General features: G+C 74.7%; 51 protein-coding genes, 33 pseudogenes and 1 riboswitch (1 of these 85 running past the window's edge). Of the genes and pseudogenes, 42 read left to right on the top strand and 42 right to left on the bottom strand.

Annotation, left to right across the window (positions count from 1 at the left end):
* The 5 genes and pseudogenes from FF86_RS37605 to FF86_RS64715 all read left to right on the top strand — a co-directional run.
* Positions 1-91 (top strand): annotated as a pseudogene (locus FF86_RS37605) (SDR family NAD(P)-dependent oxidoreductase); its annotated part reaches 116 nt to the left of the window's first position; the annotation flags it as partial.
* Between the two features lies 1 nt (position 92).
* On the top strand, positions 93-670 hold a 578-nt coding region (locus tag FF86_RS01090), incomplete at its 5' end, for an SDR family NAD(P)-dependent oxidoreductase (RefSeq protein ID WP_242417939.1).
* Positions 667-1,386 (top strand): hypothetical protein, encoded by a 720-nt coding sequence (locus FF86_RS01085; RefSeq protein WP_044883138.1) that lies wholly within the window; start codon positions 667-669, stop codon positions 1,384-1,386. The genes FF86_RS01090 and FF86_RS01085, both read left to right, overlap by 4 nt.
* A gap of 73 nt (positions 1,387-1,459) precedes the next feature.
* Positions 1,460-1,938: pseudogene (locus tag FF86_RS64720) on the top strand (NAD(P)-dependent oxidoreductase); the annotation flags it as partial.
* A 1-nt stretch (position 1,939) separates the two neighbouring features.
* Positions 1,940-2,029 (top strand): annotated as a pseudogene (locus tag FF86_RS64715) (hypothetical protein); the annotation flags it as partial.
* A gap of 13 nt (positions 2,030-2,042) precedes the next feature.
* On the opposite strand, the pseudogene FF86_RS64710 reads toward FF86_RS64715, so the two are convergent.
* The 5 genes and pseudogenes from FF86_RS64710 to FF86_RS01065 form a co-directional block, all read right to left on the bottom strand.
* Positions 2,043-2,399: pseudogene (locus FF86_RS64710) on the bottom strand (DMT family transporter); the annotation flags it as partial.
* Between the two features lies 1 nt (position 2,400).
* Positions 2,401-3,035 (bottom strand): EamA family transporter (locus FF86_RS64705; protein ID WP_396229720.1); only part of this gene is annotated, 635 nt, incomplete at its 3' end.
* The gene (locus FF86_RS63540) at positions 3,002-3,253 is read right to left on the bottom strand and encodes a 3-oxoacyl-[acyl-carrier-protein] synthase III C-terminal domain-containing protein (RefSeq protein ID WP_277912819.1); all 252 of its coding nucleotides are present in this window, start codon (positions 3,251-3,253) and stop codon (positions 3,002-3,004) included. The genes FF86_RS63540 and FF86_RS64705, both read right to left, overlap by 34 nt.
* On the bottom strand, positions 3,201-3,515 hold the full coding sequence (locus tag FF86_RS33035) for a hypothetical protein (RefSeq protein WP_044883141.1): 315 nt from the start codon (positions 3,513-3,515) through the stop codon (positions 3,201-3,203). The genes FF86_RS63540 and FF86_RS33035 overlap by 53 nt, the downstream gene beginning before the upstream one ends.
* 277 nt (positions 3,516-3,792) lie before the next feature.
* Entirely contained in the window at positions 3,793-3,999 is a 207-nt protein-coding gene (locus FF86_RS01065) for a hypothetical protein (protein WP_044883142.1), read from the bottom strand.
* 66 nt (positions 4,000-4,065) lie between these two features.
* Between FF86_RS01065 and FF86_RS01060 the strand changes: the two genes are divergently transcribed.
* Entirely contained in the window at positions 4,066-4,545 is a 480-nt protein-coding gene (locus FF86_RS01060) for a putative glycolipid-binding domain-containing protein (protein ID WP_082121591.1), read from the top strand.
* Positions 4,546-4,584: 39 nt separating this feature from the next.
* Here the strand turns inward: FF86_RS01060 and FF86_RS64700 are convergent.
* Together FF86_RS64700 and FF86_RS64695 are read right to left on the bottom strand one after the other, a co-directional pair.
* Positions 4,585-4,935: pseudogene (locus FF86_RS64700) on the bottom strand (DUF6817 domain-containing protein); the annotation flags it as partial.
* A gap of 1 nt (position 4,936) precedes the next feature.
* The coding region (locus tag FF86_RS64695; protein WP_396229729.1) for a DUF6817 domain-containing protein at positions 4,937-5,091 on the bottom strand (155 nt) is incomplete at its 3' end.
* 171 nt (positions 5,092-5,262) lie between these two features.
* Here FF86_RS64695 and FF86_RS61660 point away from each other — a divergent pair.
* Both FF86_RS61660 and FF86_RS01045 read left to right on the top strand, forming a co-directional pair.
* Positions 5,263-5,619, top strand: a complete 357-nt coding sequence (locus FF86_RS61660) for a helix-turn-helix transcriptional regulator (RefSeq protein WP_044883143.1) — start codon at positions 5,263-5,265, stop codon at positions 5,617-5,619.
* Between the two features lie 133 nt (positions 5,620-5,752).
* Positions 5,753-6,043: a YciI family protein gene (locus tag FF86_RS01045; protein ID WP_082121617.1), complete on the top strand. Its 291-nt coding sequence runs from the start codon at positions 5,753-5,755 to the stop codon at positions 6,041-6,043.
* 138 nt (positions 6,044-6,181) lie between these two features.
* Here the strand turns inward: FF86_RS01045 and FF86_RS01040 are convergent.
* The 8 genes and pseudogenes from FF86_RS01040 to FF86_RS64690 all read right to left on the bottom strand — a co-directional run.
* Positions 6,182-6,811: pseudogene (locus tag FF86_RS01040) on the bottom strand (NAD-dependent epimerase/dehydratase family protein); the annotation flags it as partial.
* A gap of 1 nt (position 6,812) precedes the next feature.
* A pseudogene (locus tag FF86_RS37590) lies at positions 6,813-7,009 on the bottom strand (NAD(P)-dependent oxidoreductase); the annotation flags it as partial.
* A gap of 654 nt (positions 7,010-7,663) precedes the next feature.
* A complete protein-coding gene (locus FF86_RS01030; RefSeq protein ID WP_082121592.1) occupies positions 7,664-8,173 on the bottom strand; it encodes a cobalamin biosynthesis protein in 510 nt (169 codons plus the stop codon).
* Positions 8,174-8,400: 227 nt separating this feature from the next.
* Positions 8,401-9,521 (bottom strand): annotated as a pseudogene (locus FF86_RS01025) (cobyrinate a,c-diamide synthase); the annotation flags it as partial.
* 1 nt (position 9,522) lies between these two features.
* Positions 9,523-9,784, bottom strand: a pseudogene (locus tag FF86_RS37580) (cobyrinate a,c-diamide synthase); the annotation flags it as partial.
* Between the two features lie 47 nt (positions 9,785-9,831).
* The gene (cobO, locus tag FF86_RS01020) at positions 9,832-10,440 is read right to left on the bottom strand and encodes a cob(I)yrinic acid a,c-diamide adenosyltransferase (protein WP_044883147.1); all 609 of its coding nucleotides are present in this window, start codon (positions 10,438-10,440) and stop codon (positions 9,832-9,834) included.
* Between the two features lies 1 nt (position 10,441).
* A pseudogene (locus FF86_RS01015) lies at positions 10,442-12,689 on the bottom strand (VWA domain-containing protein); the annotation flags it as partial.
* A 1-nt stretch (position 12,690) separates the two neighbouring features.
* A pseudogene (locus FF86_RS64690) lies at positions 12,691-13,024 on the bottom strand (protoporphyrin IX magnesium chelatase); the annotation flags it as partial.
* A gap of 148 nt (positions 13,025-13,172) precedes the next feature.
* Positions 13,173-13,394, bottom strand: a riboswitch (cobalamin riboswitch).
* Positions 13,395-13,452: 58 nt separating this feature from the next.
* Here FF86_RS64690 and FF86_RS01010 point away from each other — a divergent pair.
* Complete coding sequence (locus tag FF86_RS01010; protein ID WP_082121594.1) at positions 13,453-14,304, top strand: pentapeptide repeat-containing protein; 852 nt, start codon at positions 13,453-13,455, stop codon at positions 14,302-14,304.
* A 14-nt stretch (positions 14,305-14,318) separates the two neighbouring features.
* Here FF86_RS01010 and FF86_RS37570 read toward each other — a convergent pair whose 3' ends face one another.
* Positions 14,319-14,639 (bottom strand): GNAT family N-acetyltransferase, encoded by a 321-nt coding sequence (locus FF86_RS37570; protein ID WP_255355672.1) that lies wholly within the window; start codon positions 14,637-14,639, stop codon positions 14,319-14,321.
* A 296-nt stretch (positions 14,640-14,935) separates the two neighbouring features.
* Here FF86_RS37570 and FF86_RS37565 point away from each other — a divergent pair.
* From FF86_RS37565 to FF86_RS37545, 4 genes and pseudogenes are all read left to right on the top strand, one after another.
* Positions 14,936-15,435: pseudogene (locus FF86_RS37565) on the top strand (methylenetetrahydrofolate reductase); the annotation flags it as partial.
* A 1-nt stretch (position 15,436) separates the two neighbouring features.
* Positions 15,437-15,742 (top strand): methylenetetrahydrofolate reductase (locus FF86_RS37560; RefSeq protein WP_242417938.1); only part of this gene is annotated, 306 nt, incomplete at its 5' end.
* Between the two features lie 108 nt (positions 15,743-15,850).
* Positions 15,851-16,115: pseudogene (locus FF86_RS37555) on the top strand (GNAT family N-acetyltransferase); the annotation flags it as partial.
* Between the two features lie 20 nt (positions 16,116-16,135).
* The coding region (locus FF86_RS37545; RefSeq protein WP_242417937.1) for an N-acetyltransferase at positions 16,136-16,381 on the top strand (246 nt) is incomplete at its 5' end.
* Positions 16,382-16,473: 92 nt separating this feature from the next.
* Here FF86_RS37545 and FF86_RS34575 read toward each other — a convergent pair.
* Positions 16,474-16,680, bottom strand: a pseudogene (locus FF86_RS34575) (Tn3 family transposase); the annotation flags it as partial.
* 136 nt (positions 16,681-16,816) lie between these two features.
* Between FF86_RS34575 and FF86_RS37540 the strand changes: the two are divergent.
* From FF86_RS37540 to FF86_RS64685, 3 pseudogenes are all read left to right on the top strand, one after another.
* Positions 16,817-16,969, top strand: a pseudogene (locus FF86_RS37540) (formylglycine-generating enzyme family protein); the annotation flags it as partial.
* 1 nt (position 16,970) lies between these two features.
* Positions 16,971-17,434, top strand: a pseudogene (locus FF86_RS00985) (formylglycine-generating enzyme family protein); the annotation flags it as partial.
* 1 nt (position 17,435) lies between these two features.
* Positions 17,436-17,500: pseudogene (locus FF86_RS64685) on the top strand (formylglycine-generating enzyme family protein); the annotation flags it as partial.
* Positions 17,501-17,685: 185 nt separating this feature from the next.
* On the opposite strand, the gene FF86_RS00980 reads toward FF86_RS64685, so the two are convergent.
* The 5 genes and pseudogenes from FF86_RS00980 to FF86_RS37525 form a co-directional block, all read right to left on the bottom strand.
* Positions 17,686-18,297 carry an AAA family ATPase gene (locus FF86_RS00980; protein WP_044883153.1) on the bottom strand — a complete coding sequence of 204 codons (612 nt, stop codon included), beginning with the start codon at positions 18,295-18,297 and terminating at the stop codon, positions 17,686-17,688.
* A 124-nt stretch (positions 18,298-18,421) separates the two neighbouring features.
* The gene (locus FF86_RS37530) at positions 18,422-19,351 is read right to left on the bottom strand and encodes a WD40 repeat domain-containing protein (protein WP_242417983.1); all 930 of its coding nucleotides are present in this window, start codon (positions 19,349-19,351) and stop codon (positions 18,422-18,424) included.
* Positions 19,352-20,959: 1,608 nt separating this feature from the next.
* Positions 20,960-21,397: hypothetical protein (locus FF86_RS35210; RefSeq protein ID WP_206778878.1), on the bottom strand; the 438-nt coding region annotated here is incomplete at its 3' end.
* 899 nt (positions 21,398-22,296) lie between these two features.
* Positions 22,297-22,961: pseudogene (locus FF86_RS00965) on the bottom strand (site-specific integrase); the annotation flags it as partial.
* A gap of 1 nt (position 22,962) precedes the next feature.
* On the bottom strand, positions 22,963-23,382 hold a 420-nt coding region (locus FF86_RS37525), incomplete at its 3' end, for a site-specific integrase (RefSeq protein ID WP_396229719.1).
* Positions 23,383-23,602: 220 nt separating this feature from the next.
* On the opposite strand from FF86_RS37525, the gene FF86_RS00960 reads away from it, so the two are divergent.
* The 3 genes and pseudogenes from FF86_RS00960 to FF86_RS63530 all read left to right on the top strand — a co-directional run.
* On the top strand, positions 23,603-24,097 hold the full coding sequence (locus FF86_RS00960) for a hypothetical protein (protein WP_044883156.1): 495 nt from the start codon (positions 23,603-23,605) through the stop codon (positions 24,095-24,097).
* Positions 24,098-24,287: 190 nt separating this feature from the next.
* Positions 24,288-24,605: pseudogene (locus tag FF86_RS63535) on the top strand (LLM class flavin-dependent oxidoreductase); the annotation flags it as partial.
* Between the two features lies 1 nt (position 24,606).
* On the top strand, positions 24,607-25,124 hold a 518-nt coding region (locus FF86_RS63530; protein WP_304438082.1), incomplete at its 5' end, for an LLM class flavin-dependent oxidoreductase.
* Positions 25,125-25,151: 27 nt separating this feature from the next.
* Here FF86_RS63530 and FF86_RS00950 read toward each other — a convergent pair.
* Both FF86_RS00950 and FF86_RS00945 read right to left on the bottom strand, forming a co-directional pair.
* Positions 25,152-25,775 carry an HD domain-containing protein gene (locus FF86_RS00950; protein WP_044883297.1) on the bottom strand — a complete coding sequence of 208 codons (624 nt, stop codon included), beginning with the start codon at positions 25,773-25,775 and terminating at the stop codon, positions 25,152-25,154.
* A 38-nt stretch (positions 25,776-25,813) separates the two neighbouring features.
* Positions 25,814-26,464 carry a DsbA family oxidoreductase gene (locus FF86_RS00945; protein WP_044883157.1) on the bottom strand — a complete coding sequence of 217 codons (651 nt, stop codon included), beginning with the start codon at positions 26,462-26,464 and terminating at the stop codon, positions 25,814-25,816.
* Between the two features lie 1,947 nt (positions 26,465-28,411).
* Between FF86_RS00945 and FF86_RS37520 the strand changes: the two genes are divergently transcribed.
* A complete protein-coding gene (locus FF86_RS37520; protein WP_063870310.1) occupies positions 28,412-29,566 on the top strand; it encodes a toll/interleukin-1 receptor domain-containing protein in 1,155 nt (384 codons plus the stop codon).
* Between the two features lie 28 nt (positions 29,567-29,594).
* Here FF86_RS37520 and tatA read toward each other — a convergent pair whose 3' ends face one another.
* Entirely contained in the window at positions 29,595-29,939 is a 345-nt protein-coding gene (gene tatA / locus FF86_RS00930) for a Sec-independent protein translocase subunit TatA (RefSeq protein WP_063870309.1), read from the bottom strand.
* 261 nt (positions 29,940-30,200) lie between these two features.
* On the opposite strand from tatA, the gene FF86_RS00925 reads away from it, so the two are divergent.
* Positions 30,201-30,482 (top strand): GlsB/YeaQ/YmgE family stress response membrane protein, encoded by a 282-nt coding sequence (locus FF86_RS00925; RefSeq protein ID WP_044883160.1) that lies wholly within the window; start codon positions 30,201-30,203, stop codon positions 30,480-30,482.
* Positions 30,483-30,610: 128 nt separating this feature from the next.
* On the opposite strand, the pseudogene FF86_RS37515 reads toward FF86_RS00925, so the two are convergent.
* The 3 genes and pseudogenes from FF86_RS37515 to FF86_RS37505 form a co-directional block, all read right to left on the bottom strand.
* Positions 30,611-30,816, bottom strand: a pseudogene (locus FF86_RS37515) (LLM class F420-dependent oxidoreductase); the annotation flags it as partial.
* 1 nt (position 30,817) lies between these two features.
* Positions 30,818-31,103: pseudogene (locus FF86_RS37510) on the bottom strand (LLM class F420-dependent oxidoreductase); the annotation flags it as partial.
* 1 nt (position 31,104) lies between these two features.
* Positions 31,105-31,492: LLM class flavin-dependent oxidoreductase (locus FF86_RS37505; RefSeq protein ID WP_242417936.1), on the bottom strand; the 388-nt coding region annotated here is incomplete at its 3' end.
* A 585-nt stretch (positions 31,493-32,077) separates the two neighbouring features.
* On the opposite strand from FF86_RS37505, the gene FF86_RS00915 reads away from it, so the two are divergent.
* The 15 genes and pseudogenes from FF86_RS00915 to FF86_RS00870 all read left to right on the top strand — a co-directional run bounded on the left by FF86_RS00915 (position 32,078) and on the right by FF86_RS00870 (position 39,455).
* Positions 32,078-32,563 carry a CrcB family protein gene (locus tag FF86_RS00915; RefSeq protein WP_044883299.1) on the top strand — a complete coding sequence of 162 codons (486 nt, stop codon included), beginning with the start codon at positions 32,078-32,080 and terminating at the stop codon, positions 32,561-32,563.
* Positions 32,560-32,733 (top strand): annotated as a pseudogene (locus FF86_RS37500) (fluoride efflux transporter FluC); the annotation flags it as partial. The gene FF86_RS00915 and the pseudogene FF86_RS37500, both read left to right, overlap by 4 nt.
* Before the next feature lies 1 nt (position 32,734).
* A partial coding sequence (locus FF86_RS37495) for a CrcB family protein (RefSeq protein ID WP_242417934.1) occupies positions 32,735-32,934 on the top strand: 200 nt, incomplete at its 5' end.
* A 114-nt stretch (positions 32,935-33,048) separates the two neighbouring features.
* Positions 33,049-33,867: a DUF2599 domain-containing protein gene (locus FF86_RS63895; protein ID WP_313954288.1), complete on the top strand. Its 819-nt coding sequence runs from the start codon at positions 33,049-33,051 to the stop codon at positions 33,865-33,867.
* 106 nt (positions 33,868-33,973) lie between these two features.
* On the top strand, positions 33,974-34,885 hold the full coding sequence (locus FF86_RS00900) for a sigma-70 family RNA polymerase sigma factor (protein WP_044883162.1): 912 nt from the start codon (positions 33,974-33,976) through the stop codon (positions 34,883-34,885).
* 125 nt (positions 34,886-35,010) lie between these two features.
* The gene (locus tag FF86_RS00895) at positions 35,011-35,595 is read left to right on the top strand and encodes a SigE family RNA polymerase sigma factor (protein ID WP_044883302.1); all 585 of its coding nucleotides are present in this window, start codon (positions 35,011-35,013) and stop codon (positions 35,593-35,595) included.
* A gap of 1,113 nt (positions 35,596-36,708) precedes the next feature.
* Positions 36,709-36,832, top strand: a pseudogene (locus FF86_RS37485) (TetR/AcrR family transcriptional regulator); the annotation flags it as partial.
* A gap of 1 nt (position 36,833) precedes the next feature.
* Positions 36,834-36,911, top strand: a pseudogene (locus tag FF86_RS61655) (TetR/AcrR family transcriptional regulator); the annotation flags it as partial.
* A gap of 1 nt (position 36,912) precedes the next feature.
* Positions 36,913-37,293, top strand: a pseudogene (locus tag FF86_RS00885) (TetR family transcriptional regulator C-terminal domain-containing protein); the annotation flags it as partial.
* Positions 37,220-37,373: pseudogene (locus FF86_RS64680) on the top strand (DUF4865 domain-containing protein); the annotation flags it as partial. The pseudogenes FF86_RS00885 and FF86_RS64680, both read left to right, overlap by 74 nt.
* A gap of 1 nt (position 37,374) precedes the next feature.
* Positions 37,375-38,059, top strand: a 685-nt coding sequence (locus tag FF86_RS00880; RefSeq protein ID WP_255355665.1) for a DUF4865 family protein, incomplete at its 5' end; no start/stop codon positions are given.
* Between the two features lie 63 nt (positions 38,060-38,122).
* Positions 38,123-38,296: pseudogene (locus tag FF86_RS64675) on the top strand (SAM-dependent methyltransferase); the annotation flags it as partial.
* Position 38,297: 1 nt separating this feature from the next.
* On the top strand, positions 38,298-38,788 hold a 491-nt coding region (locus FF86_RS00875), incomplete at its 5' end, for a class I SAM-dependent methyltransferase (protein ID WP_242417933.1).
* A 183-nt stretch (positions 38,789-38,971) separates the two neighbouring features.
* Positions 38,972-39,142, top strand: coding sequence for a hypothetical protein (locus tag FF86_RS34075; RefSeq protein ID WP_236705919.1), 171 nt, complete (start codon positions 38,972-38,974; stop codon positions 39,140-39,142).
* Between the two features lie 16 nt (positions 39,143-39,158).
* Positions 39,159-39,455, top strand: a complete 297-nt coding sequence (locus FF86_RS00870) for an SAM-dependent methyltransferase (protein ID WP_063870308.1) — start codon at positions 39,159-39,161, stop codon at positions 39,453-39,455.
* Between the two features lie 170 nt (positions 39,456-39,625).
* On the opposite strand, the pseudogene FF86_RS37475 reads toward FF86_RS00870, so the two are convergent.
* Both FF86_RS37475 and FF86_RS37470 read right to left on the bottom strand, forming a co-directional pair.
* Positions 39,626-39,887: pseudogene (locus FF86_RS37475) on the bottom strand (methyltransferase); the annotation flags it as partial.
* Between the two features lies 1 nt (position 39,888).
* A partial coding sequence (locus tag FF86_RS37470) for a class I SAM-dependent methyltransferase (protein WP_255355664.1) occupies positions 39,889-40,288 on the bottom strand: 400 nt, incomplete at its 3' end.
* Between the two features lie 26 nt (positions 40,289-40,314).
* Here FF86_RS37470 and FF86_RS00860 point away from each other — a divergent pair.
* Complete coding sequence (locus FF86_RS00860; protein ID WP_052680897.1) at positions 40,315-41,145, top strand: AraC family transcriptional regulator; 831 nt, start codon at positions 40,315-40,317, stop codon at positions 41,143-41,145.
* Here the strand turns inward: FF86_RS00860 and FF86_RS00855 are convergent.
* The 7 genes and pseudogenes from FF86_RS00855 to FF86_RS37460 form a co-directional block, all read right to left on the bottom strand.
* Complete coding sequence (locus FF86_RS00855) at positions 41,112-42,434, bottom strand: lipase (protein WP_044883168.1); 1,323 nt, start codon at positions 42,432-42,434, stop codon at positions 41,112-41,114. The two genes, FF86_RS00860 and FF86_RS00855, sit on opposite strands and share 34 nt — an antisense overlap.
* A gap of 108 nt (positions 42,435-42,542) precedes the next feature.
* Positions 42,543-42,879, bottom strand: a pseudogene (locus FF86_RS64670) (hypothetical protein); the annotation flags it as partial.
* Between the two features lies 1 nt (position 42,880).
* Positions 42,881-43,460 (bottom strand): SDR family NAD(P)-dependent oxidoreductase (locus tag FF86_RS64665; RefSeq protein WP_396229718.1); only part of this gene is annotated, 580 nt, incomplete at its 3' end.
* Between the two features lie 258 nt (positions 43,461-43,718).
* Positions 43,719-44,633, bottom strand: a 915-nt coding sequence (locus tag FF86_RS00845; RefSeq protein ID WP_242417932.1) for an NAD(P)/FAD-dependent oxidoreductase, incomplete at its 3' end; no start/stop codon positions are given.
* Positions 44,634-44,803: 170 nt separating this feature from the next.
* Entirely contained in the window at positions 44,804-45,667 is an 864-nt protein-coding gene (locus FF86_RS00840; protein WP_055407618.1) for a bifunctional 2-polyprenyl-6-hydroxyphenol methylase/3-demethylubiquinol 3-O-methyltransferase UbiG, read from the bottom strand.
* Positions 45,668-45,843: 176 nt separating this feature from the next.
* A complete protein-coding gene (locus FF86_RS37465; protein WP_242417978.1) occupies positions 45,844-46,326 on the bottom strand; it encodes a GyrI-like domain-containing protein in 483 nt (160 codons plus the stop codon).
* An 86-nt stretch (positions 46,327-46,412) separates the two neighbouring features.
* The coding region (locus FF86_RS37460) for a MerR family transcriptional regulator (protein ID WP_255355663.1) at positions 46,413-46,671 on the bottom strand (259 nt) is incomplete at its 3' end.
* An 83-nt stretch (positions 46,672-46,754) separates the two neighbouring features.
* On the opposite strand from FF86_RS37460, the gene FF86_RS00830 reads away from it, so the two are divergent.
* The gene (locus FF86_RS00830) at positions 46,755-47,399 is read left to right on the top strand and encodes a dihydrofolate reductase family protein (RefSeq protein WP_044883172.1); all 645 of its coding nucleotides are present in this window, start codon (positions 46,755-46,757) and stop codon (positions 47,397-47,399) included.
* Between the two features lie 277 nt (positions 47,400-47,676).
* Here the strand turns inward: FF86_RS00830 and FF86_RS37455 are convergent.
* Positions 47,677-48,106, bottom strand: a 430-nt coding sequence (locus tag FF86_RS37455; RefSeq protein WP_242417931.1) for a class I SAM-dependent methyltransferase, incomplete at its 3' end; no start/stop codon positions are given.
* Between the two features lie 880 nt (positions 48,107-48,986).
* A complete protein-coding gene (locus FF86_RS00820) occupies positions 48,987-49,505 on the bottom strand; it encodes an N-acetyltransferase (protein WP_236705920.1) in 519 nt (172 codons plus the stop codon).
* Between the two features lie 303 nt (positions 49,506-49,808).
* Here FF86_RS00820 and FF86_RS00815 point away from each other — a divergent pair.
* Positions 49,809-50,513, top strand: a pseudogene (locus FF86_RS00815) (phosphotransferase); the annotation flags it as partial.
* Between the two features lie 206 nt (positions 50,514-50,719).
* On the opposite strand, the pseudogene FF86_RS64660 reads toward FF86_RS00815, so the two are convergent.
* Positions 50,720-50,882, bottom strand: a pseudogene (locus tag FF86_RS64660) (NADP-dependent oxidoreductase); the annotation flags it as partial.
* Positions 50,883-51,091: 209 nt separating this feature from the next.
* Between FF86_RS64660 and FF86_RS00810 the strand changes: the two are divergent.
* Positions 51,092-52,615 (top strand): hypothetical protein (locus tag FF86_RS00810; RefSeq protein ID WP_242417930.1); only part of this gene is annotated, 1,524 nt, incomplete at its 5' end.
* A gap of 308 nt (positions 52,616-52,923) precedes the next feature.
* Entirely contained in the window at positions 52,924-53,469 is a 546-nt protein-coding gene (locus tag FF86_RS35205; protein ID WP_044883176.1) for a hypothetical protein, read from the top strand.
* A 65-nt stretch (positions 53,470-53,534) separates the two neighbouring features.
* Here FF86_RS35205 and FF86_RS64655 read toward each other — a convergent pair.
* Both FF86_RS64655 and FF86_RS64650 read right to left on the bottom strand, forming a co-directional pair.
* A pseudogene (locus FF86_RS64655) lies at positions 53,535-53,865 on the bottom strand (LysR substrate-binding domain-containing protein); the annotation flags it as partial.
* 1 nt (position 53,866) lies between these two features.
* Positions 53,867-54,413, bottom strand: a 547-nt coding sequence (locus FF86_RS64650; RefSeq protein ID WP_396229717.1) for a LysR family transcriptional regulator, incomplete at its 3' end; no start/stop codon positions are given.
* A 253-nt stretch (positions 54,414-54,666) separates the two neighbouring features.
* Here FF86_RS64650 and FF86_RS64645 point away from each other — a divergent pair.
* Positions 54,667-54,986 (top strand): annotated as a pseudogene (locus FF86_RS64645) (M20/M25/M40 family metallo-hydrolase); the annotation flags it as partial.
* Positions 54,987-55,082 lie beyond the last annotated feature (96 nt).

The following is a 55,082-nucleotide window of genomic DNA, read 5'->3' as shown; positions in this document are numbered from 1 at the left end:
AAGCGGCGCCAGGATCGCGGTGAACGGCCGTGACCACGCTGCCATCGACGTCGTCGTCGCGGCGATCGCCGCCGATGGCGGCACGGCGGTGNCGGCGCCCGGTGACGTCACCGACGCCGCCGTGGTGGGACGCCTGCGCGCGCACGTCGAGCAGACGCTGGGCCCGGTGGAGGTCCTCGCGGTGTTCGCCGGCGGCCAGGGCTCCCCCGTGCCCACCGTCGAGCTCGACCCCGCTCGCTGGCAGGCGGTCCTCGCCTCGGAGCTGACGTCGGTGTATCTGACCGTGACCGCCTTCCTGCCCGCCATGATATCCCGGGGCGGTGGGTCGATCATCACCATGTCCTCCACGGCAGGTCGCCACCCGGGCGGCGCCAACGCCGCGTACGCGGCGGCGAAGGCGGGCGTGGTGATGTTCACCCGGCACCTGGCGAACGAGGTCGCCAGGCACGGCGTCCGCCTCAACTGCCTGGCCCCCTCGGCGGTCCTCAACGACCGCATGCGGCGGTCGATGTCCGCCGAGCAGCTCCAACGGCTGTCGGCGGTGTTCCCGCTGGGCCGCGTCGGGCAGCCCGACGACATCGCCCAGGCCGCGCTCTACCTGGCCTCGAACGCCTCCTGCTGGGTCACCGGGGTCACCCTCGACCTGACCGGCGGGCGCGTGATCCTGTGACGATCGCTGCGCGTTCCGGCCGGCAGGGCGGCGGCGGACCGCCCCTGGGTATCCTCGCCGTGGTGTTCACGGCGCTGCTCGTCGCCGGGCTCGCCGTGAGCACGGCCATGGCGGGCGGCGACATCTTTCCCTCACCGTTCAGCTCGTCGCCGACGATCCTGGCGTACTTCCACGACCATCGCGATCCCGTGCGCGTCAGCGCGTTCCTGCAGTTCGCTGCCTCGGTCCCGCTGGCGATCTACGCGGCCACTGTCTCGGCCCGCCTGCGCACTCTCGGCGTGCGGGTACCCGGCCCCACCATCGCCCTGGCCGGGGGCGTGGTGGCCGCCACCATGCTCGCCCTGTGCGGGCTGGTCAGCTGGGTGCTGGCACGTCCGGACGTCCTCGACGAGCCGGCGGTCGTGCGGGCACTGCACGACCTGGCCTTCGTCACCGGGGGCACCGGGCACGTCGTCTTCCTCGGCCTGCTGGTCGCGGGCGTCGCCGTGCCGGGGCTGCTGGCCGGACTGCTGCCGCGCCCGCTGGCGGTGGCCGGTCTGGTCGTCGCCACCATCGCCGAACTGTCCACGATCACCCTGCTCGTCTCCGACGCGGCGGTGCTGCTGCCCCTAGCCCGGTTCACCGCGTTGGCCTGGCTCGTCGCCACCGGCTTCCTGCTGCCGCGCACCCGGGCCACCAGGGCCAACAGGGCCACCAGGGCCGGCACGAACATCTGAACCCCGGCCGCAACCCCCGGCGGGTGCCGCGGCCCGCGTCGCCTGGGCCCATCGGGGTCCGTCAGGAGCAATCGTGAAGCTGCTCATCTTCGGCCCCACCGGTGGCACCGGCGCCCGGCTGGTGACCCAGGCGCTGCAGGCCGGTCACGACGTCACCGCCGTCGCCCGTCACCCGGACCGGGTCCCCGCGGGCGAGCATGCCCGCCTGACCGTCATCGCCGCGGACATCCTGGCGCCCCCGGGGTGGAAGGCCGCCGTCGGCGGGCAGGACGCCGTGCTGTCCTGCCTGGGCAGCACCGAGCGCAGGCATCCCACCACCGTCTACTCCCAGGGCGCGGCTGCCATCATCGACGCCATGCGCGACGCCGGGGTGCGACGGCTGGTGTGCCTGTCCTCGGCGGGTCTCGACGTCGCGCCGGGCACCGCGCTGCCCCAGCGGCTCGTCACCACCGTGGTCATCCGGCGTCTCTACCGGCACGGCTACGCCGACATGACCATCATGGAACGCCTCCTCGCCGCCAGCGGCCTCGACTGGACGGTGATCCGCGCACCNATGCTCACCGACGGGCCGTTCACCGGGCGCTACCGCACGGCGGTCGACCAGCACCTGGTGAAACCGAAGGCCGTCTCCCGGGCAGATCTCNCCCACTACATGCTCACCCATCTCGCCGACCGCGAGAGCTGGCAGAAGACCGTGCACATCTCGTCGTGAACCGTCCCTGCGTCGGTTGGCTGTCTGGTCGTCGGACCGGCTGCTTCGGATATGCGACGGTCGTTGCCTTGGGTGTGCGCTGTGCACTATCGGGGTCCTCATCGCCGCCCAGGCGGGTGGATGGGCGAGCCGTTCGGGCTGGGGGTTGCTGTACGGCGGGTGGGATGTCCGGAGGGGGCATCTGGGTTCGCAGGTAGAGGACGGCCGCGATGAGAACGGCCGCGCTGATGAGCTGACGCAGGTTGAGGGATTGACCGAGCCAGAGCCCTGCGAGGACGACACCGAAGACGGGTTCGAGAGCNGTGGCGGCGGAGGCCGCCTGCGAACCCGCCCGGGCGACACCCCACGAAAACAGAACGAAAGGTGCGAGGGTGCCGAGAATGCCGACGAGCAGGACGTCGGGGAGATGGCGGGTGTCGGTGAGGATGCGTGGCCAGCCCTGCGGGGCCTGGATGATCACCCAGGCGAGTGCGGAGACGGCGAAGGCTCGGGCCATGGAGGAAGCCGCGCCGTAGGCGCGGCTGGAGCTTTCGCCGAGGACAGAGAACGACGCGACGGCGACAGCGGTCAGCAGGCCGTAGGCGAGACCGGTCAGACTGATCCGGCCGGTTCCGGCGGCCAGTCCGAACACGAGGGTGTGCCGAAACCGCGGGGGGTTCTCGCTGATGGAGGTCCGATCGCCGGCGCGGGCGTGCCAGAGGTAGCTGAACAGGCCAAGTCCCACGGCGGTGACGTACGTACGTGCCTCCACCAGCTCGAGAGGCGCGACTCCGGCGCGGAACGATTTGCCAGCGGTGGCGTCGAACGCCCACAGAACGGTCGCCGCGGTGACAGCGAGAAACCCGACCTGGCTCTGGGAACGGCCGGCCCGCGGCGGCGACGCGCCGCGGGCCGGCCGCCAGCTCAGGCGTGCCAGCGCAGGAGAACACTTCCCCATGTCATGCCTCCTCCGAAACCGAGCAGCAGGACGGTGGAACCGTCATCGAGGCGGCCGGCGCGGACGGCATCGTCAAGAGTGACACGGTGGTGTCGGTGGCAACGAGTATCGCCAGGACGGCCGCCGGGACCACCTGCCAGACGAACTGCCGCACCTCGCGACCGTTCATCGGGAGCCTGTCCCCGTGTGCTCCCGGATGTGCGCCGCCTCCGGTGCACGCCGTGCCTTGACCCGCGGCAGGTCCCGCAGCGCCGCCACGATCGGCGCGCCGGCCGGCGTCGCACCCCCGGCGATTGTTTCGGCCAGCAGCTCCAGGAATCCGGTCACCGCGGCGTAGCGGGTGACCAGCTCGGTACGCCAGTCCGCGTCGTCGTCCTCGGCCTCGTCGGGTAGATACTCCGCGACCGTCGCCAGCGCCGCCTGCAGCTTCTCCCGCGGCACGGCCTGCTCGATCGCGGTCCACATCTCCGCCAGGGTCATCCCTGCCCGTCCCCTGCCAGTGGCACGTCGAGGAGCACGGTGACCGCAGCCGCGACCCGTCCGGCGGCCTTACGGAAGCGGGGCAGCGCCTTGAGCCGCTTGCTGTCGCTGACCCGTTCGGCGCGGGCCAGCAGCTTCGTCGCCAGACGTGCTGAGGGCGCTGTTCGGCTCCGGCTCGGCGCCGCGTCGCTGACGACNACCGGCCGCTGCCGGTCCCCGCACTGCGCTGCGGGCTCGCACGTGCCGGCGGGGGCAGGTGGGCCGTGCGGAAGTGGAGTCAGTCGGCAGCGACCGCCTCGGCGGGGGCTCGAACACCGGGGCGGCGCAGGATCGCCTGGGCGGTGTCGCGCAGTTGGCGGGCGCGCAGGCTGAGGTCGGCGGGGTCCAGGTGCTCGGCGGCGTCGAGGATCGTCGCCCGGGCGCGGCGATGGTCGGCATACCGGGCCTGCTCGTCGGCGGTACGGCGTTCCTGCGGGGTGGCCATGTGTCTCCCTGGTGGGACGGGCCCCGGCGGCGGGATGCCGGTCGGGGTCTGCGCTGGTGACGGCGGGTGGGGAGCAACGGCAGTGGGCCCGCCCGCTCAGTGTGCGCCGGCACCGGTCGGCGAGACGGATTCGTGCCGGGGCCCACATCCCGTGAGGCGACTGTGCGCGGGCGGTCGGCCACTGGATCCCGGTCGGTCACGCTCGAAGCCGACCGCGGCGGGCGATGGCTGGTCAACGGTGCGGTCGCGGCGGATCTGGAGGGCTTCCGCGACGTCGATCTGGAATCGTCGGCGGTGACGAACGCGCTGCCGGTCCGCCGGCTGGACCTGGCCGTCGGGCAGCGGGCCGACGCCCCGGCCGCCTACGTCCGCGCCGTCGATCTGACCGTCCACCGGCTGGAGCAGACCTACACCCGCGCCGCCGACGACGGATCATGTCAGCGCTACGACTACACCGATCCCACGTTCGCCTTCGCCTGCCAGCTCACCTACGACGACTCGGCGCTGGTCGTCAACTATCCAGGGATAGCCACCCGCGCGCTCTGAACGCTCTCGGGACGGCGCCGTGGGCATCGATCCGATCGCTCAGGGCCGCAGAGTCGCGGCGCAGTCCTGCCACGCCACGGCACTGAGGAGCGGACGCGTGCGGGCGAACAGGGCGTGCAGACGGGGACCGACCTCCGCGGCGAACGTCGGATTGTGCCGGGCAAGGTCGAGTTCGTTGGCGGCGGTGAGCTCCATGAACTCCCGTAGCTCCCTGCCGCGGACCGGTTGCACCCGGCCGGTGAACCGGTCGCGGAATTCCACCTGTGAGGCGGCGGAGAGGCGAGGGTAGACCCAGGCTCGATCGCAGCTGGCATACCGGTAGACCAACGTCTCGACGTCCGCGCCCACCATCGTGGCCACCTCGCAGCGCCGGGAGAGGTCCACCAGATGNGGGGCGAACCCGTCGGTGCCGTAGACGGCGTGGCATAGACCCGCCACCTGCAGCACGCTGTCGGCCCGCCACCGCGCGAGCAGGTCACGCACGCGCAGCAGATGGTCGAACAGGGTGCCGCCGGGATGGTCGATCCTGGCCGCTCCCCAGGACAGCAGAAGATCTTCGGCTCCGATGGCCGTCGGGTCNTCGTCGCCGAGACAGTCGCCGATCACGGGCACCATCGTCCCAGGCGCGGACTTACCATGACGGCGGGACCGGCAACGGCGTGACGGTCGCCCGGTGACGGGTTGCCGGCTGNCGGTCCGCGCCGCAGGGAGATGGTCATGACGCAGTCGACGGCCGCCGACGGGCCGGTCCGGACGCCGGCGCGCACGCAGAGCCTCACGCATCGCGACCCGGCGCAGGTCAGCCTGCAGGAGGCCCTCGACGCCCTCGGGGACCCGGTGCGCCGCGCCATCCTGCGCATGCTGGCCGACCACCCGGACTGGACGCTGCCCTGCGGCAGCTTCGAGGTGCCCGTCAGCGCGGCCACCCGCAGCCACCACTTCGCGGTGCTGCGCGCGACCGGACTGCTCGAGCAGCGCGACACCGGCCCCCGCCGGTTCAACCGGCTGCGCCGGGCCGAGTTCGACGATCGTTTCCCCGGGCTGCTCGACCTCGTCCTGCACGAGGACCCCTGAGGACCCCTGAGAACGTCGGAAGATGTCCGAGGACGTCTACTGATCCGGCTACCGACCCCGCAGCCGGGCTCGCCACCGCGGGCGCACGGCGCGTTCCCCGCAGAAGGGTGCCTTCCTGCCGATGTTCGTCATCGTGCTCCGTTACCTTCGCCCGATCGAGGAGGTCGACCGGCTGCTGGCCGAGCATCGCGACTACCTGGCCCGCTACTACGACCAGGGCGTGTTCCTGCTCTCCGGCCCGCGCACGCCGCGCACCGGCGGGGTCATCCTCGCCGACGGCGTCGACCGCGCGACGCTGGAACGCATCCTCGCCGAGGACCCCTTCCAGCAGGCGGGCGTGACCGCCACGGACATCATCGTGTTCGCCCCCGTCGGGCGGTCCCATCCCGACCTCGCCCGGTTCCTCCCCGCATCCCCGGACTGACGGCCCGGCGGCTCGCGGTCAGTCCGCGACGACGGCGCAGCAGATCATGGACGGCGGCGCGCGGAGCGGTTCGACCGCGGGTCGCCGCCGCTGGCCCCTGCGCCGCTGGCGCCGCGTGCGCCTGCGCCGCTCTACGGTCTACTTCGCGCGGGAAGGTCGCCAGCGGTGCCGCGGTGCCCAGCCCAGCAGCGTGCGCGCACCCGAGGTGTCGATCAGTGCCCGGAACGGATCCTGGAGATACTCCGCTCCCCCGCGCCAGGCGACGTCGGGGAGCAGCCGCGTGACCAGGGTACGGGCGTCGTCGTGGGCGGAGGAGATGTCGGCCGCGCACAGCAGCAGCCGATGGTGCCCGGCAAGCGGAGCGGTCAGCGCCCGTTCGACCGCCGACGCGAGGTCCCGCACGTCGAGGAAGGCGCCGTACTCCCAGATCGGCGACCATTCGAAGGCGGGATCGTCACGTCGGGCCCGCCGTATCCCGGCGTAGGTCTGTTCGGTGAACACCCCGGGTGGGCGCAGGCAGACTGTGTAGACGCCGGTCGCGGCGGTGGCCGCCTCGCACATCTGCTCGGCCAGCCATTTCGATATCCCGTACGCACCCGCCGGGCGGGTGGGATGGCGGTCATCGAGGGGAAGGTAGGACGGCCGGCCGCGGCCGGCGAAACAGCCCAGCACGTCCACGCTGCTCATGACGACCACCCGGGGCAGACCGTGCCGTTCGGCTGCCCGCAGCACGTTGCTCGTCCCGACCACGTTGGTCTCGAACACCCGNGTGTCCGTGCCGGTCGTGGCCGGTCCGAACTCCGCCAGGCCCGGATCGTCGACCGGCTCGTCGAGGGCGGCCAGGTGCACGATGGCCCCGCAGCCCGCGGACATCCGCTCGAGATCGGCGCCGTCGCGTACGTCGTGCCCGTTCACCAGATCGAATCCCATCGTCTGGTGTCCGGCCAACGTCAGCGCCGCTGTCACGGCCCGGCCCACCAGCCCCCGGTCTCCGGTTACCAGAACACGCACGGCCCGACAGCCAACCAGCCCGCCCCCCTGTTGCGCGAGTCATATTTCGGCGGAGAAGTCCGCGGCGGAGCGCCGCGCCTGCACGGCGAGGAGACCGGCTGCTTCACGGGAGTCTGGCCACGATGAGATCACCGAGGTGGCGGGCGGTGCCGGGGGCGGCTCCTGCTCCGACGACGACCGAGATGTAGGCCGCGCCCTTCAGGAGGTGGACTTCCTGGACGTTGCCGGGGCTGGTGTAGCTGTAGCCCACGTAGCCGGCACCCGACAGGTCCTGCTGCGGCCGTTGGGCCGGCGCCGCGCGCGACGACTGGTAGCCCGCCTCGGCGTCCTTCGCCGAGCTCCACACGGTGACGAACCCTTTCGAGGACTGGAAGGTGCAGCCGATCGCATCGGTGTCTCCCTCGGAGGCCCCCTGGCGACCCGGACTCCAGGACGCCTCGATCGCGGCCCGAACCTCCGGAGCGTGCAGCAGGGAGCANGGCGGCACCGGCCGGGGCGCCGCCGCACCCGACGCCGACGAACAGGACGCCGTCACCACACAGGAGACGAGCACCGCACCCGAGGCGAACGCAAGACGAACCATCCGGTAACTGTGCACCAGATCCATGATCACGGGCGTGGAACCGAGCCGCTGACTCCTGACCTCGACGAGGTTGTCCTCCGTGGCGCCTGACCTGGCCACCCGGATGTGTGCGCGCGGTGCGGGCTGTGGCGGGCGACGGCGATCGTGGCGCGCCGGCCGGTGCGTTTGGGGAGCAGCAGGACCGGTCGTGGCGCGGCCGGGTCGAGATCCGGGTCGAGGGGAAGCAGGCAGGCCGCCTCGGCGACGCTCGGTGTGCCGAGTGCGGCGCGCGCGGCGGCGCTGGGGTGGGGGACGTCGACCGTGGCCAGGCGGTGCGGGGGGTATCCCGCGACGGGCCAGCGATGGTGGTCGGCGGCGGCGACGATGCCCGCCTCGTCGCGGCGGGCGGCGACGGTGGCCAGCAGGCGCACGGCGCCCGCCGGCACGCCGAGTTCGCGCAGCGCCGCGTCGATGAGCGCGAGGATCTCCGCCGCGTCGACCCCGGGGCGCGCGCCGACGCCGACGACCAGGTCGGCTGCGGTCCGGGCGGTTGCCATCGGAGGGTCAGGCCGCGCCGGGCCGGCGGCCGTCGCTGCCGGGAATGCCGGGAATGCCGGGAATGCCGTGACTGCCGTGGGTGTCGGGGATGCCGGGGTGGGAGGGCGGGTCGGGGTGGCGGGTGTCGGCGGCATTGTCGCGGCGGTATGCGCGCGCGGCGGCAATCAGGCCGGTGGCGATCTGGGGTCGGCCGGCCCAGTGCAGGTGCAGGTAGGAGGCGTGCACNCGGCGGTGGACGAAGCCCTCGGCCAGCCAGCGCGACGGCGCCTCGGCCGGTCCCGTCACCGGGGGCGCGCCACCCAGGCGCGGCGACCCGGGGGGCGGCGCGGGTGGTAGCGTCGCGCCGGCAGGGGCGGTGGGCGCCGGGTCGACGACGGGCAGCCACCAGGCGGCCGGGGGGCCGCCGGCAGGCGGGGCAAGCAGGACAGTGCGGTGGAACTCGTGGGCGGCCAGGACGCTGCCGGCCGGCGCCAGCGGGCTGGGCGTGGCGGCGACCGCCCGGCGGTAGCCGAGGGTGAGCCGCGGGCCCATCACCGCGGCGACGTCGAGGACGGCGCACATCGGCGCGCCGTCGAGGCTGCGGGCCAGGTACAGCAGGCCGGCGCACTCGGCGGCGACGGGCGCGCCGCGGGCGGCGAACGCGGCGATCTCGCCGCGTAGCCGGGTGTTGGCGGTGAGCGCGCCGACGTGTTCCTCGGGGAAGCCCCCGCCGATGATCAGCGCGTCGGTGCCGGCGGGCAGCGTGTCGTCGCGCAGCGGGTCGACGGCGACGACGTCCGCGCCGGCGGCGGTGAGCAGCTCGACGTGCTCGGCGTAGCCGAAGGTGAACGCCGCCCCACCGGCGACGGCGATCCGCGGCGGCCGGCCCGCCGCCGTGCCTCCCACGGTGGCCAGCGCCGCAGCCGGGTCCCAGGCCTCGGTGCGCAGCGGCGGGGCGGCGCGGGCGACGCGCAGCAGACCGTCGAGGTCGCAGGAGGCGGCGACGAGCGCGCCGAGGCGGTCGACGGCGTCGAGCGCGGCCGGGCGGCGTTCGGCGGCGGGCACCAGGCCCAGGTGACGCGACGGGGTGTGCACGGACTGCTCGCGGGGGACCGCGCCGAACACCGCCACCCCGATGCCGCCCAGCGCCTCGGTGAGCAGCTCGCGGTGGCGCGGCGAGCCGACCCGGTTGAGGATCACCCCGGCCAGGTGGATGCGCCGGTCGAACGACCGGAACCCGGCGACGAGCGCGGCGATGGACCGGGCCGCGCCGGAGACGTCGACGACGAGGATGACCGGAGCGTCGAGCAGCCGGGCGACATGCGCGGTGGAGGCGTGGTCGGCGGCCTCGCCGGGCTGCGGGCGGGCNACCCCGTCGAACAGGCCCATCACGCCCTCGACGACGGCGACGTCGGCACCGCGCGCGCCGTGGGCGAACAGCGGGGCCAGGCGCGCCGGGCCGCACAGCACCGCGTCCAGGTTGCGTCCGGGGCGGCCGGTGGCCAGCGCGTGGTAGCCGGGGTCGATGTAGTCGGGGCCGACCTTGTGCGGGGAGACGCGCAGCCCGCGGGCGCGCAGCGCGGCCATCAGCCCGGTGGTCACCGTCGTCTTGCCGGCGCCGCTGGTCGGGGNGGCCAGCACGAGGCGGGGCAGCGCGAGCGGCGCGCTCACCACGCGCTTACCATTCGATCCCCCGCTGCCCCTTCTGCCCGGCGTCCATCGGATGACGGATCTTCGTCATCTCGGTGACGAGGTCGGCGGCGTCGAGCAGCTCCTGCGGGGCGCGCCGGCCGGTGACGACGACGTGCTGGCGGCCCGGGCGGGTGCGCAGGGTCTCGACGACCTCGGCGACGTCGAGCCAGCCCCAGCGCAGCGGGTAGGTCAGCTCGTCGAGCACGTAGAGCCGGTAGGTCTGCGCGGCCAGGTCGCGGCGGATCTGCGCCCAGCCTTCCGCGGCCGCGGCCGCGGGATCGCCGTCGGGATCGACGCGGTCACGTACCCAGCTCCACCCGGAGCCCATCTTGTGCCAGTCGACGGTGCCGCCCGCGCCGGAGTCGGCGAGCACCCGCAGGGCGCGTTCCTCGCCGATGCGCCACTTGGCGGACTTGACGAACTGGAACACCCCGACCGGCCAGCCCTGCGACCAGGCGCGCAACGCCAGGCCGAACGCGGCGGTCGACTTCCCCTTGCCGTCGCCGGTGTGCACGATCAGCAGCGGCCGGTCGCGGCGTTCGCGGGTGGTCAGTCCGTCGTCGGGGACGCTGGCCGGCTGCCCCTGCGGCGCCATCTCAGGCCGCCTTTCTGGCGCGCGGGCGTGGGCGCGGTGCCGGCGGTGCCGGTGCCGTCGGCGGCGTCGGTGCCGTCGGCGGCGTCGGCCGGGTCGTCGGCGGTGGGGTCGTCGGCGGTGGGGTCGTCGGCGGTGGGGTCAGCAGCGGCAGGGCGTCGAGGGGGATCGTGATCCCGTCGAGGGCGTGGGCGAGCCGGCCGGCCAGCCCCAGGCGCAGGAAGCCGCTCTCGCAGTCGACGACGACGCTGGCCAGCCCGCCGCGGCCCGCGGTGCCCCCCGGGCCGCGCCCGCCGCGGGGCCGACTGGTGGCCGGTCCGCCCGCGCCACCGGCGGCGCGGACCAGGGCGCGGGCCACTGGCAGCGGGTCGGCGCCGGCGGTGGCGCGCCCGTCGGTGACGACGACGAGCAGGGCGCGCCGGGCCGGGTCGCGGCGCCGTTCGGCGCGCAGGACCTGCCCGGCGCGGGTGAGCCCGGCGGCCAGCGGGGTGCGCCCGCCGGTCGGCAGCGCGCGCAGCCGGGCGGCGCCGACCTCGACGCTGGCGGTGGGGGCGAGCACCACCTCGGCGCTCGACCCCCGAAAGGTGATCATGCCGATGCGGTCGCGGCGCTGGTAGGCGTCGGTGAGCAGGGCGAGCACGGCGGTGGTGACCAGGGTCATCCGGGCCTGGGCGGCCATCGACCCGCTGGCGTCGACGACGAACAGCACCAGGTTGCCCTCGCGGCCCACCCGCACCGCGCCGCGCCGGTCGGCGGGCAGCAGGATCGGGGCGGGCCCGTGCCGGCCGCGGGCGTGCTGGTGGGGGGCGGCGGCCAGCAGGGTGGCGGGCAGGTGCAGCCCGGGGGCGTCGGCGGCGGTGGTGACCACCGCCCCGCGGCTGCCGCGGGCCAGGGAGCGGCGCCCGGCGGCACCGGCGGCGGTGCCCAGGCCGGCGACGGCGAGCAGCCGGGGTCGAAACGCCGCCCCGGGCGCCCCGGCGACTCCGACCCCGGCGGCGGCCGGGTCGGGTGGGCCGCCGGCGTGACCCGATCCCGGGGTGCTCGCGGTGAACGGGGGGAACGGTGCCGGTGGGAGGGTGAGATGTCCCCCGCCCGCCCGGTGCCCGCGCGCCGCGCTGCCAGGTCCGGGGCCGGCGGGGCCGCGGTGGGTCCTGCCGGCCGTCGCGGGCAGCCGCGGATCGTCGGCGCCCGGCTGCGCGCCCGGGTCGGCCGCCGGGTCGCCGCCGTCCGCCGGCGACCGCCCGTGCAGCCCGCTGCCAGCGCCGAAGGGGCCGCCGGGGCCGATGTGGTCGTCGCCGTGTGACGCGCCGCCGCCGGGGCCGTCCGGGCCGCCGTCGGGGTCGTTGCCATCGGGGTCGTCGTCCGGGCTCGGGCCGCGGCCGTCCGGGCCGCTGCTGTCGACGCCGCGGCCGCCGTGGGTGTCGCCGGCGGTGTCCCGCCGCGAGCGTGCGCCCTCGCCGTCCGTGCCGTCGGCGTCGCCGTGCGCCGCACGGTCGGGGTCGGCCGCCGCGTCGGCGAGTGCGGTGTCGGCGAGGGCGGTGTCGGCGAGTTCGGCGTCGGCGGTGGCGTCGAGGCCGGCGAGGGCGGCGTCGAGGGCGGCGTCGAGGGCGGCGTCGTCGAGGTCGGGGGCGTCGAACGGGCCGCGGCGGCGCCGGTGCGGCAGGGCCAGGCGCGCGCCGGCGCGGATGTCCGCGGCGCGGACCGTGCCGTGCCCGGACCAGGCGGCCAGCGCCATCGCCGTCTTCGCCAGGACGACGTCCGCGCGCATTCCGTCGACGTCGACCCCGGCGCACACGGTGCTCACCGCACGTAGTGCCGCGTCGGTCAGCGTGACGGTGGCCAGGCGGGCGCGGGCGGCGGTGACGTGGGCGGCGAGGGCCGCTTCGGCCGGCGCCCAGGCGGCAGCGAACCCGTCCGGGTCGGCTTCGAAGGCCAGCCGGCGGCGCACGACCTGCGCGCGTAGCTGCGGGTCGCGGCTGGCGGCGACCTGCACGGTCAGCCCGAACCGGTCGAGCAGCTGCGGGCGCAGCTCCCCCTCCTCCGGGTTCATGGTCCCGACCAGCAGGAACGACGCCGGATGGCGCACGGAGACCCCGTCGCGTTCGACGTGGGCGACGCCGAGCGCGGCGGCGTCGAGGAGCAGATCGACGAGATGATCACCGAGCAGGTTGACCTCGTCGACGTAGAGCACCCCGCGGTGGGCGGCGGCCAGCAGCCCCGGGCGCAGCACGCTGATCCCCTCGGCGAGCGCCNGGTCGAGGTCGACCGACCCGGTGACCCGGTCCTCGGAGGCGCCGACGGGCAGCTCGACGAGCCGCGCCGCCCGGGTGGCCTGCGCCGCGCCGTCGGGATGCGGGCCGTCGGGGCAGTCCGGGTTCGGCGCGCTCGGCGCGCAGGCGAACCGGCAGCCGACGACCACGTCGACGCCGGGCAGCAGCGCCGCCAGCCCCCGCACGGCGGTGGACTTGGCGGTGCCCTTCTCGCCGCGCACCAGCACGCCGCCGAGCGTCGGACTGACCGCGTTGAGTAGCAGCGCCAGGCGCAGGTCGTCGGCGCCGACGACGGCGGACAGCGGGAAGTTCACCACCGCCGCGCCGCCGCGACCACGTGCCGATCGTGCCGATCGTGCCGATGCGGCCGATCGCGCCGATGGGGCGTCCGATGGGACGGTGTTGCAGGCATGCTGATGTCCTCCCGGAGGGTCCTCGCCCTTGGTGATCACCCTGCGACGGCCGGAGTATCCTGGCTCCCGGGTCGACGCGCGCCTTCGGCCTTCCAGCCGCCTGCCGCGGCCGTGACCCGTCGTCCCACCCGGTGCCGGGAAGTCCGCTCCCAGCCCGGGCGCGACGATCACCGGATGTGCCCTCCTGCGCCGCGTCGCGCCGGTGGATCCACCCGGGAAGACGCACTTCCCGGTGACAGTGGCGGGACCGCGCCGGATTCACACCGGCTTCCTCCCGAAGCTGTCGCGTTCGCCAGCATGACATATCCGCCGACGTCGAGGAGGCCCCCGCGGTGACCGACCCGCCGCTGCGCGCGGACTGCTCACACTGCTTCGCGCTGTGCTGCGTCGCCCCGGGCTTCACCGCCTCGGCGGACTTCCCGATCAGCAAGCCCCCGGGGACGCCATGCCGGCACCTGAACGCCCGCCACGGCTGCTCCGTGCACGACGAGCTGCGCCCCCGCGGGTTCCGCGGCTGCGCGGTGTTCGACTGCTTCGGCGCCGGCCAGCAGGTCAGCCAGGTCACCTTCGCCGGCCGCGACTGGCGCACCCACCCCGGCGACGCCACCCGGATGTTCGACACCTTCGCGGTCATGCGCACCCTGCACGAGTCCCTGCACCACCTCGCCGAGGCCCACGGCCTGCTCACCGCCGGCGAGCAGGCCCCCGCTCTCCGCGCCGGCCTGCTCGCCGAGGTGGATGCCACCGCGGCGGCGACCGTCACCCTGACCGGCGCCGACGCCGACACTCTGCTCGCCGTGGACGTGCCCGCCCATCGCCGCGCCGTCCACGGCCTGCTCACCCGCGCCAGCGCCCTGCTGCGTGCCGGGCTCACCCCCGCCGCCGGCGGGCAGGGACGGCTACGCGCCCTGGGCGTCGACCTGGTCGGAGCCCGGCTGGCCGGCGCTGACCTGCGGGGCGCGGAGCTGACCGGTCGGCTGCTGATCGAAGCGAACCTGCGCGGCGCCGACCTGAGAGGCGCCGACCTGCGCGGAGCGGACCTCCGCGGCGCCGAGGTGAGTGGCGCGGACCTGCGCGGGGCGCTGTTCGTCGTGCAGGCCCAGCTCGACGCCGCCCGCGGCGACGAGGCCACCGTCCTGCCCGCGGCACTCGCCCGCCCCGCCCACTGGGCGCCATCCCCGTGAAGGCGCCCGACGGCTCAGCCGGCGGATCGGGGCCAGGGATCGGGCGTGTACGCAGAACCGGTGTCGCGTCGCCACTGCATCCACCGCTCGATCTTCGCCAGGGACGTGAAGCCGCTTGCGGCGTAGTGGGCGTGCGCCTCGTCGGTCACCAGCGTGAACTGCGGGATGTCGCGCACCTGTGGATGCCGCAGCAGCCCGCAGACCAGCCAGCGCCCGACCCCTTTACCGCGATGGTCCGCATCGACGTGGACGTCGTCGATGAAGGCGACGGCCACCCGGTCGGTCACGCACCGGGCGACTCCCCGCTGCCGACCGGCCGGGTCGTAGACGCCCACGGTGAGGGACTGGTCGAGCGAGGTGTTCACCGCCGCCTGGCTGCGGCCACNCGACCAGGCGGACTCCAGCGACAACCATCTCCACACCTGGTGACGGTCCAGGCGTGCGGGATCGTCCGACAGCCTCCACCCCTCGGCCTCCAACCGCTGCCAGGGCGGGTTCACCGGACCGTCCGAAGAGCTGATCACATCCGTCATTGTGTCGCCGGGTGGCCCCCGCCGCTGCCGGGCTCGACGACATCGCCTGGTAGCGCGCCAACGCCGGCGGGTGGATCGTGGCGTCCTATCCTGTCCGGATGCAGGAATCCATGGCGGGTCACGAACGTCCGGCGCGCGGCTTCGAGCTGATCTGCGAGATCGAGCCGCCGACCCGGCCGGACCTGACCCACGCCCGCCACCAGATCGGCGTCCTGAGCCCCGTCACCGATGCGTTCCTGATCCCCGACAACCACATCGGACGCGCGACGGTGTCGAGCATCGCCGTCGCCCACGAGGTGCAGACCATGGGGGGACGCAGCATCGCCTGCGTGAACTCCCGCGACCGTAACCTGCTCGGCTTCCGCCGCGACCTGCTCACCGCCGCGGCCTACGGCGTCGAGGAGTTCCTGTTCGTCCACGGCGACAAACCCACCGCCGGGAACCGGACCAGCGACCTGACCGTGCGCGCGATGATGGACGAGGCCCGCGCGGCCAGCGAGGATCCGGCCTTCGCGGACTCGCCGGCGTTCCGGGTCGGCGCCGCGGCCGGCCTACGTCCACTGCCCGCATGGAAACGAGCGGCCGACTTCCTGTTCGTNCAGGTCAGCTACTCGGTCGACGCCTTGCTGCGCTGGCGCGACGCCCATCCGGTCGCACTGCCGGTCTACGCCGGCGTGATGGTCCTCGCGAGCGCCGGGATGGCCCGCCGCCTCGCCGCGACCATCCCCGACATCGACATCCCCGACGACCTCGTCCACGCGGTCGAACGGGACCAGGTGGCCGGGGTCGAAGCGGCCTGCGACCAGGTACTACGGCTGCGCGACAGCGGCGCCTTCGCCGGTGTGCACCTCGTTCCGGTCAGCCGCTACCGCCAGGTCGCCACCCGACTTGAGGACCTTCTCTAACCCCCCGGGCCGTTTCTCGCAGATCTTGGTACCCCTGCCGGAGAGCGCGGCCGTAATCCCCCCCCCGCTGAAAGCGGTCAGGGAGCGGTAGCGGGCGATCATCGGACCATGGAACCTGTACTGGACCCAGCGCCGGTGGAGATCCGTCTCGCGCGCGGCGACGATCTTCCTGCCGCCCTGGGTGTCTGGCAGGAAGCCAATACTGCCCGCGGACAACCTCCCGGCCCTCAGCGGGTCGCCAGAGTGCGGGCCAAGCTTGCCGCCCCCGATGGTCTCCTCCTCATCGCCGTGGCAGGCACGACAGTTCTCGGCATGGTTTTGGCGGAACCAGGCCGCGCTCAGGACGGCCAGGGACCGAAGCTGGACGGGTTGTNCCACGTTTCGATGGTCTTNGTCCACCCCGACCACTGGGGGCGACGGGTGGGTGAGCTGCTGATCGGACACCTCGCGGACCAGGCCTGTCTCCGCGGCTTTGCATGGCTTCAGCTGTGGACCGGAGCCGGCAATGACCGGGCGCAGCGGCTCTATCGTCGGGTCGGCTTCGTTCCCAGCGGACGCAGACTGCGGCTAGAAAAAGGAGAAGAGATTCTGCACTTCGTTCGCCCGACCGAGTGGTCGGCGGAAACGCCGGAATCATAGTATCCGGATCAGAATGTAAGGGAGATGGTGGCCAGGTCGTCGGGGTCGACCACCTGGCCTTCGGTAACGAGCTGGTTGACCACGCCGGTGATCTGGCCCTGGGTATCCGCATGCACCACATCCGGTGTCACCTCGGACTCGTTGTGCAGCAGGCCGTCGATGATGTGGACCGTCTCCCACACCCCGCAGGGGATGAACCGGCTGAACAGCGCGATGTAGGTGTCGGAGATAACGGAACGATCCGGCCCGGATGCCCCGCGGCGGCCGCGGCAACGACGGCGATGATCGCTGCCGGTCATGACCCTGAGCGGCGCGCCGGCCTCGGCCCCGACCCATCACGGTTCCGCGGAACCGCACCCCACCGCCGGCGGCGCCCCCGATGGAACAGCTCGCGGGCACCTCACCACCGGCTGCCGGCGGTGAGATCATCATCCGATGCAGCCAGACGCGTCCCCCGCGATGCGAGCCGTCCCGCCCGGGCAGGTGACCCTGTCGGACCGGCGCACCCAGTGCCGCTGGTCAGTGGAGCTCGCCCCCTACTGGCTGGCGGCCTTCCCCGTCACCCAGGAGCAGTACACGCGGATCACCNGCCAGCGGCCGAGCAGTATCCACGGCGACGGGCTGCCCGTCGAGGGCATCAGCTGGTGGGACGCTGTCCGATTCTGCAACGCCCTGTCCCGGCACGAGAGGTTGACACCGGCGTACCGGTTGCCTGACGGCGACGGCGACGGCGACGTGATCGCGTGGGATGCCGGGGCCGACGGATACCGGCTGCCGACCGAGGCGGAGTGGGAACACGCCTGCCGTGCCGGCACAACGGGGCCCCGCTACGGCCGGCTCGACGACATCGCCTGGTATCGCGCCAACGCGGGCGGGCGGCCCCAGGACGTGGGCGGCCGGGTGGCCAACGCGTGGGGCCTGCACGACATGCTGGGCAATGTGTGGGAATGGTGCTGGGACGTCTACGACGCCGAGGTCTACGGCACCTACCGGGTGCTGCGCGGCGGCGGGTGGTTCGACGAGGAGTGGAGCTGCCGGGCCTCGGTGCGCCGCNGCAGCCATCCGACGGTGCGCCTCGACGACGTGGGCCTGCGCGTCGCGCGTTCCGTCACCGGATGATCGGATCGCCGGCGGAAAATNGGATGCGCCGGGCCACGGCAGGGTGCGAACCTCACGGCCATGGTCACTTTCGGTTGGCGCCGGCCGTGACCCGCGACGCGTAGACGATCTTGGTGTTCCGCGGAACAGCATCATTTCCAGGCGGGCGGATGCGGATCCCGACGCCCGTGCGGCGCCCTGCGCGGTCAGCGGTTCAGCGCGGCGGTGACGAGCGGGTACAGGGCGGCGTGTACCTCGTCGGTGGTGCCGGAGGCGGGCAGTTCGTGGAACGCGGCGGCCTCGGGCAGGTCGCGGTAGGCCTGGGCGAAGGCGGTCAGCCGGTCGAGGTCCTCGTGGTCGCGGCCGCGGTGTTCGACTCGCTCCTGGGCGAGCGCCGCCGGGACGGTGAACAGCACCACCAGGTCGGGGGTCGGGAATCGGCGGTAGGCGGCGCGCACCCGCCGGCCGTCGCCGTCGCCGCGTAGCCGCATGACCGCGTACTGGCAGTAGGTGTAGCGGTCCATGACCGCGATGCGGCCGGTGAGCCGGGACAGCGCCAGCGCGCGGGTGATCGCCAGGCCGCGGAACGTCGCCTCGACGGCGACGTGGACGCGCGGGCCGAGCAGGTTCGGGCCGTCACGGCGGCCCAGCCTGCGGGCGAGCGGATCGAGCAGCGGCCGGCCGCCGCCGTTTTCGAAATAGCTGGCCGGCTGCCCGGCGGCGGTCAGGGTGCGGGCGAGCAGCCGCGCCTGGGTGGTCTTGCCCACCCCGTCGACGCCGAGTAACGCGATGACCGGGGGACGTCGTCGCCGCCGCATCCGATGATCGTATCGGCTGTCGTGGGCGACCGTGGCCGCCGGAAGCGGGACCAGACGTCGGGTTCGAACGGAGCGTCGGGTTCGAACGGAGCGTCGGTGTCGGGCGGAACGCGGGGTCGGCGGGTCAGCGGGCGTCGGCGGGTGGGGACGGGAAGAGGTCCCACAGGACGGTGCGGCGGTCGGCGCCGGCGGTGGCCAGCAGGCGGCTGTCGGGGGCGAAGGCGACGTCCTGGACGGGGCCGGCGTGGGCGGGCAGGCGGTGGCCGGGGCCGGGACGTTCGGGGTCGGTGATGTCGCGCACCGTCGCGGTGCGGTCGGCACTGGCGGTGGCCAGCAGGGTGCCGTCGGGGCTGAAGGCGACGGCCTGCACGGCGCGGCGATGGTCGGCGATCTCGACCAGGACGGTCTCGGTGGTGGGGTCGGCCACCGAGTAGACCCGCACGGTGCGGTCCTTGCCGGCCACGGCGAGCAGGTCGCCGTCGGGGCTGAACGCCACGCTGAACACGGCCCCGCGGGCGCCGGACAGCGTCACGGTGGCGCTCGGGTGGGTCGGGTCGGCGAGATCCCACAGGGTGACCGTGCGGTCCTCGGCGCCGGTGGCCAGCAGGGTGCCGTCGGGGCTGAAGGCCACCGCCCGCACGGCGCTGCGATGCCCGGCGAGGATCGCCGCGCGCCGCGGCACCCCCGGCTCGGCGAGGTCCCACAGCAGCACCGCCCGGTCGTCGCCGGCGGTGGCCAGCAGGGTGCCGCCGGGGCTGAACCCGAGGTCGTGCAGGTAGCCGCGATGGCCGGTCAGCGTCATCAGCGGCACCGGGCGGGCCGGGTCGGCGACCTGCCACAGCACGGTGGTACCCGCGTCGCCGGCGGCGGCGAGGATGCGCCCGTCCGGGCTGAACGTCACCGCCCGCGCCCACTCCTGGTTGATCCGCCGACCGTAGCCGACGGTGGCGACCAGCCGTGGAGGGTCGGGGAACGCCGCCTGCCACAGCCGGACGGTGGTGTCGGTGCCGCCGGTGGCGAGCAGTGCCGCGGTCGGGCTGAAGCTGACGCTCATCGGATGGCCGCGTTCCTCGGGCAGGACGGCCAGGCGGCGGGCGGCGGCCAGGTCGCGGGCGGCGCCGCGCTCGCGTCGGACGCCGGCGCCGGTGAACGTCGCGCCGGCGCTGGCGCCCGCGGTGCCGCCGCGCGCCGGTGGGCCGGGCGGACGGTGTCCGCCGGCGTCGCCGGGGCATGGGCTCGGCTGGCCGTCGGCGCCGGTGTCGGTGCCGGCGAACGAGGTGGGGGGAAACGGCGGCGGGGTGAGGTCGGTCGCGGGCCGGGGGGCGACGACGGTGACCTGGCGCAGCAGCCAGTCGCGCGCCAGCGTCGCATCCAGGCCGAACAGGTCGAAGGCGAGCAGGCCGGCGAACGGCGCGGGCCGCGAGCAGTCCTCGATCCGCACCAGGATGATCCGCCCGCCGCCCCCCGCGCCGACCCCGGCGGTCCGCGGCGGGCCGGCGTCGCGCCCGGGACGCGTCGTCGGAGGCGCCCCCGCCATCGTCGCCTTGTCCGCCACCGCCGCCATGCCCGGCATCGCCGCATTGCCCGCCACCGTCGCCCTGGCCGGCGTCCCGGCGGCGACCGACCGGGCCGTCTGCGCCCGGTAGGCCGCTGACCAGATGACGAGGATCTCTCCGCCGAGCGTGAGATGGCGATCGAGATCGACCGGCGCCGCCNCGGCGGGCGGGGCGCTGTCGACCAGGGGGTGGCTGAGCACCCGGTAGCCGGCGTGGGCGAGCTGCCAGCACAACCAGCGTGCCCAGGCGGCGTCCGGCTCGGCGACGCTGTGGGAGACGATGATGTCCCACGACGGCCCTGCCGGCACCGTGCGCCCCTCACCGCCGGGCGGACCGCCCAGCTCGCCGGGGCCGGCCCGTCCGCCCGCCGCGGCGGCGTCCGCGCCCGTGCCGGAACCCGGTTCCGCCGCGGCGCCACCCATACTCACACCTGGCAGCCTGCCACGCCCCTGCCCGGACGAGAACCCGACCATGGTGGCCGCGGCGGCGGGCGGGGTGGGCGATCAGCGTGCCGACCCGCGTGCCCGCCCGTCCGCTCGCCGTTTCGCCACCACCTGTCCGGCCGTCCTCGCCGGCGCTGACCGGCTCGGGCGGTCGAGCGGGTCAGGGTACTCGCCCGTCGTCGGCGGATCATGCGGACGGCTCCGCGTCGCGCGAGGGCAGGCCGGTGCCGGGCGGTGCTGTGTCGTCGGGTGCCTGCCGCAGGTGCGCCGCCGCGGCGCCGTGCAGGTCCGTGGCGGCCGGGGGAAGGTCCTTGGACCGGGCCCTCGGTGGCGAGGTCCGCAGCCGTCGGCCTGGCGCAGCCGGGGGGTCGCCCGGACCGTCGGTGGGTGCGGCGTCNGTGGGGGCCGAGCGCGGCGGGCCGTCCGGTGAGGCGAGGGCGGTGGGCGTCTCGACGCCGGTTGCTGGGGGGTGGTCGGGCCGCCTGCGGGGGCGAGCATCTGCCGGTGGTCGCTGCGGTGGTCGAAGATGTAGCCGCGCAGACCGGCGACGAGGTGCGGCGACCCGGCGGCGGCGAGCTCCCGGTCGACCTGCGCGATGTGCGTATCGCACTGGGTGATGGCCTGGAGCTCCTGCGGGCTGAGCGGCTCGCGTGCCTGGGCGCNCAGAAAGGACGCCAGCCGGCGGCATGGGTTGAACAGGCTGCCGACGTCGAGCAGTGGGACGAGTCGGTCGGCCACGAAGCGCACGTCGTCGTCCGACAGGTCCTCGGGAGTGGCGAGCTGCCCCAGGAGTCGCAACGAGTCCTCGACGTTGCGCCGGGCATAGTCCGCAAGGGACTCGTCCTTTGTCTCCGTGCCGGAGTACGGGCAGTCCGTCGCGTCGGGAAAAGCCCGCCGGTACAGCGCCGCGCAGGCGAGGATCCGGGCCGGCCGCTCCGCCGGGGGAAAGCCGAGCAGTATCTCCGACTGAAGGTAGGACCAGCGCTCCGATGCGGCGCCCGAGCCGTTCCGAAAGAAACGTCCAATTTTAGCCGCAAGATTTCGTTGTTTGTCTGTTGGTTCGTCTGGTCGAAGGTACCTGGCGATCTCGTCCAGTAACACTCTGTGATGAAGATACTGTGCGTATCGCTCGGCGAGCAATGCTGTGACATGGTGGTTCCTGTGNGGAACCGGTTCTCGCTGCTGCGCACCCACCATCGCGTTCATCGCTCTCTGTGAGATCTCGGGCACAATATTTCGGGGCTGTGATATGGCACGGAGTGCCATATCGAGGTCCGCGGGCGTGGCGGAAGGCCGGCGCGGGACCGATGCAACATTTCTGTCGCATTCGACGGCTCGACGGTCCACCCCGATCGCGGATGCGGCAGCTTGTCATGCATTCCTGCCGCTCGCTAAGAAGGGTACGCACAGCCCGAATCGTTACCGATGATGTCGTCCACAGGATCGTCCGTGTCGGTGTCCGGGTCTTCCCGGGCCGGCCACCGACCGCGGCGATCCCCCTTTTCTCCAGGAGTGCCGATGCGTCGTCGCCGCTGCCTGCCGCCCCGTCGCCGACCGGGCCGACCGCGCGCACCGCTGGCCCGCAGCGACAGCCATCCCCGCCATCCCCGGCGCTGCGGGGCCGCCCACCGCCGGCGGGGATGCGGCCGGACCAGGCGGGGGGACGCTCGCCGGCCGGCGGCTACGCGCCGCCGCAGGGCCGCAGGCGTCCCGCCACGTCCACGGCGTCCCGCCGGCCGTCGCACCGACGGTGACCGGCGGCGCGGACCGACCACGAGTGCCACCGGCGGTTCGGCGTGGCGCGCCGCGGCGATGCTCGCCGTGGCGTGCACCGTCGCGGTCGGACTGCTGACGGTCGGGCTGGCCGACGCCGGGGCGCTGCTTCTGCAGACGTGGGGGGTGCTGCTCGCCGTCGTCGTCGACCGCGCTCGGCGCCGATGACGAGCGCGTCCCTGCCCGCCGGCCGCCGGCCACCGGCCCGGCCGGCCACCGGCCACCGGTTACAGCCCGACGCGGCCGGAGGGGTTGTCGCGGTCGAACAGGCGCCCGGCGCGGATGTAGCCGTCCAGGGACGCCGAGGAGCGCCAGCGGCCCTGGCGCATGATGGAGCGGTCGGCGACGCCGGCGCGGGCGGCGGCGGTGGCGAACCCCGAGCGCAGCGAATGCCCGGCGAAGTCGGCGGGGTCGAGGCCCGCGGCGGCGACGCGGCGCTGCACGATGCGGGCCACCGACCCGGGGTAGAGCCTCGTCGCGCCGACGTGGCCGTGCCGGCTGACCGCGCGGAACGCCGGGCCCTCACGCAGGTCGGCCGCCTGCGCCCAGGCCCGCCACGCCCGCACCGGGCAGGTCGGCCGGTAGGAGCCGTAGGCGATGCCGACCAGTGCCCCTTCGCCCTCCTGGTCGGTCTTGGACCTGCGGATGGTGAGGATGAGACCGTCGGGTGTCTCCACCAGGTCGGCGACGTCGAGGCCGACCAGTTCGCTGCGGCGCAGGCAGCCGGCGAAGCCGATGAGCAGCAGGGCCCGGTCGCGGGTGTCGGCGACGTCGTCGTCGCGCAGGCCCGCCACGACCCGGGTGAGCAGGTCGGTGTCCAGCGCGGTCTTGCGGGTGGGCCGCACCCCGCGGGTGCGTCGGATGCCGTCCCAGACGGCGCCGACCTCGGGGGNGGCGGCCGGGTTGGGATGGTGGGCGAGCTGGTGGGCCACGGAGATCGCGGCGAGGCGGCGGCGGATCGTCGAGGGCCGGTAGCCGGCGTCGGCGAGCGTGGCCAGGTAGCCGGCGACGGTGGCCGGGGTCGCCGGTAGCGCGCTGGGCGCGGCCGGTTGGCGGGCGCACCAGGCGCGGAACTGGCGCAGGTCGCTGTCGTAGGCGCGCCACGTCGACGCCGACCGCGACGCGCGGGCGTAGTCACCGACGCGCGCGGCCAGCTCGGCGGGCAGCGCGAGCGGCGCGGCGCCCCCGGCGGCGGATCCGCCCGGCACGGGCAGCGGCCGTGCGGCGTCGGCGACGTCGATGTCGGCGGCGTCGATGTCGATGTCGATGTCGATGTTGTCGGCGTCGGTGGACCGCGCGATCTCGCCGGTCACCGGTGTGCGGACCGGCGGTGAAGCGTCATCGCGGCCTACCCTAATTCCCACCGCCGCCGCGGACGCCGGCGGTCGCCCGGCTGTCGGTCCACCTGATCGGCGGCGGTCGCGCGGGCCGCCCGCGACGGGACGAAAACTGTCGGAGGTCGGTCCTATCGTCATCGCCGTCGGCGTTCGCCGGCCGCCGCCACCACGGCGGCCGCAGACGGGAGGGCGGCTCGTGCATCAGGTGGATCCGCGCGCGGAGCAGATCGAACGCGGCGGCGAACTGGCCCGCGGCGGCCGGCGGCAGGCCGCCCGCGGCCTGCTCGCCGCCGTGTGGCGGCAGCTCAGCCCGGTCGACGACGCGCCGCTGCGCGCCGACTGCGCCCTGGCGATGGCGGCCCTGCAGGACGATCAGCACGACCGGCTCGCCTGGCTGCTGCGGGCGCTGCACGCCGGCGAGCAGGTGCGCGAGTCCTACGTGGCGCGCCGCGGGTTGCCACTGCCGCTGCCGGCGTTCTATCCGACGGTGCTGCGCGACCTCGCCGACGCCTACCGGCTGGTCGGCGACGACGTCGGCGCCCGCGCCTGCGAGCAGCGCGTCGCCGCGGGGGTCGCCGGGATCCGCCGGCTCGGTGACGTCGCGTTGCAGGAGATCGCCGCGTTCGCCGTGTCCCGGATGACGGGACGCCACGGCGTGCCCATGCCGGTGCAGGACCCGTGGGCCCGCTGACCCCGCCCGCCGCGGCGGCGGCCAGCGGACCGGCGGGGCGGGTGCACCCCAGGCAGGGGTCGGGTACGGTCGGCGGCGGAACTCCGCTTGCCGTGCTCCACGCACCACGTCGCAGAGGGAGCCGGCTCCTCGCCCGGGTGAGGAGGAGGTGGCGACAGCGCTGTCCGCTGCCCACCTTTCGGAGATCATCATGGACCTCGGTCTCGGCCTGCCCATCAGTGACCCCGCCCGCCTGCTCGACTGGGCCGTCCGCGCGCAGGCGGCCGGTTTCGACTCCCTGGCGCTGCTCGACCGGCTTACCTTCGACAATCCCGAGCCGCTCGTCGCGCTGGCCACCCTTGCCGGTGCCACCACCAGCATCCGGCTGCAGACCGAGGTCCTGCTCGGCCCGCTGCGGGCCACCGCGCTGCTGGCCAAGCAGGTCGCCACCGTCGACCGCATGTCCGGCGGCCGGTTCGTCCTCGGGGTCGGCATCGGCGGCCGCGCCGACGACCACGCCGCGGCGGGGNCACCGATGCACCACCGCGGGCGGACCCTCGACGACCAGCTCGTCGCGCTGCGCGCGATCTGGGCCGGGCAGCCCCACCGCGGCGCCCCGATCGGCTCGCGCCCGGCGACACCGGGTGGCCCGCCGATCCTCGTCGGCGGGTTCGCCCCGGCGGCGCTGCGCCGCGCCGCGCGCCACGGCGACGGTTTCGTCTGCGCGGCGCCGCTGGCCTGGGCCGGGCCCCTGGTCCGCGCGGTGGGCGAGCAGTGGGCCGCCGCCGGGCGCGACGGGCGGCCGCGGCTGGTCTGCCAGGTCAATGTGGCCGTCGGCGGGCCGGCCACGCTCACCCGTGTCCGCCGGGCCATCGCGGACTACTACGCCTTCACCGGACGGCCGGGGTGGGGCGAGCCGCTGCACGACCCTGCCGAGATCGTCGACACGGTCGCCGCCTACGCCGCGTTCGGCGCCGACGAGCTGGTGCTCTACTGCTACGCCGACGACCCCGCGCAGGTCGACACCCTCGCCGCCCTCGTGCGCTGAACCCGCCGACGGTTGGTGAAGCGCCGGTCAGCCGCCGCGGACGGTCATGCCGTGGCGGGCGGCGAGGGCGGCGAGGTCCGGGACACCGAACTCGGCGGTCAGCTCGTCGAACCGGGCCACCTTGTCCGCGCCGAAGCGGCGGACGTAGCCGCGGTAGGCCTCCACGGTCAGGAAACTCGACGGGTTGCTCTTCGAGTGGAACTTGTCGGCGTACATGACCAGCCGTTCCTCGACGGTCTGCGCGACGTAGTCCCCCGGCGGCAGCGGCAGATCACCGGCGGCGATGTCGGCGCGGGTCAGCCCGACGCCGGTGTGGCAGGAGGCGAACCGGCAGACGGTCTCGGGCAGCCCGTCGGCGGCGAGCAGCTCATGGCCGAGCACCCCGTGGCGCAGGTACTGGGCGTGATCGAGCTGGCCGGCGTCGTCGTAGAGGCGGTAGACGCCGATGTCGTGCAGCAGCGCCCCGGTGCGCACCAGCCCGGCATCGGCCTGCGGCGCGGCGCCCGCGGCCAGCAGCCCGGCGGCGAGGTCCCACACGATGCGGCAGTGGGTGTGCACGAGGGTGAACGCCGGCTGCGACGGTGCATGTCGGCGGTGCAGCTCGTCGGCGTCCACGGCGACGTCCCACGAGGGCTCCGGCACGATGACCACGCCAGAACCGTACCGGAGCGCCGGGGGCGACGGATCGGTCAGGCCACCCGTTGGGCGCGCCGCGCCCACGCCTGGTCGAGGGTGCGGGCGAACAGGTCCGCCGGGCGCGCCCCGGACACCGCCAGGGTGCGGTCGACGACGAAGAACGGCACCCCGGTGACGCGCATGTCGTGGGCGGCGCGCTCGTCGGCGAACACCCGCTCGGCGTAGTCGTCGCCGGCCAGGACCCGGCGCACCTCGGCGGCGGGCAGACCGGCGGCGGTGAACACCTCGACGGCGACGTCGTGGTCGAACACGTCGCGGCCGGCCCCGAAATGCGCCTGGTTGAGCGCGCTGACCGCCTCGGCCTGCCGGCCCGCCTCGCCGGCCAGATGCAACACCCGGTGCAGGTCGAAGGTGTTGCCGTTGCGCCGGTCGGACCGGTAGGCCAGCCCCTCCTGGCGGGCGGCGTCGGCGACACGGTGCTCCATGCCCTCGATCTCGGCCGCCGGTACGTCGCTGAACTTGCGGGCCAGCGCGACGAGCAGCGACTCGGACCGACCCCGGGGCAGGGTCGGGTTCAGCTCGTAGGAGTGGAAGCGCACCTGCACCTCGTCGCGGTGGGCGAACGTGGCGAGCGCCCGGTCGAACCGGGCCTTGCCGACGTAGCACCACGGGCAGACGACGTCACTCCAGATGTCCACACGCACGGCGGATCACCATCCTCTTCTCACCGCTTCTCGTCCGCGGCTCCCAGGCTCCGACGATCGGCGCACCGCAGCACGGCGGACCCTCGGCGTCGCCACCGGTTCGAGTGAACACCACCGGTGCTGCACCGCGGCCTGCCCGCTGCTGATGAACCGCGCACACCGCCCGCGGGAACCCGCGCCGAATGTCGCCGGACGCCGCTGCCCCGCCCCGGCCCGGCCCGGGCCGCCTTCGGGCCGAAGTGCGACGCGGACAGCGTTGGCAGCCCTGCAAGGTGAACGGCCGGTGGCGGCATGGTCCGTGCTGTGTGCGGCGGCGTCCGGATCGGCACGTATCGGCGGGGTGAGCGCCGCCGGACGCGGCACCGACACCCGGCACGGCCGGCGCCCGCAGGGGCGGCGCCGCCTTCGGGCCGGCGTGACGGCGCAGGTCAGCCCGGAGGCGGCGGGCCGCGGACGGCGGGTGCGTGCTGAACCGCCGCCGCCCGCACCCGCCGTGGCGCCCGTGCCGCCGACCGCGGCGGGAATCGGCTGCCGCCCGGCGACGACCGCCGATTCCCGCGCCTATGGCAGTGCATATGCGTCGTATTTCCGGCCGGTCTGCCGGCGCTCGCACCGCTGGCGGACGCCCCGCCCGGCTGCCGGGACGCCGCCCGCCGGCGTGGGTGCGCGGCGCGCGGGGCCGGTTCACCCTTGCCACCCCGGACCGGGAGCCACATCCGGTCACCCCCCGGCGGCGCACGCCCCCCGCACCGGGACGGCGCCCCGCAGCTCGCCCGGTCCACCGCCGGCGCCCGTCGACGGTGCCGGTCCGGCCTGCGTCGGCTGCGCGGCGTCCGGCCGCGTCGAGTTCGGCTGCGTCGAGTTCGGCTGCGTCGAGTCCGAGGTGGCGGTGAGCGCGGCGACGGCGTGTCGCATCTGCTGGTGGGAGTCGAGGTGGCGACCCGCGGACTGGTGGTAGGCGCGGTGCAGCGGGTACGCCGGGCGCCGCGGGGCGGCCCCGGCCCGCCGCTCGACGTCGTCGATGAGTCGTTCACAGTCGTCGAGGAACGCCAGCGCGTCCCGCGGCCACGGCCGCCCCGCGCGTCCCCGCGCCGTGGCGAGCGCGCTGACGTACCCCCGGCGGCACAGGTTGTAGAGGCTGTCGTCGGGAAACATCATCATCTGCCAGGCCATCGCCTGGTGCAGCTCGCGCTCGGACGCCGTCTGCGCCGTGGGTGCGAAAAGCCACCGGCGCACCTGCCCGGCCAGCCGCACGCCGGTCTCATCGCCGTGTCGCGGTGGACCGGTGAACGTGCAGTCCTTCGCGAAAGGGAAAGCAGCCTGATACAGCTCGGCACATTCTTCCAGGACTTTCGCCCGCGCATCACCGGGAACGCCCAGGACGATGTGAGCGTCCAGATACGCCCAGCGCAGCGAGGTCCCGGACGTCTCGCCACTGAAAGCCCGCAGGACACGTCGCGACAGGGTCCGCGCGGACACGGAGTGGAATTCGCGACGTGATTCGTCGGCGGGGTCGCCGGCCTGGAGGTGGCGGGCTATCCTGCCCGCNGTCACCGGGAACCGCTGCTGCAGCTCGTAGCGAAAGCGCAGGACAGCGTCGTGGCCAGGGTCCGTGACCGCGCGCGGGGGCTTCTGCGAAACACCCGACATGGTTCCTTCTCTCCATACTTTTCCAGATGCGACGACAGCCGTCGCATTGATGCGACGCGGATGTCTCGACCGTCGGCGGGATGCGACCTTCACGTCGCATTCCCGGCGCCATCTCGACTGTTTGTCCGTCCGTGTCGACGGGGCATCCTGCCACCCATTCGCGAAGCTTGTCAGCTAGGGTCTGCAAAACACGGAATGGCACGCTGGTGCCAGCCGCGGGAGTACCCGCCGACCCGCCCGAGCGCGGCGCCGGGGGCGGAACTCCAGCACGATTCACGACCTTCGAAGGAGCAGGCATTGACGACGCCGCGAACCCGCCAGGCGCGGTGGTGGGAGACGGCCCGTGCGACCACCGCACAGCCCATCGGCCGCCTCGCGCCCGCAGCGGTCGCCGCCCTCGACCCGGCGACGGACCCCGCACCGGCCCAGGACCCGGCCGCGGGAGATCCGGCCGCGGGAGACTCGGCCGCCGGCGATCCGGCCGGGCGCGACGATGATCCGCCCTCACCGTGGCCCGCGCCCCGCGTTCCGGCGGACCCGCCCCTCGCCGTGCCTCTCCCGACCCCCGCCGCGCTGTGGGGCGACGTCGCCGGCGGGCCGCGCCGACTCCGAAAGACGATCTTCGTCTCCTATGTCCGGCCGGACCTGGCGTGGGCGCAGTGGATCGCCTGGCAGTTGGAGGAGGCCGGCTACCCGACGCTGATTGAGGCGTGGGACTTCGGCGCGGGCACCCACCCGGTCGACCGGCTGCACCAGGCCGCCACCGACGCCCTGCCGACCCTCGCCGTGCTCTCGACCGCCTACCTGGCCTGCAGCGACGCCCGGGCGCAGTGGCAGAGCGCCTGGCGTCACGAGGCCGCGGGCCGCAGGGGTGCGCTGCTGATCGTCCGGGTCGAGGACTGTGTGCGGCCGGGGCTGCTGGGCCAGCTCGGCACCGTCGACCTGTTCGCCCTCGACCGCGACACCGCCCGCAGGCGGCTGCTCGCCGCCGTGCGCGGCCGCCGCGCCAAGCCCGCCGTCGAACCGCCCTACCCCGGGCTGCGCGGCGCGGCGGCGGACTGCGGCGGCGACGGGCGGGGCGGCCCGCTGGCGACGGCGGATCGCCCGCCGTCACCGGCCTGGGTCCGGGAGGAGTTACGTAACGCCGAGGCACTGCTCGCCCAGGGCCGGCCCGGTCAGTCCGCCCACCGGTTCACCGCGATCGCCGAGCGGCTCGCCGCGGCCGGGCCGGTCGACGATCCGCAGTGGTTCACCGCCCGGTTCGGGCTCCTACGCGCCCGCGACCGCCAGGGCGACGCCCTCGATCGGGGCGAGCAGGCCGAGGCGGCGGACCGGTGCGCGCGACTGGCCGAGGCGGCGCGGGCGGTGCTGGGCGAGCGCCACGAGCTCGTGCACAGCCTGCTCGCCTACCAGCAGGCCAGGATGCGGCACGCCCCCCGGCGGCAGCCGTGAGCGTGACGGCCGCTCGCGGCGGCGCGGCTCAGCGCGACCCGGCGGGTCGGCCGTCCACCGCGCTGTCCGCGGTCGAAGCCGGCCCGGCGACCGCTGCGGCGGCGCCGGAAGCGGCCGGGGACGGCGGGGCGGGGGCCACCGCGGCGGCGTCGACGGGCGAGACCGGCGTCGTCACGGCCGGCACGGCGGGGGCCGCGGCAGCCGGGGCCGGGTCGTCGTCGTCGTGCAGGCCCTTGATCTCGGACTTGAAGATCCGCAGCGAGCGGCCCAGGGAGCGGGCGGCGTCGGGGAGCTTCTTCGCCCCGAACAGCACCACGACGACGACGATGATGATGAGCAGCTCAGGCGTACCGATGTCACCCACGAAAACCATCCTACGGACGGGGTCGGACCCACCGCCGGCCTCAAGAGCATGCTACGGCCGGCCGCGCCGCCGCGGCGACGGGCGGGGCATCCGGCCGTCCGGGCGGTGTCCCACCCGCCGCCACGGGCCCCACCCGCCGCCNGTGTCCTGTCGCCCGCCCGACGGGCGAGGTGATGTTTGACGAAGTGTGGGCGGCGGGTACATCGCGGTCGATCTCATCGCCGATCATCGGCAACCCCGCCGCTGATCCTCACCTGTCGGAGGCCCGCTGTGCTCTGGACCCTCATCACCTGGGTGGTACTTGGTCTCATCGCGGGGGCCGTGGCCCGCCTGCTGGTGCCCGGACCCGATCCGATGAGCATCCCCGCCACGATCCTGCTGGGCGTCGTCGGCTCGTTCGTCGGCGGTTTCCTCGGCTACGTCCTGTTCGACAAGGACTTCGGCGAAGGGGCGCTGCAGCCCTCGGGCATCGTCGGGTCCATCCTCGGCGCCATCGTCGTGCTGCTGGTCTGGCGGGCGGTGGGCGGACGCCGCCACGCGCTGCACCGCTGACCCCCCGCACCCGGCGACCCGCCGCATCTGCGCCGACCCGCCGCGCCCCGGCCACGACATCAGGCCCGCCACCCCGCTGCCGGGGTGGCGGGGTGGCGGGCCGCGTCGGTTCAGGCGGGCCGCGCGGATCAGAGCAGTTCGGCGGCCAGGGCGCGCCATTCCTCGACGGTGGGACGGCCCGTGCGGGTGACCAGGTCGACGTCGGCGGAGATGACCTGCACGGCGACGTGGTCGGCGCCGGCGTCGAGATGGTCGCGCACACGCTGCGCGGCCTGCGCGGGGGTGCCCCAGGCATAGAGGGCGTCGACGAGCCGGTCGCTGCCCGACCCGGCGANGTCGTCGGCGTCGAAGCCCAGCGCCTGCAGGTTGGCGACGTAGTTGGGCATGGCGAGGTAGTAGCGCAGGTTCGACCGGGCCCGCTCGCGGGCATCGCCGGGATCGGTGGCCAGCACGACCTTCTGGTCGGGGGCGAGCAGGACGCCGTCGCCGAGTGTCGCGCGGGCGGCGACGGTGTACTCGGGGGTGACCAGGTAGGGATGGGCGCCGCGGGCGCGGCGCGCGGACAGCTCGAGCGCCCGGGGTCGCAGCGCGGCGAGCACCCGCGCCTGGGCCGGCACCGGGNCGTCGGCACCGTCCAGCCCGTCGAGGAACTGCCCGAGGTGGGCCAGCGGCCGGGTGTACTGGCGGCCGAGTCCCTCCACGACCCGGGCGTGGCTGATACCGAGTCCGAGCAGGAACCGGTCCGGGTACGCGGCGTCGAGGCGGTGGTAGGCGGCGGCGAGCGGGGCCGGCTCGGTCGTCCACACGTTGACGATCCCGGTGGCCACGGCCAGCCGGCTGCTGGCGGCGAGGATCTGTTCGGGCAGGGCCAGGTCTGCCGGGGCGGCGCCGATCCACAGCGCGCCGTAGCCGAGGGTGTCCAGCTCCGCGGCCGCCGCGGCGACGGCGTCCGGTTCGGTCCAGGCGAACGACGGCGACCACACGCCCACCCGTCCCAACAGCACCGCCATGACGGTCCTCCTCACCTCCGCGCCGCTGCCGGCGCCGGCCCCGGGCCCTCGCGCGGCCCGGACACCCCTCACGGTGTGTTCGATGGTCACCGAACACGCTCCGCCTAGTGTACGACGGCGATCGAACAGAGCGGGCGGGGTGCCCACCGCCACCTCCGTCGCCCACCTCGCCTCCCCGTCACCGTTCGCATCCCTGTCACCGTTCGCCCTGTGTCGGCCCGCCGGCGGCTGGTGGCGCGGGCGGGCGGCATCCGGACCGCCGGGGCCGGCAGGCGGGCCGTCCGTCGGCCGGTAGAGTCGCGTGCGGACGGTGCCCGCCCTGCGGCCGCCGGCGGCGGTGGGGCCCGCCGTAGTCGAACCGCGGCAGCGCGCCGCCAACGGTCCCTGCGTGTCCACGGCTGCGCCCGACCCCGCCGGTCGGGCGCCCACGCAGGGAGGAACCTGATGACCGAGCGGCCCGCACCGCAGCGCACACCCCCCGCGCGGCCCGGCACCCCCACCGATCCCGAGGCCGTGACCGATCCCGGGGTCTCGGCCAGTCCGGGAACCGCGACCGATCCGGGAACCGCGACCGATCCCGGGGCCGTGGCCGATCCCGGGGTTGCTACTGCCGCGACCGATCCCGACGTCGACCTGCACCTGCCGGCCCAGCGCGCCGAACTACGCACCCGGCCGGTGCCGCTGCTGGGGGCGATCGCCGCCGGCGGCGCCCTGGGCGCCTGCGCCCGCTACGCCGCGGCGCTGGCCTGGCCGACCCCGCCCGGCGCGTTCGGCTGGACCACCATGGCGGTCAACGCCGTCGGCTGCGCGGCGATCGGCGTGCTCATGGCCCTGCTGGCCGCCGGCCGCCTCGCCCACCCGCTGGCCCGCCCATTCCTCGGCACCGGGATCCTCGGCGGGTTCACCACCTTCTCCACCTACGCCGTCGGCGTCGAAGGGCTCCTCGACGACGGTCGGCCGCGTGCGGCCCTGGCCGCCCTGGCGCTGACTCCGACCGTGGCACTCGCCGCGGTGTGGGCGGCCACGGCCGCGATCCGCCGGCTGCTGGCGCCCGGGCGGCGACGGCGGTGAGCTGGCTGCTGGTGATCCTCGGCGCGGCGGTGGGCGCCCCGCTGCGCTACCTCACCGACCGGGCCGTGCAGGCCCGCCACGACAGCCCGCTGCCCTGGGGCACGATCACGGTGAACACCACGGCCAGCGCCGTGCTCGGCCTGGTCACCGGCGCGGTCGCCGCCGGCGCCNCCTCGACCCGGGTGACGCTGCTGGTCGGCACCGGGCTGTGCGGGGCGCTGAGCACCTACTCGACGCTGTCCTACGAGGTCCTGCGCCTGGTCGAGAGCGGTCGCCGCCGTCTCGCCGCCCTCACCGTCGCCGCCAGCCTGCTCGCCGGGGTCGGCGCCGCCGCGGCCGGCGTGGCCCTCGCCCGCGCCCTGTGGGGTTGACCACACCTGCCACAGCGGACAGATCCCCCACCCGCGGTCCCGACCGCGCATCCGCCATCCGCCGGGNCGGGTCGCTCGCGCCCCGCGACCCCGCCCGGACCTACCCTTCTGCCCGTGCAGACGCCGACCCCCTTTCGCCGTGCCGCCGCCCGGCCCGCCACCTGCGTCCCGCCGACCCCGCAGCACCGTCCGCCCCGCCACCCGGCCGCCCACACCGGACACCACCCCCAGTGCCGCCCCGGACGGCGTCCGCACTGCCACCCGGGACGCCGCGGGCGGCGCCGGCCGCTGCTCACGCCGGTGACCCTGGCCGTGGCCGGGGTGCTGGTGAGCGGGTTGCTCGCCGGCTGCCATTCCGGCACCGGCGCCGACGGCCCCACCCGCGCGGACGCCGCGGCCCGCCCCGCCCCGGCGGTGACCACTCCCGCCCCGTCCACCCCCGCGCCCGCCGCGGCGCCCGCCGCTGCGGCGCCCGCGGCAGCGGCGCCGTACTGCGGGGCCAGCCGCTACGTCGAGGAGATCGTCGTCGAGCAGTGGGCCGACGGCCGGCTGCGGATCTCGGTGCGGCCCACCTCCGCCGCCCGCCACGCCGAGCGCCACGAGGCCACCGACGCGATCTGGACGGCCATCGGCGGCTGCGTGACCACGCTGCCCGCCCTCGGCCGCGACGTCACCGACAGCCTGCACGCCCAACTGGCCTGCCACCAGGACCTGGCCCTGATTCCCGCGCTGGGCGGCGGCCGGGGATACGCCACCGGCGACACCTACGACCTGGAGAGCTGGCGGCCGATGATGCGACCGAACTCGATGTCGACGTGGATCTCCACCCGCTGCGGCAACACCCTCGGCACCGACCCCACCGGCCCACCCGCCCGCGTCTTCCGGCCCGACGGCGTCGCCCCCCGGCACACCGTCGCCGGCGAACACGCCTGACCCGCGCGTCCGCCGGCCCGCGGCGCCACGACAGGCCGCCGAGGCGTCACGCCGGCGGCCTGTGATCCGTCAGGGTTGCGACACCCCGCGACGACGGAAGGCGATCATGGACGAGCAGGAACGAGACGGCGCCCAGGAGCTGCTCGCGGCCCGGTTCGAGGCGCATCGCGGCCAGCTGCGGGCGGTCGCCTACCGCATGCTCGGCTCGCTGACCGAGGCCGACGACGCGGTGCAGGAGGCATGGCTGCGCCTGAGCCGCGCCGACAGCGACGCCGTGACCAACCTCGGCGGCTGGCTGACGACCGTCGTCGGACGGGTGTGCCTGGACATGCTGCGTTCGCGCACCGCCCGGCGGGAGGATCCCCTCGACGACCTCGTCCGCCTGCCCGACCCGGTCGTCAGCCGCGCCGACGGCGTCGACCCCGCCCAGCAGGCGCTGATCGCCGACGCGGTCGGCCTGGCCCTGCTCGTGGTCCTGGAGACCCTCGGCCCGGCCGAACGGCTCGCGTTCGTGCTGCACGACATGTTCGCCGTCCCCTTCGACGACATCGCCCCGATCGTCGGGCGTTCCCCGGCGGCCACCCGCCAGCTCGCCAGCCGGGCCCGGCGCCGGGTGCAGGGCGCGCCCACCACGCCCGACGTGGACCTGGCCCGCCAGCGCGTCGTCGTCGACGCCTTCCTCGCCGCCGCCCGCGGCGGGGACTTCGACGCCCTCGTCGCCGTGCTCGACCCCGACGTGGTGCTGCGCGCCGACCGGGGCGCCGCCGGGATGGGGGCCGCCGGCTCCGGGCGGACCGTCGGGGCACGCGCCGTCGCCGCCCGGGCGATGACGTTCCGCCGCTTCGGCCGCGCCGCCCGCCCGGCGCTGGTCAACGGCACCGCCGGACTGGTGACGATGAGCGGTGGGCGGCCGTTCGCCGTCATGGGCTTCACGATCAGCGGCGGTCGCATCACCGAGATCGACATCCTCGCCGACCCCGACCGCCTGCGCACCCTGGACCTCGACCTGCTCGCCTGAGCCCGCCCCCGCCCACCCCCGCGGCGCGTGCTTCCGGCAGGTCGTCGGCAGGCCGGGTCGGAAAGTTCGAGAAGCCGGGCAACCTGGAGGCGGCCGCCGGCCTTTGTAGGGCGAGGGAGGTCGTGGTGCGCACAGGCGAGGGCGACGACGGCGGGTTCACGGCGTACTTCACGCCGCGGGCCGGTGAGCTGTTGCGGTTCGCCTATCTGCTGACCGGCGACGCCGGCGAGGCGGAGGACCTGACCCAGACCACACTGACCCGCGTGTTCGTCGTCTGGCCGCGGGTCCGCGGCCACGACCGGCCCGACGCCTACGCCCGCCGGGTGATGGTCAACGCCAACACCCACCGGTTCCGTCGCCGGGTCCGCCACGTGCTCGTCGACGTGCCGCCGGAGCGTGCGGAACCGTCGGCGCAGCTCGCCGCCGTCGAGGACCGGGCGGGGCTGGCCGCGGCGCTCGCCATGCTGCCGTCGCGGCAGCGGGCCGTCGTCGTGCTGCGCTACTGCGAGGACCTGTCCGAGGCCGCGGTGGCCGCGCTGCTGCGCTGCTCGGTCGGCACGGTGAAAAGCCAGGCCGCGAAGGGCCTCGCCAAGCTACGCATCCACCCCGCGATCGCCGACCCCGCCGCCCCGCCGGCCCCGTCCCAGGTCCGACCCCCCGTGGGCCGGCGGGATCGGACACCCCTCGCTCCGCGCAAGGAGGCACCGTGAACGGAACCTCGTCCGGCAGTCCCGACGACGCGGTTGCCGACTGGTTGCGCGCGGCGGCCGGCCAGCTCGATGTCCGCNCCCCGGCCGAGCTGCTGACCGTGGCGCGGGCCGCGGCGCCCGCCGCTCGCCGCCGCCGTCGCCTCGCCATCGCCGTCCCGGCCGGCGTCGCCGTCCTGGCCGCCGTCCTGGCCACCGTCGTGATCGGGGCCGGTGTCCTCGTCGGCGGCCAGGGGGACGGGCGGACGACGATCCTGCCCGCGGCCGGATTTCCCACCGTGGTCCGCGGCGCCGCGCCGGCAGTCCCCTCCGAGGTCCCCGCTGCCGCAGGCGGCCCGCCCCTGCACCTGCACTACGTCGACACCCCGCGCCTGCTGACCCTCACCGATGCCCAACGCCGCGAGGTCGACGCCCGCTGCGCGCCGCAGGCCCCGCGCCTGTTCGTCGCGGTCGCCGACCGGTGGGGCCTGCAGGTTCTCCTCGCCGGCGAGGACGGCGGGGGGATGTGCCGGACCGTCAACGGACCCGCCGCCGTCCCCGACCTCACCGCCGTCCCCGACCTCACCGGCATCAACGGCCCGATCCTCTGGTCAGGCGGTCGCCATGACCTGACGAAGCCGCCCACGAGGCCTGTCGAGGTGGTCAGCTCCGGCGACGACGGCTCCGGCAGGCTCGGCGAGTGGAACGCGCGGCGGTGGGCCGTCGGCCAGGTGTCCCCACAGGTCGCCCTGCTCGTCGCCGCGCTCCCGACCGGGGACGCCGTCGTGGTCCCCTTCGAGCCCTCGACCGGCGCGTTCATCACCCGCATCCAGGTCACGACCCCGGATCTCGCCCGGTACCAGGCCCTCGGCCAGATGCCGCTGACGCTCTACGCCTACAACTTCGCCGGCACTCTGCTCGCCCGCTCCACGGCCACCCCGTGCGGCCAGGTGCCGGTGTGCGGCACGGGGCCGGCGGCCCCGACCGCCGTACCCCTGCCCTCGCTGTCGTCCTGGCCGCCGGTGGCGCCGAGCTCGGGCACGGGCAGCCCGGTCGCCCCCGCGACCCCCGCCACTGGCTGAGGGCGCGGCGCAGGGTGGCGTCCCTCGGCCGACTCCTCTCTCTGTACCTACTGGTATGTACAGTGGTGGGGTGGATGCGGCGGAGCGGCTGATCGAGAGCACCCGGGTGCTGCTGTGGGAACGCGGGTACGTCGGGACGAGCCCGCGGGCGATCCAGGCGCACGCCGGGGTCGGGCAGGNCAGCATGTACCACCACTTCGACGGTAAGGCGGCGCTGGCACGGGCGGCGATCGAGCGGACCGCCGCCGAGCTGCGGGCNGCGGCCGACGCCCAGCTCGGCGCCGACGGCCCGGCGCTCGCCCGCATCGAGGCCTATCTGCGCCGCGAGCGGGACGTGCTGCGCGGTTGCCCGGTCGGCCGACTCACCCAGGACCCCGACGTGATGGCCGACGCCGAGCTGCGCCGCCCGGTCGAGCAGACGTTCACCTGGCTGCGCGCCCGCCTGGGCGCCGTGCTCGCCGAGGCCACGGCCGCCGGCGAGCTCGTCGGGCTCGACGCGGCGGCCACCGCCGCCACGATCGTCGCGGTGCTGCAGGGCGGGTACGTGCTGGCCCGCGCCGCCGGGCGTGAGGTGCCGTTCGTCCAGGCCGTCGACGGCCTGCTCGCCCTGCTCTCCACCCACGCCGCACCTGCTGCACCCGCCGGCTAGCGACCAGGACAGGACCCAGGACATGTACGCGATGCAGTACACGATCACCCTGCCCGCCGACTACGAGATGGNGATCATCCGCCGCCGGGTCGCCGACACCGGCCACGCCCTCGACGACCGGGCCGGGCTCGCGCTGAAGGCGTACGCGATCCGCGAGCGTGGCGTCGCGGGTGCCGCGGTGAACCAGTACGCCCCGTTCTACCTGTGGCACGACGCCGGGGCGATGGGCCGTTTCCTCGTCGGCGGTGGCGGCTTCGAGCGGATCATCGGCTCGTTCGGCCGTCCGGCGGTCGCGCACGGCACCGTCCTTGCCGCCGTCACCGGCTCGGCGTCGCAAACCGGCCTGACGTCGCAGGTCGACTCGGCATCGCAAACCGGGCCGGTGTCGCAAACCGGGCCGGCCCGTCCCAGGGACGGGGGCGCGTCGCCGCCGGCCGCCTCGGCCGCGTCGCCGACCGCCGCCTCGCGTCGGGTCAGTGCCCTGCCCGCCGACGCCGATACGCGCGACGACGGCTCGGGCTCGGGGCTCGCCGCCCACGTCGCCCGCGAGATCGACGCGCTCGCGGCCCTGGCCGGCCGCGCCGGCGTGCACACCGCCGCGCTCACCCTGGACCCCCGCCGCTGGGAGCTGACGCGGTTCGTGCTGTGGGCCGACGCCGCGGCCGCCGCCGGCGACGGCGAGGCCACCGAACGCTACGAGGTACTGCACGTGTCCGCGCCGGGCGCGGCACCGCTGCCCAGCGGCCGCGGCTGGTAGCCCGCCGGCCGATCCCCCGACCAGAGCCCGCGGCTGCACCCGGACTCACTACGATCATCGGCCATGGGTGAGGAGCCGGATCTGCGCGTGACCCGCGACGCCTACGACGGCGTCGCCGAACGCTACGCGCAGTTGTTCAGCCGCATGCTGGCCCAGCGTCCGCTGGACCGGGCGTTGCTGGGCGCGTTCGCCGAACTCGTCCTCGCCCACGCCACCGCCACCGGCGCGCCCGCCGCCNTCGCCGACCTCGGCTGCGGCCCCGGCCACATCACCGCGCACCTGCGCGAGCTCGGGGTGGACGCCTTCGGCATCGACCTGTCCCCGCAGATGATCATGCTGGCTCGCCGCGACCATCCCGGGCTACGCTTCGAGGTGGGGAACATGCACCACCTCGCGCTCGCCGACGGCGCCCTCGGCGGCGCCGTCGCCTGGTATTCGATCATCCACACCCCACCGGCGCGGGTGCCGGCGCTGTTCGCCGAGTTCGCCCGGGTCCTCACCCCCGGCGGCCACCTGCTGCTGGCCTTCCAGGCCGCCGACGCCGGCGCCGAGGCACCCCAGCCGCATCCGCACCTGGTCACCCCGTCGCACCGCTGGTCGCCGGAGGCGATCGCCGGCCTGCTGCGCCCGGCCGGGTTCGTCGAGTCCGCCCGGCTGCTACGCGAGCCCGACGCGACCGAACGGCTCCCCAGCGCCGTCCTGCTCGCCCACCGCCCGCCGGCCTCCTGACCAGTCGCATCCCTGACCGGTCGGCTACCCCCTGACCGGTCGGCTACCCCCTGACCGGCCGGGCATCCCTGACCGGCAGGTCCGCCGGGCCGCGCGGCGCAGCCCGACGACGTTCAGTGGTCGGATTTTCCCGACGCCTACGCGGCCAAGGTCCGCGCGGCGCTGCCCGATCTGCCGCCCGGCGTGGTCGCGCTGGCGCTGCGGGTGTGGGGTCGCATGCACGGCCTGGTGGCGCTGGAGAACCACGGCCACGTCCGCGCCGTGTCGAACAACCCCGCCGCCCTGTACCACGCCGACCTGATCGACCTCGTCGTCTCCCTCGGACTCACCCCGCCCGCGACCCCGTCGGCATGATCATCGGGTGGGGTTGATGCGCGATCGGCCGCCGACGCTGCGTCCCGATACGCCAGGGTCGGACCGTCTCGACGCCGACCTGCGGTACCGGCGACGGCGACCCCGTCCTCGACGCTGCGCTGACAGCTACCGTCAGCGCGCCATCACCGCCCGGCTGCGCAGCCGCGCCGAGGCGGAGAGCCTGTTCACCGGGCTGGAGCTGCCCGACCCGGGGGTGGTGTTCGTCCACCGCTGGCGCCCCGACGCCGACGTGCCCGCCGGGCTCACCGACGCGGCGGTGAACATCTATGGCGGCCTGGCCCGCAAGGTCTGACCTGGCCCGCGAGGCCCAACCGGGCTCGAGGGGCCCGCCCGCTCGGGTGACTAGCCCGGCTCCTGCTCCCGGCGGGTCGCCACGACGGTGGTCGCGGGGAACTGGACGTGGATCTGCCCGTCGACGCGCCTCGGGGCGAATCCGGTGGCCGGGCCGCCGTCGAGTTCGGNGGCGAGGACGGCCAGGGCACCGTCGCGGTCGCCGGCGTCGGTCAGCATCTCCGCCACCGCGAACGGTGCGGTCGTCTCGGTGTCGTGGCGGCCCAGCGGGCCGACCGCGGCACGCAACAACGCGGCGAGCTCGTCGGCAAGCAGCACCCCGGCATGCGACGGGTCGATCGTGCGGTGCAGCTCGTCGAACGGCCCGCGCAGCCGCGCGTCGGGGGCGACGAGGTCGGCGACCACCACCCGCCCGCCGTGCCGGCAGACCCGGNCCATCTCGGCGACCGCGACCGCCGGATCGGCAAAGTGGTGCAACGCGGCGCGGCAGACGACCACGTCGAAGGAGCCGTCGAGGAACGGCAGCTCAGCGGCGTGGCCGTGCTGCAGCAGCACGTTGGCGATGCCGGCGGCGCGCAGGCGTTCGGCGGCCAGCCCGAGCAGCGCGGCGGTCAGGTCGACGCCGACGACCTGGCGCACCCGCGGCGCGGCCGCCTCGGCGACATGCCCGGCGCCGCAGGCGACATCGAGAACGATCATGGTCGGGTCGAGGGGTTCCAGCCAGGGCAGCGGCGCCGTGCGGCGCTCGGCGAACAGCGCGTCGTCCCCGGTGAACAGCCCGGTCTGCCGGGTGAAGGACCGGCGCACCGTCGCATCGTGATCGGTTGCATCCATACCGCCTATTTGTAGTGTGGTCTGCTATGACCGTCTGTGCGCGTCCGGTCGACAATCCGCCCGTTGCGGCCAGCGTCGTACTGACCGACCCGACCGCGGCCGACCGGATCCGGGCCGGCACCTACGCCTACGACGGCGAGCAGGTCAGCTCCGGCTGGCACGTCCACGACCTCGACCAGATCGAGTACGCCTGGCAGGGCACCGTCGAGGTCGAGACCGCCGCCGCCCACCACCTGCTCCCACCCCGGCACGCCCTGTGGATCCCGGCGGGCCTGGCCCACCGCACGACCCTGCGGCGGGTGCGCACGGTGTCGGTGTTCCTGGACCCCCAGATGATGGGCCTCGCGCCCGACCGGGCCCGGATCCTGCCCGCGGCGGCCCCGATCCGCGAGATGATCATGCACGCGGTGCGCTGGCCGATCAGCCGCCGCGCCGGCGACCCGCTCGCCGACACCTTCTTCACCGCCCTGTCCGGTCTGCTCGTCGAGGGACTCGACGCCGCGACCCCGCTGTGCCTGCCGACCAGCACCGACCCGATCGCCGCCGCCGCCATGCGCCACGCCGAGGGCCACCCGCACGCCGCCACGATCGGCGCGGTCTGCCGGGCGGTGGGCGTCTCCGAACGCACCCTGCGCCGGCGTTTCGCCGCCTCCACCGGCCTGACCTGGCGCCAGTACCTGCTGCACAGCCGGATGGCCCGGGCGGCGGCGCTGCTGAGCGAACCCGGGCCCACCGTGCTCGACGTCGCGATCGCCGTCGGTTTCGACAGCGCCAGCGCCTTCACCCGCGCCTTCCGTCAGCACACCGGCGATACCCCGACGGCCTACCGCCGGCGGGTGGCGTCGGCGGTGGGCTGAGGATCCCGGCCGACGACACGCACCTGCGGGTAGGCCCGGCTCGGCCCGCCGAGCAGCGGCTGCGTCCGCCCGCACAGCCAGCGTTCGACGAACGCCCCGACGTAGGCGCGGGTGATCGCCAGCGCCTGCCGTCCGGTCAACGTCTGCCCCGGCGCCGGGGCAGACGGGGCCGCGGCGGCGGGCAGCGGGATCTGGTCGGCGAGGACGGGATCGTCGGTGAAGCTGAAGTGGTCGGCGCCGTCGACGTCGAGCCACAGCCGCGGCGGGCCCAGGTGCGCCCATGCCTGCGCCCAGCTCGGATCGTCGTCCCCCGCCGTCACGCCACTCGTCGGCGCCGTGCCGTTTTTCGCCGCCGTGCCCTCCCCCGCTGCCGGGGTACTGCCGGGATGGTCCGCCGTCGCGCCGAACAGCAGGAACGCCCGCCCGCCGAACCCGCCGGCACCGACCGGCTCGCCGAGGGTGCCGTCCATGTCGACCCCGGCGCGCACCCGCCGGTCGTGCAGCAGCAGCGACGCCGCCGCCGACCCGCCGAGGGAGTGCCCGACCGCGGCGACGCGCGCCGGGTCGATGAGCTGCGCGCCGCGCCACGCCGGGTGCGCCCCGGTGAGGCTGTCCAGGACGAAGGACAGGTCGGCGGCGCGCCCGCGGCTGGCGGCGCCGAAGTCGGCGTCGGTGCGCATCCGGTCGCACGCCACGCAGGTCAGCATCCGCCCGCCGGGGAACGCCGTGCCGACCGACTCGTAGGCGTGGTCGACGGTCGCGGCGACCAGTCCGCGGCTGGCGAGGTCCTCGGCGAGCCCGGTCAGCGAGCGGCGCCCCACCCCCAGGCCCGGGGACAGCAGCACCAGCGCCCGGCGCCCGGGCAGCGGTCGCGCCCCGACGCGGCTGGCGATGTGCGTGTCGGCCAGCGCCTGCACGGGCAGGGTGTCGGCCAGGCCGAGCGCGGCCAGGTAGCGGCGGATCTCCTCGACCGTGGCGTAGCGGGCCGGGGTGCCGGTGGCGGCCTGCGCCGGGTAGTAGACGTCGACCATCAGCTCGCGGGCGACGCCGGGCACCCACGGGTCACGCCGGTGGCGGTCGACCAGGTGCAGCGTGTCCCGGCCGACCGCGAGGGGCCCGGTGGGGCGGGGCAGGGACAGCCCCGCCACCGGCGCCGTTCCCTGCCTTGGCACCGTTCCCTGCGGGGACGCCGTTCCCTGCGGGGGCGCAGCCGCCGCGGCGCTGCCGGCGCCGGCGACGGGGAGCAGGAGGATCGCTGCGGCGAGGGACACCGCGCGGAGGATTGCCATCACTGCTCGCACTCTAAGTGCCGCTGCGGTTGCCCACCGTGCAACTCGGGTAGTCCGTCAGGCGACACCCCCTCCCGCGTCCGCGCGCCTACCCCAGGTACGACCCGCTCAGGCGGTGTCGCGCACCCCGGCCAGCCAGGCGGGCAGGCGCGCGGCCAGCGCGTCGGTCGACCATCCGGCCGGCCCGTCGGCGTCGAGGTAGGAGATCTCGGTGCGCGTCGTGGCCAGGCCGATCCTCGTGCCGTTGAGCTGGAAGGCACGCCCGGTGATGCGCCGGCCTTCCTCGGTGCACAGGTAGATCCCCAGCGGTGGCACCGTCTCGGGCGCTGCGGGTGCCGGCGGCGCACCGCCGGTGGGGGCGACGCGCGTGCGAAGCTCGGCGAGGAAGCTCGCGGCGCGGTCGTCGAGGCTCGCGACGTAGTCGTCGTGCAGGGCGGTCGCGGTCNCGCCGGGATTGACCGCGTTGACGCTGATGCCGAACGGGCGCAGCTCCTCGGCGGCGTAGCTGGCCAGCACGGCGTTGGCCGCCTTCGCCGCCCGGTAGGCGGCATTGCGCGGAAAGTGGACGTCGTTGACCAGGTCGCCGGTCACGATGATCGTGCCGCCGCCGGCGTCGATCAGATGGGGCACGGCGTGGCGGAGGCAGTGGAACGTCCCGTGGGTGGCGACGGCGAGCACGTCGGTGAAGTCCCGTTCGTCGGCGTCACGCAGGAACCGTGGGCGAACGATCGCGGCGTTCGCGATCAGGATGTCGAGCCGGCCGAAGCGTGCGACCGCGGTCTCGACGAGGCGCCGGGCGCCGTCGAAGTCGGCCACGCTGTCATGGTGGGCGACGGCGACACCGCCGGCGGCCTCGATGCCGGCGACGACGGACTGCGCCGCCGTCGGCGTGCGATCGGCGTTGCCGCGCAGGTCGTTGACGACCACCTTCGCGCCCTCGGCGGCGAGCGCTCGTGCATACGCCGCGCCGACTCCGCGGCCAGCACCGGTCACGATCGCGACGTTGCCTGCCAGCCTGTCCGCCATCGTGGACCTCCTTTCCTCGTAGGAACGTGGGCCAAGCAGGAACCGTGGGCCAAGCAGGAACCGTGGGCCAACCCCTTAGGCGGCGGTGGGGCCGAACTGTTCGACGAAGCGGGCGGTGAACAGGTCGGCGCCCTTGTNCTGGGCCACCGTCGTGGCCGGGACGACGGCCGNGCCGTCGGGGGTGGGCAGTTGGCCGACGCCGCCGTGCGGGCCGAGCGGGAGCAGGATCATGGGGTGAGGCAGGGGCCGGTAGGTGGNGGTGGGCTGCTCGCCGCGCAGGCGGGCGGTGATGTTCCTCGCCACGACCTCGGCGTGCTGCCCCGCGTATCCGGCCATCTTGGCCTCGGCGACGCCCGCGAGGTCGCCGACGGCGTAGACGTGGTTGTGCCCGCGGACGTTGAGGGTCTCGGTGACGGGCACCTGGCCCTGCGCGGTGAGCGTGGTGAGCCGGCCGTCGGCGAGGTAGTCGCTGTTGACGTGCACGCCGTAGGCGCGAAACCAGATGTCGGCGGTGATCTCCTCTCCGCCGGTGGTGGTGACGGTGAAGGTCTCGGTCCGGCCGGCCCTGGTCGTCGGCGGCGCGCTCACCCCGGCGCCGAGGCGCAGCCGGACGCCCAGGTCGTCGAGCTGGCGGTGCAGATCCTTGATCATCTCCGGGTGGAAGCCGGGCAGCAGCCGCGCGGCCGGGTCGACGATGGTCACGTGCTTGTGCGGCCAGACCGCCGTGATCTCCCCGGCCAGTTCCAGGCCGACCGGCCCGGCGCCGAGGATCAGGACCCTAGCGGCGGCGGCGAGTTCGGTGTGGGTCCGGCGCAGGTCGGCGCGTGCTTCGCCGGTGGAGTCGGCGGCGGGCTTGGCCGGGTAGGCGTAGCTCGAGCCCGTGGCCAGCACCAGATGGTCCGCCTCGACGCGCCGGCCCGAGGCCAGGGTGACGCCGCCGGGGTCCGCCGAGACCGCGCGGTCGCGGATCACCATGCCCCGGGTGAGCAGCGTGTCGAAGGGGAAGAACAGGTTGCCCGCCCAGTCGGGCCGGGTCAGCGCCCGCAGGGACCCGGCGGCGTTGACGAAGGCGTCCCGGGGATCGATCAGGACGACGTCGGCCTCGGCCTCCAGCGCCTTGGCGACCGCGGCACCCCCATAACCCCCGCCGACGATCACAACCGTTCGACCCATGATGTCCCTCTCCCACCAGCCAGGAATCGGAGCTCGACGGCTGCCGAGCGCCGTCCCCGACTCTCGGGGGCCGCCACGGGGACAGGAAGGCCGGGCGGAGGCTGGTAGCGGCAGGGCACCCATCGCCGCGGCCGGCGCGGCCACGATCGGATGCCCTGCCTGCGTCGCGGCTAGCCGGGGGCGCGGCCCCAGGCGATGGCCGTGGCGAACGACAGGTCGAAGAACGCCGGGTCCGCGAGGGAGTCCAGGGCCTCGTCGAGCAGGTCGTCGGAAGCCAGGCCCAGCTCGCGGATGTGGGGGCGCAGCCGCGTCAGGGTCAGCGCCCAGCACTGGGCGGAGGGGCCCGCGCCGCCCGTGGTCGGCAGGTGCACGCTCACCCCGACGTCGACCAGGCCGCGGGCCTGCAGGGGGGCGGGGAACCCGCGCGCCCAGGCGGAGTCGGTGCCGATGGTCCTGGCCAGCACCTCGTCGATGCTGCGCATGGCCTGGCGGAACGGCGGGTGGGGTGAGGAGTCGAGGGGGAACCCGACGATCGACTCGACGACGAGGACGCCGGCGGGTTGCAGCCAGCCGCGCAGGCGGTCCAGGACGTGCTCGCGGTCGGGGAGATGCTCCAGGACGAACCGGGCGTGGATGAGGTCGAACGGGCCGCCCGGGGGTGCGGGGTCGCGGGTGACGTCGTGGTGCAGGACCGTCAGGTGCGGTCCGGCGAGGCTGTCGAGGTGGCGGGTGTCGACGTCGGTGGCGACCACATGCCCGACCCCGGGGGCGCGGTCGGCCCCGGGGTCGGTGTCGGTAGCCGGGCCGGCGTCGGTGGCGGTGACGCGGTCGGCGAGCCAGGCCGCGATCGACCCGCCGCCGGCGCCCACCTCCAGGCATCGCCAGCCGGCGCCGACGCCGCGTTCGTCGAGGATGCGGATCGTCGTGGGGTCGCAGACCGCGGCCATGGCGGCCAGCCGGGCGCGTTCGGTGTCGGTGGGGCCGCCGAGCACATCGTCGGCGTAGCGTCGCTGCGGGGGCACGGTGTCGGTCATCGCCGCGCCCCCGCAGCGACGCCTGCGGGCTGGGTCGGACGGGCGTCGTCGGGTCGGGGACGCGCGTGACGGCACGGGTCGCGCCGGTCGAGTGAGGTCACACGGGGAGACTCTGCCGCAACGCAGCGCGCCGGGTGCGGGTTCCCGGCCGCATCAGTCCGTCGGCGTTCCAGCCGTCAGCATTCCAGGATCGGCTCCTGCAGTTCGGTCACCCACCGCTCGGGGGCGTGCGGGGGGCAGGCGAGGTAAAGCTCGCGGGGGTAGCCGACGGCCCGGTAGCCGTGGGCGTCGATCCACGCGGCCAGGGCCTGCCCGCTGGAGACCACCTCGTCCATGGACCCGCGGTGGACGAGGGTGGCCGCGGCGGGAACCTCGGGCAGGTCCACGAGCGCGAAGTCAGGGTGGGAGTCGGTCCCGGCCGCGACCGGCAGGGCCGCGTGGACGCTGATCATGCCGGCGCCCTGGGTGGCGTCGGTGTAGTAGGCGACGGCGGGTCCGGTCGGTCTCACCCCGGCGCGGGCCAGCCGGTCGACCAGGTCGTCGAACAGGTCGCTGACGACCGGTCCGATGTTCTCGGGGGCGTAGCTGGCGGCGGTGGCGACCAGCTCCGCGACCCGGACCGGGGTCAGACGCTTGATGAGAACGTCGTCGGTGGGCATGCGTCCCTCGCATTCGATCGCGCGGAGCCTCGCGTGCACCCGGGCCAGCCGTGCGGTGTCGGCCGCGATCGCCGCGGCGAGCTCGNCCTGCCGCAGCCGCAGCATGCCGCGCAGTTCGGCGACGCTCACCTGCTCGTCGAGGATCGCCCGTACCTGCGTCAGGGTGAGACCGAGGTCCTTCAGGGCGATGATCCGGTTGAGCCTGGCGAACTGGTCGGCCTGGTAGAAGCGGTAGCCGCTGACCGGGTCGACGTGGGCGGGCCGCAGCAGTCCGAGCGCGTCGTAGTGCCGCAGCATGCGGACCGACACGAGCCCGCGGCGGGCGAAGTCTCCGATGCTGAACATGACACCTACCGGTCTACGGCCTGCCACCGTGTCAGGGTCAACCGTCGGCGACCGGGACACCACCAACGCATCGGGAGCAGGGCATGGGCCTCATCCACGTCGAGCTGTTCGCAACCCTCGATCTCGTCGGGCAAGCGCCCGGCGGTCCGCAGGAGGATCCGGTGGGGTTCCCGTTCGGCGGCTGGCAGGCGCCCCTGCTGGACGAGGTCGGCGGGGCGCAGGTCGGTGCCGCGTACGAGGGCACGGACGCCCTCCTGCTCGGCCGGCGGACGTATGACATCTTCGCCGCCTACTGGCCGCACCAGGAGGGCGGCGAGGACAACGAGATCGCCACGCTTTTCAACAACGTCCCGAAGTACGTGGCTTCGCGCGCCACGCCCACCCTGTCGTGGGCCGGGTCCACGCAGCTCGGCCCGGATCTGGCCGGCGCGGTGCGCGAGATCCGTGACCGGCACGAGCACGTCAACGTCGTCGGAAGCCTGAACCTGGTGCAGACCCTCCTGCGCGAGAAGCTCTTCGACCGTCTCGACCTGTGGCTGCACCCGGTCGTGCTCGGCGTGGGGAAGAAGGTGTTCGACGGTGGCGCGGTGCCCACGAACCTCACCCTCCTCGACCCGCCGGTCGCCAGTCCGAAGGGCATCGTGTACCTGCGCTACGGGCTCGCCGACGGCACGCCCGGGACGGGAGACATGACCGCCCCCGATCGCGGTATCGGGCGCGACGACTGATGGGAGCTACCGGGTCGGCATAGGGCAGGCTGACGCCGCCCGCGCCGGGTGGGCCTGCCCGCTCACCCGCCGCCGGGGTCCGCCCGGGTGGCGGCCAGCGCCAGCAGGTTCGGGACGGGGTCGTCACCGTCGTCCTCGGCGGTCTCCCGCAGGACGAGCCCGGCGCCCGTCAGCGCGTTCAGCAGCACCGGCAGGGGGACGTTGACCACCCCGACGCGGGAGCGGATCCCGTCGCCGAGCAGTGGGTGTTCCTCGACGCGCCGGTGGTGGCGGTAGNCGGGATGGACGGTGCAGGAGCCGTGGTCGTCGCGTTCGACGAAGACACCGCCGAAGCAGGGGTGCGCGGCGACGACCACCAGGCGTCCCCCGGGGCGGAGCACGCGGTGGGCTTCGGTGAACATCGGGGGCAGGTCGTCGACGTCGGTGGTGGTCATGATCGTGGCGACGGCGTCGAGGGACCGGTCGGCGAACGGGAGCTCCTCGGCGCCGGCGACGACGGCGCTGACGCCCCGGCGGCGGGCGAAGTCGACCTGGCGCGCGGAGACGTCGACGCCGATCACCCGCCAGCCCAGGGCGGCCAGCGCGGGGGCGTGCGCACCGCCGCCGCAGCCCAGGTCGAGGCAGAGACGGTCCTGGCCGGGACCGAGCAGCCGGGCCAGCAGACGGTCGGCCGAGCGGGCGACCGGATGTCCCGCTCCCCTGGCCACGAAACCGTCNTACCAGTCGGCGAAGTCGTCGTAGCGCGGTCGCATGCGACAACCCGACCATGGACTGCAGCGTCCTGCCACCGCGTTTTTCGGCGGCCGGCCGAGCGCCTCCTCCCGGTCGGCCCCGGTGGGCAACGCGCCCGCGCGCCGCCCACCGGGGCCGGTCATCCGCCGAGGGCGGTGAACGCGCCGTCGCGCAGGACGGGAACGACCGCGTCGGCGTCGAGCTGTGCGGCGTAGGCGACGTCGTCGTCCCAGCCCAGGTTCAGCACCGCGGTGCTGACCAGGTCGCGCCGACCAGTCCCCAGGTCGGCGTCCACGGCGGCGAGGGCGGCGGCGAACTCGGCGGTGAGCCGTCCTACCGGCGGCCGGTGTTCCAGGTGCCGCTCCGGCCGCCGCCGCTCCAGGCGCCGCCCTGCGGGCCGCTGTTCCAGGTGCCGCTCTGCCCGCCGCCGCTCCAGGCGCCGCTTCGCTGACCGCCGCCCGCCGCAGCACCGGGCGGCCCGGCCTGCGTCGTGGTACCTGCCAGGACGATCGCGAAGACTGCGAATATCAGAACTCCAAGACTCAGTACTCTTCTCGTAACGGTCACCGTCTCTCCTTTCATAGTCGTAATATTGTTCCCGATCGTCCTCCAGGAAAACGGTTCGACCTGCCATCAGATCTATGCGCCGCGAGGTTTGGAGCAGGGCCCGCTCGGTTGNGCATAGTTTGTTGTGCACGCTGAGATCAGCAAAGCGCAGGATGTCGCCGTCCGTACGGGGATTTCATGACAGTCGACGAGAAGGCCGGCGTGGGCGGTGTCGGTCGCGGAGACGTCTCGCCCGGCCGTGGACGGTCGCCGCGCCTTTTCGAGCCGTTTCGCGGCGACCGGGCCGCCTTACTGGCCGCCTGGCCGGATGCGCCGGGCGGCCAGCGGTCGCTGCATCACCCATTCCGGCCGGTCATCGTCAGGGACCGTATCTGCCCCGCTGGTCCGGGTGAACCCGCTGCGCTGGTAGAGCAGGATCGCGTGGTGGTTGCTCGGGTGGACTCTCAGCATGGCCTTGTCGGCGCCCGCCTGCTCGGCCCACGCGACCACGGCCGCGACGAGCAGGTCGCCGACCCCGCGGCCTCGGGCCGCCGGCGCCACCCACAGGGACATCAGCTCGACGGTGTCGACGCCGGTCCGGTCACCGCTGATCATGCCGGCCGGCTGGCCGTCGAGGTCGGCGACGATGTTGACGGCCACCGTCTCGAGTCGTGCTCGCCACCGTCGCACCGTGTCGCCGGGTCCCTGCCAGTCCGCGAGCGGGGAGCCGAAGGCGTGCGGTGCGTCGGCCAACGCGGCCAGCCTCAGCGCGCGCCACACCGGCCAGTCGTCGGCCACCAGCGCCCGCAGCCGGGTCAACAAACGCACCTGACACTGCCGTCCGGCCGGACCATCCGCAAGAGTTCTGCCATGGCAGATGCCCCTCCCGACGTTCCGATCCCAGACGACCCACGACGAACCCCGTTCTCACCTGGCAGCGTAATGCGGTGAGATTCCCAGACGATCGAAGCACAGTCACCGAGACGGCGTCGATGTCGGCCTCGGTGGCCGCGAGGCTCTTCTCCTTGCACTCCTGGTACGGCTCGTTCTATGAACCAGCCGAGGCATGCACTGGTCACGGCCCGAGAACAAGGCGGGCGACGCTTCGGTGTACCGGTGGCCGGTACCGTGATCTTGCGACCACTCCCACCTTCACTGCCGGTCCCGAATTCTGTGCGGATCGGTGCGCCGTCCGCGCGTTTCCCGGAGCCCTGGACCATCATGACGTGGGTTCCCGGCGAGCCGCTGGACGCCACCTCGATCAGCCGCGGCGATCACGCGGCCGACACGCTGGCGGGCTTCCTCGGAGCGCTGCACGTGCAGGCGCCTGCGCTGGCGCCGAGCAGTTCCGACCGTGGGGCTCATCCCAGGAAGTGCACGGACGGCTTCGACCGTTTCTTTCACGTCGTTGTCCCCGGCGGCGTTGCCGGCGTTGCCGGCGGTGTCCGGGCCGTCTGGGATGATGCCGTTGCGGTGCCCGAGTGGGAGGGTCCGCCGGTGTGGGTGCACGGTGATCTTCATCCCGCGAATGTCGCCGTCTCGGACGGGACGCTCTCCGGTGTGATCGACTTCGGTGACATGTTCGCCGGCGATCCGGCGTGGGACCTCGCGGCCGCCTGGGTGGTGCTTCCTGCGGGCGCCGCCGCGCACTTCTTCGACGTGTACGCGCAGGCGGACGCCGTGGCGATTCGGCGCGCCCGCGGGCTGGCTGTCCTGACAAGCCTGGTCCTCATGCTGATGGGCCGGAACGGAGACCGGGGCCTTCCTGGCGGCAGGCCGACCTGGGGGCCCGCGGGACGGGCGGCGCTCGATCGTGTTCTCCGGGAGGCGGTGTGACGCAGGCACGCAGCGACGATCCTCGTCCGATCCTCGCTGCCGGAACTGCCGCGACGCCGCTCGCGCGTCGGGAACCGTAGCGGTAGCGGGCAGACCTGTCACAGCGCGTAATGGAGAATCGCCCCGTTTCGGCCCTGCGAGCAACCTGCCCAGCGCGTAGGTGGCGCGGCCGGTATCGCCCCGGCTGAAGCGGACGCCAGTCCGCTGCGCGCCGATGACGCGTGCGCCGCGCTCCACAGCGAGCTGGACAGCGGCACTCCCGACGCTGCCGGAGGCCCCGTTGATGAGCACGGTGCTGCCCGCTGCCACGCCGAGCTGGTCGAATGAGCGTGCTGCGGTCTCGGCTGCGGCGGGGATCGCTGCTGATTCCGGGCCGCCTCGCCGCCTCGATCCTGACGCCCGATAACCCTCCCTTCTCGGGCGTCAGGATCGGGACACGGGGGACGTCCCGTATCGTCGTTCCGTTCCGTGGTATAACGATCCAAGTTAACGTTTCATCGATGGCGATGATACGAAAATGACGGTACGAGACGGAATGACGAGACGGAATGAGGAACGTGATGAGCCGGGTGCCCCGNCCCCCTCGGCAACGCGAGGAGCCGTCCGAGCCGGACGAGCCGTTCCGCCCCCCGACGCCCCGCCCCCCCGTCGAACCCCCCGACCCGACCACCACCGCAGACGGCGCCGCCGACACACCGGGGAACGCGCCGGGGAACGTGCCGGCACAGGCATCCGACACCGCCGCGGACGCGCGCGCGATCCCCTCCCCCGCGCCACCGCCCGGCGCGGACCTGCAGGACACCCCACCCGCCCCGCCCGGTTCGGCGGCCGCGGACATGGCGGCCGCGACCCGGCCCGCCGATCCGCCCGCCGCGCCGACGTCGGCGCCGGCTGGCGCTGCGCCGGCGCGCTGCGCCTACCCGGGCTGCATCCGCCCGCCCGCTCCCGCCGACGGTCCCGGCCGCCCCCCGGCCTACTGCGACGACCCCGCCCACAACCGTCTGTCCGCCTACCGCCGCCGCCGCGAGCTGGCCCACCGCCCCGCCGGGCAGAGCACCCCGGCACCCGGCGCCGCCCGACCCGCCCCGATCCCCCGCCCGCTGGCCGCCGGCCGCGCCCGCGCCGAGGAGCTCGCCGGCCAGGTCCAGTCCCTCGCCGGTGAACTGACCGCCACCCTCGACGCCTTCGCCCGCCAGATGGCGCTGCTCGGCGACGTCACCGCCGCCGAAGCCCAGGTCGAGGCCGCCGAGGCCGACGCCGCCGAACGCGTCGCCGAAGCCGTCGCCCGCGCCGTACGCGCCGAGCAGGCCGCCCGCGCCGCCGGGATCGCCCGCGCCGAATCCGACGCGATCGCCGCCGAAGCCGTCACCGCGCTCGAGGACGCCGAGCGCCGCCTGGTCGCGGCCGAGGCCACCGTCGCCGACGCCGTCGAGGAGTCCGCCGCCGCCGTCCGCGCCGCGACCGCCGCGGCCGAGGCCGTCCGCGCCGACGCCGACACCGCCGTCGCCGACGCCGACGCCCACGCCCGGGCCGCCATCGACGCCGCCGAGCGCGACGCCGCCGCCCGCATCACCGAGGCCCACCACGACGCCGAGACGCGCATCGCCGAGGCCACCGCCACCCGCGACCAGGCCCTCACCGAGCTGGCCACCGCGCGCCGCGACGCCGAACGCGACGCCCGGCAGCGCGCCGAACTGCGCGCCGAACGCGACGCGCTGCGCGAGGACATCCGCGCCGAACGCGCCGAGGCGCTGCGCCTACGCCAGGGCGCCGACGCCGACGCCCAGCGCCTGCGCGCCGACGCCGCCGCCGACCTCGACCGGCTGCGCGCCGAGACGACCGCCGAGATCACCCGCATCCGCGCGGAGGCGGCCGCCGACGTCGACCGCGCCCGCGCCGCCGCGGCCGCCGAGACCGAGCGGATCCGCGCCGAGGCCGAGGCCCGCCTCGACGTCGAACGCCGCGCCGCCGCCGAACGCCTCGCCGTGCTCGGCGAGGCCCGCGCCGAGGCCCGCACCCGCGCCGAACGCGCCGAACGCCAGGCCGACGACCTCGCCGCCGAACTGCGCGCCCTGCGCACCCCCGGGCCCGGCGGGACCTGAGCTCCTCGGTCTCGTCCCCGGCTCTGCGGGGGTCCGCCCGACCGAGGGCGCTGGCAGGATGGGGTGCCGGTAAGAAACGTGTCACCAGCCGCAGACGGCGATGATCTCTCCGGCTGCCGGCTGCCGGCTGCCGGCGGCACGAAGTTCGCGGAGGTCGGGTGGGACCGGTCCCGGTAGCGGGCAGGGTTCCGGCCGCGTTGGTGGACAGGCCGATGATCGTGTGACCCATGCCTGAAGGCCCGCCGCCCGCAGCAGACGTAAGCCTCCACCGGACTACGCCTGTACCGGCACCGAGGGGAAGGAGCGCGGTGGACTGGGGCACACTGGTGGCCACCGCCAGCGGCGCGGTCATCGCGATCGCCGGCACCGTCCTGGCCGATCATCTGCGTGGCCGGCGCGATGACGACCGCGGCCACGTGCAGCGGCGGCGGGATGCCTACATCGCGTTCATCGTGGCCGCGGGTGTCTGCCACACCCGGCTGCGCCAGATCGCCCTGAACAGCTCCGGCACCGGTGACCTCGACGCGGCGTCGCGAGCGGTGCTGGCCGACGCGGGCATCTACGACGTGCGCGAGCGGCTGTTCATCGACGCCACCGCGACGGTCGCCGGCGCCGGCCAGGCGATGTTCGAGCGGCTGCGCGCGTTGCGGCACGTGGTCGCCACGGGCGCCGGCCTGTCGTCGGCGGCATTCCACGACGCCTACCACCCTTATCTCGACGCTGTCTGGCGCTACCGGGCGGCAGTTCGCGCCGAGTTGGAGGCCACCGCACTGTCGCCTATGGACTTCGGCTGGGACAGCTGGGACGGCAACGACCGCTGCCCGCTCTGCCGATCGGCCTCGGGCGACGCCTGACCGCAGACGGTTCCACGATCCCTGCAGCCGCGATCGAGTACGCGCACTGGCAGACCGCCACCGCCCGCCTCCTGCAGCAGATCCCGCAACGTCAGTGCCGCCGGCAGCGGATCAGCGGGCAGCGCTACATGGACGGTCCGGCGCAGGGCGAGGTTGCCGAGCCGGCACAGGGCGAGTTCGGCCGGGACCGCCCAGGCGGCCAGCGAGGGAACCAGCGCAACGCCCAGCCCGGCGGCCACATAGCCGAACTTCCCGGTCCACTCCGCGATTTTGATGATCTTCCTGGGTTCGAAGCCTGCCTGGGCGCAGGCATCGGTGAGCAGCGTGGGACTGCCTCCCGCGGGCGCGTCCTGGAGCCAGGCCTCGTCACGCAGGTCGCGCAGGTCGATCACCCCGNCTCCGGCCAGGGGATGCTCGCGCTGAAGGACGACGAACAACTCGTCCGCCAGCAGGCGGGTCGTCGTGACACCGGCGGCCGACGGCAGACCGGACGGATAGTCGCTGACCACGGCGAGGTCGAGCGCCCCGTCTGCGAGGCGCTGCATCAACGTGCCGCTGCGGCCCTCGATCGCGACGATCTCGACCTCCGGTCTGGCCTGTCTGAACGCCCGCAACGCGGCGGGCACCAGCGAGATGTTCGCGGTCGAGAACGCCCCGACGCGCAGTATCCCGCCGCGACCTGCGTGGATGGCGGCCAGCTCCTGCTGTGCCCGCGACAGACGCTCAAGCACATCCACCGCGTGGCGGTGCAGCTCATGACCGGCAGGATTGAGCCGTACGCCCCGGGGGAGCCGGTCGAACAGCGGCCCACCCGTCTGCTGCTCCAGCAAGGCGATCCGCCGCGACACCGCGGGCTGCGTGTAGTTGAGCTGGACCGCCGCCTTGGTGAACGACCCGGTGCGGACCACGGCAACCAGGAGACGCAGCGCATCGATGTCACACACATTCCCCCCTGCATGGCTCCTATCCAATCTCGTTGCTGGTGGAATGTCTTGTCTCGCCTTAACGTCACCCCTGTCGTCAAGACCGGACCTGGGGGGAAGCGTGCCGTTGTTGGAGAGCGTCACGACACGGAGCTGTGCGACAAGGTGGGGCCGGTGACCGCGGGAGCCGCGATCGCATTGCCCGCGATGCTGGCCGATCTGGAAGAACTCGTCGTCTGTGAGTCCTTCTCGGCCGACCACGCGGCACTGGCCNGTAGCGCCGTGGTCGTCGGCGCCCTCGGCGCGAGACTGCTGGGCCGAGCGCCGGAGACGATCGTGATCGACGGCGTGCCCCACCTGCGGTGGACCTTCGGCACGCCGCAGGTGCTGCTGGTCGGACACCACGACACGGTGTGGCCCATGGGCTCGCTGCAGACCCACCCCTGGTCGCTGGTCGACGGGATCGCCCGGGGCCCTGGAGTCCTGGACATGAAGGCAGGGCTGGTGCAGATGTTCCACGCGCTGGCCTGCCTGCCGTCCCCGGACGGTGTCTGCGTGCTGATCAACGGGGATGAGGAAGTCGGCTCCCCGACCTGGGGTCCGAGGAAGAACCGCGCAGGATTGAACGGTTAGGGCGGCTCGGTCGTCGGCGGCCGCAGGGTCGATGATCTGTGTGTGCCGGTGGAGTTC

The organism is Frankia sp. CpI1-P (genome assembly GCF_001421075.1).
GTDB lineage: Bacteria > Actinomycetota > Actinomycetes > Frankiales > Frankiaceae > Frankia > Frankia torreyi.
This window is presented reverse-complemented; position numbering and strand designations above follow the sequence as displayed.

Coding starts and splice junctions, on each gene's coding strand:
- FF86_RS00860 (WP_052680897.1), top strand. CDS start 40,315: ATGACCGTCTGTGCGCGTCCGGTCGACAATCCGCCCGTTGCGGCCAGC.
- FF86_RS01065 (WP_044883142.1), bottom strand. CDS start 3,999: ATGGCCACCCCGCAGGAACGCCGTACCGCCGACGAGCAGGCCCGGTAT.
- FF86_RS33035 (WP_044883141.1), bottom strand. CDS start 3,515: ATGACCCTGGCGGAGATGTGGACCGCGATCGAGCAGGCCGTGCCGCGG.
- FF86_RS00830 (WP_044883172.1), top strand. CDS start 46,755: ATGGGCCTCATCCACGTCGAGCTGTTCGCAACCCTCGATCTCGTCGGG.
- FF86_RS37465 (WP_242417978.1), bottom strand. CDS start 46,326: ATGCCCACCGACGACGTTCTCATCAAGCGTCTGACCCCGGTCCGGGTC.
- cobO (WP_044883147.1), bottom strand. CDS start 10,440: ATGGCGCCGCAGGGGCAGCCGGCCAGCGTCCCCGACGACGGACTGACC.
- FF86_RS00900 (WP_044883162.1), top strand. CDS start 33,974: ATGGACGAGCAGGAACGAGACGGCGCCCAGGAGCTGCTCGCGGCCCGG.
- FF86_RS00855 (WP_044883168.1), bottom strand. CDS start 42,434: ATGGCAATCCTCCGCGCGGTGTCCCTCGCCGCAGCGATCCTCCTGCTC.
- FF86_RS01030 (WP_082121592.1), bottom strand. CDS start 8,173: ATGGCAACCGCCCGGACCGCAGCCGACCTGGTCGTCGGCGTCGGCGCG.
- FF86_RS00980 (WP_044883153.1), bottom strand. CDS start 18,297: ATGCGGCGGCGACGACGTCCCCCGGTCATCGCGTTACTCGGCGTCGAC.
- FF86_RS00840 (WP_055407618.1), bottom strand. CDS start 45,667: ATGACCGACACCGTGCCCCCGCAGCGACGCTACGCCGACGATGTGCTC.
- FF86_RS00870 (WP_063870308.1), top strand. CDS start 39,159: ATGCGCGATCGGCCGCCGACGCTGCGTCCCGATACGCCAGGGTCGGAC.
- FF86_RS61660 (WP_044883143.1), top strand. CDS start 5,263: ATGACGCAGTCGACGGCCGCCGACGGGCCGGTCCGGACGCCGGCGCGC.
- FF86_RS37530 (WP_242417983.1), bottom strand. CDS start 19,351: ATGAGCGTCAGCTTCAGCCCGACCGCGGCACTGCTCGCCACCGGCGGC.
- tatA (WP_063870309.1), bottom strand. CDS start 29,939: ATGGTTTTCGTGGGTGACATCGGTACGCCTGAGCTGCTCATCATCATC.